Source organism: Streptomyces aurantiacus JA 4570 (assembly GCF_000414115.1).
GTDB classification, from domain to species: Bacteria; Actinomycetota; Actinomycetes; order Streptomycetales; family Streptomycetaceae; genus Streptomyces; species Streptomyces aurantiacus_A.
This window is the reverse complement of sequence record NZ_AOPZ01000017.1, coordinates 113,436-171,106: the sequence shown is the minus strand read 5'-3', so window position 1 is coordinate 171,106 and position 57,671 is coordinate 113,436. Positions and strand designations below refer to the sequence as shown.

The window sequence follows — 57,671 nt, the reverse complement described above, 5'->3', positions numbered from 1 at the left end:
ACCGCCTCCCTGCGGCCACCGAGAAGGTGAAGGCGAACTCGGCCGGTGCCGCCCGGAGTTCGTGCTGCGGCAGCACGCCGGGCCCGCACGACTGCGAGCCGATGCCGCGCTGCCCGTGGTCGAGGTGCACCCACACCGTGTCACCCGGCGTCAGGTCCGTGCGGTGGGCGGCCGCGTCCAGCTCCTCGCTGCTCCAGCGGCGGGCCGTGAACCAGAACGCGGGGTCGCCGACGATCCGCAGCCCCTCGCCGTCGAAGCCGGTGCGCAGCTCGGCCCAGCGCACGTCGGCGCGGGCGCCGTTCTCCTGCGGGCGGACGTACGGCGTCTGCATGCGGTCCACGTGCGTGTACCAACGGCTCACGGTGGACGCCGACTTGGTGTCCGGGTAGCCCTCGCCGGGCCCGCCGCCGAACCAGTGCGCGTACCCCAGCGCGGCGGGCAGCCCGAGCCGGACGCCGAGCCGGGGCAGCGGCAGCTCCCAGTCGCCCTCCGGCGTCACCGACACCGCGAGGCGCAGGTCCGTGCCGTCGGACGTCCAGCGGTAGACGGTGCGCAGCGCCAGGTCGCGGGCCGCGGGCGCCACCCGGGTGCGGACGGTGAGCGCGTCGGCGCCGGGCCCGCCCAACTCGACGTCGTCCAGGCGGTGCTGCATGCGGTCCAGGCCCAGCTCGCGCCATCGCGGGCCGTAGCGGGTGTCGGGCTGCCAGGGCGCGCCGTCGTCGTTGTCGGTGGGCGCGCGCCACACGTCCAGGCGCGGCGGCGCGGTCAGGGCGAGCGTGTCCAGGGCGCGCAACTCGCCCGTGCGGGTGTCGAAGCGGCCGGGGCCGAGGGCCACGTCGTAGCCGCGGCGGCGCGGGCGTTCGCCGGTGGCGACGGGCACCGGCGGGCGCGGCGTGACGGCGAAGTCGGCGCGCGCCACCACGTGGTCGAGCGCCGCCCAGTTGGTCTCCTCGCAGACCAGGGCGGCCAGGTGCAGCCGGGTCTCGGCGTCGCCCGCGGCCGCGGGCGGGTCGGGCAGCTTCAGCTCGACGCTCTCGCCGGGGCCGAGTTCGGGCGGTACGTCCAGTGGTCCCGAGGCGTCACGTTCCTCGCCGTCCATGAGGTACGTCCACTCGAAGGCCAGCTCCGACAGGTCCGCGAAGTCGTACAGATTGGTCACCGACACCGTGCCCGACACCGGGTCGTAGCCGAACCGGACCGGCTGGATCACCCGCTTGTAGTCGACGAGCCCGGGGGACGGGGTGCGGTCGGGGAAGCACAGGCCGTCGCAGACGAAGTTCCCGTCGTGCAGCTCCTCGCCGAAGTCACCGCCGTAGGCGAAGCCGTACGCAGGGTGCCTCAGGCCGTGGTCGATCCACTCCCAGATGAACCCGCCCTGCAGCCGCTCGTACCGCTCGAACAGCTCCTGGTACTCGCTGAGGCCGCCCGGCCCGTTGCCCATCGCGTGCCCGTACTCGCAGAGGACGAACGGCAGTTGGCGCCGCTCCTCGGGCCCGTCGTCCTCGCCCCGGCCGATGCGTTCGACCTCGGCGTGGCCGGCGTACATCCGTGAGTACATGTCGGTGTCCCGGCACGAGGGGTCGCCCTCGTAGTGCAGCAGCCGGTCCGGGTCCCGCTCCCGGATCCAGGCGGCCATCGCGCGCAGCCCCTTGCCCGTGCCCGCCTCGTTGCCGAGCGACCAGACGATCACCGACGGATGGTTCTTGTCCCGCTCCACCATGCGGGCCGCGCGGTCGAGCAGGGCCGGGGTCCAGCGGTCGTCGTCGGCGGGGTTGCCGCGCCAGCCCAGCATCGTGAAGCCGTGCGTCTCCAGGTCGCACTCGTCGATGACCCACAGGCCGAGCTCGTCGCACAGGTCCAGGAACGCCGGGTGCGGCGGATAGTGGGACGTGCGCACGGCGTTGATGTTGTGCTGCTTCATGAGAAGGACGTCCGCGCGCATGGTGGCGAGGTCGAGGGCGCGGCCCCGCTCCGGGTGGAACTCGTGCCGGTTCACGCCCCGGAACAGCAGCGGCCGCCCGTTCACGGTGATCAGGCCGTCCCTCAGGGCGACCGTGCGGAACCCCACCCGCAGCGCGATCCGCTCGCCCGGCGTGGCGAGCACCGCGTCGTACAGCCGGGGCCGCTCCGCCGACCACGGCTCGACCGGCACGGTGACGCTCTCGCCGGTCGCGATGTCGACGCCCAGCGCAGGCACCGTCACCCGCCCTGGCACGTCCGAATCCACCCGCAGCGTCCCGGTGCCGTCCTCGTGGTCGTACGAGGCGTGCGTGAAGAAGTCCCGGGCGGCGCCCTCGGGCCGGTGCAGCAGCGTCACGTCCCGGAAGATGCCGGGCAGCCACCACTGGTCCTGGTCCTCCAGATAGGACCCCGACGACCACTGGTGCACCCGCACGGCCAGGACGTTGTCCCGCGGCCGCAGCAGCTGCCCGACCGCGAACTCGTGCGGCAGCCGCGAGCCCTTGAAGTCGCCGAGCGGCGTCCCGTTCAGCCACACCCGCGCGCACGACTCGATCCCGTCGAACCGCAGCACCGCGTCACCGCCCGCCGGCCAGTGCTCCGGCAGGTCGAAGCCGCGCAGGTGGTCACCCGTCGGATTCTCCGTCGGCACCCGCGGCGGGTCGACGGGAAACGGATACATCTGATTGGTGTAGACGGGCGCGCCGTGGCCCTGCAGCACCCAGTGGCCGGGCACGACGACCTCGTCCCAGGCCGCGGCGTCGAACCCCGCCGCGGCGAACGACTCGTCGGGACCACAGGCGCCCGGCGACAGCCGGAACCGCCAGCTTCCGTTCAGCGAAAGGGAGACGGCGTCCGACCCGGCGCACCACACACGCGGCGGCAGACCGCCGGTACCGGGGGATACGTCCTCGTGGTAGGGGAGCTCCATGACTCCATCAGAACGTGCCGGGGTGGTGGGGCTCAATTCTTTGCGACGGAGGGTTGTTGGATTCTTGATGAACGGGTTGGACGAATCCGGCGACGGGCGGGCCGTTCGGGTGAGGCGGAGGCTCCGAAATTCGGCTGAGGCGGAGGTGCGAAAAAAGGAGTGGCGGCCGGTCGAGGGCGGGGGCTAATGTGCTGAGCGTTGCCCGGCGGTGCACCAACACCACCGCCGTTGCCGGCCGAGCAGGACTCAGGAGGTGTGACCGATGGCTGTCGTTGCGCAGGGCGCTGCCCGCATCCAGACATGTCTGCACATCACCTCCGTGGTCTCCGGCTGACCTTCCTTCTTCTTCTGCGTGCCTGTCCGGCGCGCGGGCCGGGGCCACCCTTGTGAAGGGTTCCCCTTGTCTTCCTCCGCTTCTCCGTCCTCCTCTGCTTTCTCTTCCGGCTCCGCCTCGCACGCCCTCGCCCCCTACGGCTGGGACGAGGAGTGGGCCGCCGCCTTCGCCCCGTACGCGGAGCGCGGGCTGCTGCCCGGGCGGGTCGTCCGGGTCGACCGCGGCAGCTGCGACCTCGTCGTCACCGAGGAAGGCGTCATCCGCGCCGACACCACGTACGTCACGCCGCACGACCCGCTCCGGGTCATCTGCACCGGCGACTGGGCGGCCGTGGACGCGCCGGGCGGCGACCCGCGCTATGTGCGGGACTACCTGCCGCGGCGCACGTCGTTCGTGCGGTCCACCTCCTCCAAGCGGTCCGAGGGGCAGATCCTCGCCGCCAACGTCGACCACGCCGTGATCGCCGTGTCCCTCGCCGGTGAGCTGGACCTCGGCCGCATCGAGCGGTTCCTCGCGCTCGGCTGGGAGTCCGGCGCGCAGCCGGTCGTCGCCCTCACCAAGGCCGACCTGGTGCCGGACGCCACGGCGATGTCGTACCTCGTCGAGGACGTGGAGACGACCGCGCCCGGCGTCCAGGTGCTGCCCGTCAGCGCCGCCCACGGGGACGGCGTCGACGTCCTCGCGGCGGTCGTGTCCGGCGGCACGTCCGTGCTGCTCGGGCAGTCCGGCGCGGGCAAGTCCACCCTCGCCAACGCGCTCGCCGGCGCCGACCTCATGGACGTACAGGCCATCCGTGACGTCGACGGCAAGGGGCGGCACACCACCACCACCCGCAACCTGCTCGTCCTGCCCGGCGGCGGGGTCCTCATCGACACGCCGGGGCTGCGGGGCGTCGGCCTGTACGACGCCGGGACCGGCGTCGGGCAGGTCTTCGCCGAGATCGAGGAACTCGCCCAGGGCTGTCGCTTCCAGGACTGCGCGCATGTCGCGGAGCCGGGCTGTGCGGTGCTCGCCGCCCTTGAGGACGGCACACTCCCTGAGCGGCGGCTCGACAGCTACCGCAAGTTGATCCGTGAGAATCAGCGCATCGTTGCCAAGACCGATGCCCGGGTTCGGGCCGATATGCGCCGCGAGTGGAAGCGGCGCGGCGCTGAAGGCAAGGCTGCGATGGAGGCGAAGCGTGGGCGACTTCGCTGAGGCACCGCCGGGCAGGCCGGTTGTGAGCCTGCGGGCTGGTGGGGGTTGATCGCGCAGTTCCCCGCGCCCCTTGCAGGGGCGCCTGCCGCACCGGAGCCGCTTGGTCCCCGGTGCGGTGGGGCGGCGAACGCGGCGTCCGATTTCCGCTAGCCCCGGTGGCCGCCCCGGCCCACACTGGATGGCGTGAGTGACCACGACACCAGGTACGAAGCCGTGCGCAGTCGTGACGCCCGTTTCGACGGGGAGTTCTTCTTCGCCGTCGAGACGACCGGCATCTACTGCCGGCCGAGCTGCCCGGCCGTCACACCCAAGCGCCAGAACGTCCGCTACTACCCGACGGCCGCCGCCGCGCAGAGCAACGGCTTCCGCGCCTGCCGCCGCTGCCGGCCCGACGCCGTGCCCGGCTCCGCCGAGTGGAACGTCCGCGCGGACGTCGTGGGCCGCGCCATGCGGATGATCGGTGACGGCGTCGTCGACCGCGAGGGCGTCGGCGGCCTCGCCGTCCGCCTCGGCTACAGCGCCCGCCAGGTCCAGCGCCAGCTCACCGCCGAGCTCGGCGCGGGCCCGGTCGCCCTCGCCCGCGCGCAGCGCGCGCACACCGCCCGCGTGCTCCTGCAGACCACCGACCTGCCGGTCACCGAGATCGCGTTCGCCGCCGGATTCGCCAGCGTCCGGCAGTTCAACGACACCATCCGCGCCGTGTACGAACTGACGCCCACCGGCCTGCGCGCCGCCGCGCCCAAACGGGGCGGCGGCCGCGGCACCCCCTCCGCCGGCATCCCGCTGCGCCTGGCGCACCGCGGCCCCTACCAGGCCGCCGCCGTCTTCGACCTGCTCGCCGACGAGGCCCTGCCCGGCGTGGAGGAGGTCGGCGGAGAGCGCGGCGCCCGTACGTACCGGCGCACGCTGCGGCTGCCGTACGCCTCCGGGATCGTGGCCGTGGAGGAGCGCGACGCGCGCAGGGGCGGCGACACGCACCGCTGCGGCTGGCTGGAGGCCCGCCTGCACCTGACCGACCTGCGGGACCTGTCGACCGCCGTCCAGCGGCTTCGCGGCCTCTTCGACCTGGACGCCGACCCGTACGCCGTCGACGAGCGCCTGGCCGCCGACCCCCGCCTCGCCCCGCTGGTCCGCGCCCGCCCCGGCCTGCGCTCGCCGGGCGCCGCCGACCCGGAGGAGTTCGCGGTGCGGGCGGTCGTGGGCAGGGAGGAGGCGCGGCGCCTCGTCGTCGAGTACGGCACGCCGCTGCCGTCGCCCTGCGGCACGCTCACGCACGTCTTCCCCGCGCCCGACGCCCTCGCCCACCGGCTGCCGCTCGGCTGCCGCTCGCGGCCGCCCTCGCCGACGGCACCGTCCGCCTGGACGCGGGCGCCGACCGCTACGACGCCGAGCGGGCCCTGCGCGCGGTGCCCGGAGTGGACGCGACGGCGGCCGCGGCCATCCGGACGCGGGCCCTCGGCGACCCGGACGTGGCCCCGCCCGGCGAGCCGGTGTCCGACGCGTGGCGGCCCTGGCGCTCGTACGCGGTGCGTCATCTGCGGACGCAGGCGGGACAGCCGGGGGCGGGGGCGGAGGAGGAACGGCTCCTCACGGCGTAGTCGCCTGTTGTGCGGCAACTTGCCCATGGGTGAGGCGAGTTCACTTCCCGGACGGGCCCAGGGGCGCTGCCCGGGCGGCGTGCGCGGCGTACCACCCGCTCAGGCCGTCGGCAGCCCCCAGCGCGGCGCGGCCGCGTTCGGCTCGACCGGGCTGATCCGCAGGTCGGGGCGGTCACCGCGCGCCGTGATCAGCGCCGACGCGCCCTTGCCGAGCGCGATGCGGATCGCGCCGTCGCCCGCGTCCTCGTACCGCAGCGGCCGGCCCCGCCCGTCCCGGACCTCGATCGGCCCGGCGATCCCGTGGCGCACGACGCACGGCGCGCCCGCCTCGCTCACGAGGCGCACCCACCGCGTCGCCCCCTTCTCGCGCACCGCGCTGAGCAGGAACGCGCCCTGTGTACGGAAGCCGTGCACGGCGAGGTCCGCCCACGCGGCGGGCAGCGCCGGGAACACGCGGACGACGTCGCCCCACGACTGGCACACCATGTCGTGCAGCGACTGCGCGGCCGACAGCGGCGTCTCGATGACCGGGCCCGACTCCTTGTACATGGTGTTGGCCTGGATGAACCGGTTCATCAGCTCACCCAGGTACTTCAGGGCGTCCTCGCCCTTGCCGAGCAGCGCCGAGATGGATGCCGCGCCGGTGAACGTGTAGCCCTGCAGGGCGCCTTCGAAGCCGACCCAGTGCGCGAGGGACTTCTCGATCAGCGCCCGCTCGGCCGGGGTGCGGCCCGTCACCTCGTACAGCGGATAGACCGCGAGCAGATGCGAGTAGTGGCGGTGCGACTTCGCGAAGGGGATGTCCGCGCCGATCATGTAGCCGTGTCCGTCGGTGGGGTACGCGACGAGCCTGGCCAGGACCTCGCGCCAGCGCGGCGCCAACGCGTCCTCGACGCCGAGGAGTTCGGCCGCTTCCAGGAGGGTGCGGCAGCCCCAGGTGAGGAGCATCAGGTCGTAGTTGCAGTCACGGCTGTTGCCGCCGTACTCGGGGGAGAACGTCGCCGGCAGGTGCAGCTTGCCGTCGGGGCCGGGGTGGAGGAAGTGCAGGTAGTAGCTGACGGCGCCGCGCAGGAGGGGGAAGAGGGTGTCGCGCAGGAGCGCGGTGTCCATGGTGTGGCGGTAGCTCAGCCAGACGTTGTGCAGGGCCCAAGTGAGGTTGCCGACCTCGGGCGTTGGGGGGTCTTGGCCGGGGATGCCCACACCGTATCCGCCGTTCGTCACCGAGGCGCCGTTGACGAGGCGGGTGTCCGTGGTGCGGGGCACGCCGAGGGAGTCCGCGCGGTACGGGGCGGCGACCTCCTTGGCCAGATTGTCCCGGAACTCGCTCAACGCCCGGGTCACGGCGTCGAGTTCGAGATGGTCGGAGCCGTGGATCAGCCAGTACTCCAGCTGCACGTTCAGGTTCCACCAGGTGTTCGGCCACGGCGTCGGCTCCAGCCAGGGGCCGCAGGTCGCCATCACCGGGGCGTCACGGCGGGCCGCGGCCGCCGCCTTGTAGAGCTGGATCCAGTAGAAGCGCTGCATGCGTGCGTCCGGCAGCGACAGGAAGCTCTTGCGGTAGTAGGCGCCCCACCACGCGCGGTGCGGCGCCGCGAAGGCATCGTACGGGAGCCGGGCGGCGGACCGCACCGCGCGCACCGCCCGGTCGCGGGCCGTGGACTTCGGGTGCGAGTGCGCGACATGGACGTACAACGTCCGCGCCCCGCCCCGGAGTTGCTCCCGCCAGGCGGTGACGTGCTGCCCGCCCGCGAGCAGCGGCTGCACGGCCGCGGACACCCCGTCGTGCCGCTCGACGGTCGCGGGCGGGTTGCCCTCGTACCCCGCCGGTGCCGGCTTGAACGCGGCCCGCGGGCTGATCGCCTCCGCCGGATGGAACACCCAGCGGAAGCCGCGCTCGCCCGCGCTCGCGGTCACCTCCACCGCGAGGACCGCGCGCGAGCTGTGCACGTGCGCGCGGACGCGGAGCGTGCCGCGGTCCGTGGTGAGCGTCCCCGTCAGCTCGGCGTCGCGCAGCCGCAGCCGCCAGTCGAGGCCGGTGATCGTACCGACCGGCTCCAGCGTGAAGTGGCCGATCGGCAGCCGGGCCAGGCCGAAGAGGGAGCCGAACTGCGGGCGGTGGTCCTGCACTTCGGAGTGCTGGACGTTGAAGCGGACCGCCTTCGTCTCGCGGCCCGGCTCCGCGTAGATCCCCGAGCCGAGGAAGCCGTTGCCCAGGAACGGGCCCTCGTACCAGGTCTTCGGCATCCGCCGCCACACCATGTCCGCGTCGTCGAGAACCGTGCACCAGGGGTCGGGAGCGGACGGTTCCGGCCGCCGTGGTGTGTCCGGGGCGGCTGTGGCCTGCGCGGGGAGGCCGCCGACGAGCATCGCGCCGCCGAGCGCGGGACCGGTGGCGAGCACGGCTCTTCTGGACGGGACGGGCATCAGGGCCTCCAGGCTGAGTCGTCGAGTCATCGGAGGTATCTGCCGCTGAAAGCTAGAGATGGCGTACGAGTACGTCAATGAGTCGGGAGAGATCGGATGTGCCGAGGGTGGCGAAGCCGATCTTCAGCGTCCCCAGAGCTCCGCCCCCACCCACGCCCCCACGATCAGCAGGCACGCGAACAGCTCCACGAACACACTCCACCCCCCGGCCCGCAGCGCCGTCCGCACCGCCGTCACCGCCTCGCCGTGCCCGCCGAGCCGCGCCCGCTCGGCCACGTACAGACCGCCGACGAACCCCGGCAGCGCGCCGAGAACCGGCAGCACGCAGAAGCCGAGCAGCGCGCCGCCGCCCGCGAACACCGCCATGTGCCGGGTCGCGCCGGACTCCCGCAGCCGCCGGGGCGGCAACTGCCAGCGCACGGCCTGGGACAGCAGGAGCAGCAGGGTCGCGCCGACCAGGACGCCCCAGGCGAGTCCCCGCGGGTCCTGCAGCGCCCACCAGGCGGTCCCGGCCCACACCAGCCAGGACCCCGGCACACCGGGCACCAGCACTCCGCACAGGCCGAGCAGCATCACCACGCCGACCAGCAGGAGTTCCCACGCTCCCATCTGCCCAGGGTGCAGGAGCGGATACGAAACCGCAGGTCGGGGTCAGTCGGAGCCTGTGCCCTCGGAGGCTCCGGGGGTCCCGGGGGTCCCGGGGTACCCGGAGAGCCTGGAGGCCCCGGAGGTCTCGGCGGCCTCGCGGGCCACCCAGCCGCGTTCGTACGCGTGCCAGCCGAGCTGCAGCCGCGTCGTCACGCCGGTCAGCTCCATCAGCCGCTTCACCCGGCGCTGTACGGTGCGCAGCCCCAGGTCGAGCTGTTTGGCGACGCTCGCGTCCGTCATCCCGGCGAGGAGCAGCGACAGGACCTCCAGGTCCGTGCCGTCGGGGCCGCCGGTGCCCGCCTCGCCCACCGCGCCGTCCTCACCCAGGCGCAGCGGCAGCGCCGTGCGCCACACCGCCTCGAAGAGGCCCGTCAGGGACTCCAGGAGGCCGCTCGCGTGCACCACGAGCGCCGCGGGTTCCGCCGTGCGCGACGTCAGCGGCACCATCGCCTGGGAGCCGTCCACGACCACCAGCTTCGTCGGTACGCGGTCGGCGACCCGCACCCGCTCCTCGCGCCGCATCGCCGCGGCCACCTCAAGGAGGCCGGTGGGGGCGGCGAGCACCTCGCGCTCGATGACCACGCGGTAGCGCACGCCCCGGCCCGCGGCCTGTTCCTCCGCGTCGTTCTCCACGCCCGTGACCGCGACCGGCCTGCCCGTGACCAGCGCGCACACCTCGTGGCTCGCGCCGAGCTGGAGCTGCAGGAAGCGCTGCGAGACGGCGGCCGCGCCGGTCACCACCTCGACCAGGTCGTGCACGGTGGGCTCGGCGGCCTGGGCGCGGTACTCCTCGGCGAGCAGGGTCGCCGCGAGCTCCGCCTTCTCCAGCTCGTGCCGGTGCTGGGTGAGCAGCGCGCCGAGCGCCACACCGGGCGGCGCCGCCACCCAGCGCCCCGCCCGGCCCGACGCCTGCGCGGCCAGGCCGTGCCGCTCCAGGCGGCGCAGCGCGCGCTCCGTCTCCGGCTCGCCCAGCGTGAGGCGGCGCGCCAGGTCGGGCACGTCGGCGGCGCCCACCGACACCAGTGCGCGGTACGCCGCCTCGTGCGTCTCGTCCAGCCCTATCGCAGCCAGCATGCGGCGACGTCCCTCCCGATGGCCTGCCCGGCAGGCCCGGCCTCCCGATCGTCCCGGCGGGTTCCACCCACCCGTGGCGGAAAGCAGCCACGGCGTAAACCCGCCGCGAACATCATCCCCGCAGTACCCGCCGGTCTGCCAAGGTGTCCCCGCGCCGGGCGGTCCTCCCGTGGGGGGTGGGGCCGCCCGGCGCTCGGCGCGCCACCACGGCCCGCCCCTCGCTGGAATTTCCGGATGCACCGTTTTCGTACGCCCTGTGCGGTGGACAATAGGGGCATGAGCCAGCAGGGGGAGAGGCACACCGGTCACGGAGCCCGTTCCGGCCAGGAGGACGACTGGTGGGGGCAGTTGTACGACGAGTCGAAGGACGACGCGGGGCCTGCGGCCGCGGCTGATTCTCTGGACGACCGGTTCGCGTCGGCGTCCGGAACGGTTTCTGGCGGGGGCGCCTCGGACGACGGGGCCCAGGCGGGCGACTCCGGCTCCGGCTCCGCCGAGGGGACTACTGCGTACGCTGCCGGGGGCCCCGGCGGGCCGGGGAGTGTTCCCGGTCAACGGGGCGCGGCTGCGGCGGATGTGACCTCGGCTCACCCGGACGCTGCCGGGGGGCTCGGAGGGGAGGATGTCGCTCCGGGGGAGCGGGGGGCCGACGCTGCGCGTGGCGGGGGCGAGGCTGCTCGCCGCGAGGCTGGCTCTGCCCGCGGTGGGGGTGACTCTGCCCGTCGTGAGGCCGACCAGGCTCGCCGCGAGGCTGACGGTGCCCGTGGTGGGGGTGACCTGGCCCGCGGTGAGGCCGACGCCGCTCACCGCGAGTCCGACTCCGTCGGCGGCGCCGACCTGGCCCGCGGGGAGGCCGACGCTGCTCACCGCGAGTCCGACTCTGCCCGCGGCGCCGACCTGGCTCGTCGTGAGGCCGACGCTGCCCGTAGCGGGGGCGACCCGGCTCGGCACGGGGGTGACTCTGCCCGTCGCGGGGCCGACCAAGCTTGTCGTGAGGCCGACGCTGCCCACAGTGAGGGCGACCTGGCTCGCAGGGAGGCCGACCAGGCCCAGGCCCAGGCCGAAGCCGGCTCAGGCCGTCGTGAGGCCGACCCGGCCCGGCGGCCCACCCGCGCACCTCAACGGGGCGTCCTCCCGGACTGGTTGACGGCCTCCGTGCCTCCGCCACCCCAGCGGCCCACCCCGGAGCCGCCGCCCCCACCTCCGCCTCCGGCGCCCGAGCCACCCCGTCGTCCGGCCCCGGTGCCGCCTGAGGCTCCCCGTCCTCCGGTGTCCGAGGCGCCTGGGCGTCCGGCCCCGGAGCCGCCTCGCACTCCCCACCCGCCGACAGCACCCACGGCACCCCAGCGACCGGCCCCGGAACCAGCTCGGCCACCGACGCTGCCGCCACCCCGCCAAGCCCCGACCGCGCCGCCGGCCCATGACCCTCCCGCCTACCGCGCCCCCGCCCCCTGGGCGGCGCCCTCCGCCGGGCCGCTGACGTTCCCCCCGGCGCGGAAGCCCGAGCCCGAGCCCGAACCGGAGGCCGCCGGTGGCCCGGCCGGGGCTTCGACGGCGGGAGGTGAGCCGTCCAGGGAGGGGAGCGCGGGTTCCCCCGTGGGGGAGGGCGGCGCTTCCTGTGGTGTGCCCGCGTACGTGGGGGACGGGCCGCCGACGTACGAGGCCGAGCCGACGGGGCTGCCCGTGGCGGACCCGGACGCGCTCGGGGAGCTCGTAGCGGACACCGTCCTGGACGGCGCCCGCTACGGCACCTCCACGCTGCGCGCCACGTCCCTGCGCGGCGACTCGGCCCGGTTCCGCGGCGAACCCCGCCGCGACGCCCTGCTCACCGCCCGCTTCGGCACCGGCGACGACACCCTCGTCCTGGTCGCCATGGCCACCGGCGCCCGTTCGACACCGGGCGCCCACCGCGCCGCCGCCGACGCCTGCGCGTGGATCGGCCGCGCCGTCGGCCGCAGCCACGCCCGCCTGGCCCAGGACATCCGCGCCGCCCGGCGCGGCGACCTGAAGTCGGGCCTGCACCGCCTCACCGACCGCAGCCTCGGCAAGCTCCGCGCCCGCGCCGCCGAACTCGGCCTGGAACCGGAGGAGTACACGGCATCGCTGCGCTGCCTGCTGCTCCCCGCCGACCCGGAATGCCGCACCCGCGTGTTCTTCGGCGTCGGCGCCGGCGGCCTGTTCCGGCTGCGCGGCGGCGAGTGGCAGGACATCGAGCCACGCGTGGCCGACCTGGCCGGCGAACCCGTCGTCGGCTTCGGCTCGCCGCCCGCCGAGAGCCCCGACGGCGACCGGCTCACCATGGACCTGGGCATCACGACGCCCCCGAGCCCGTACGAACCGGCGCCCGCCCCGGCACGCGACCCCTTCCGGTTCCGGGCCTCCGTCGCCCGCCCGGGTGACACGCTCCTGCTGTGCAGCGGCGGCCTCGCCGAGCCGCTGCGCGGCGAGCCGGAGCTGGCCCGCCACCTCACCCGCAGGTGGGCCGAGGGCGGCCCGCCCGGCCTCACCGCGTTCCTCGCCGACATCCAGGTCCGGGCCAAGGGCTACGCGGACGACCGCACGGCTGCCGCCGTTTGGGAGGCGTGAGCGCGTCCCCTGTGAATTCATGGACCCAAAGAGAGTGAAGGGGTGCATGAAGAGATGGCCAAGCAGAACGTCGCCGAGCAGTTCGTCGACATCCTCGTCCGTGCCGGAGTGAAGCGCCTTTACGGAGTCGTCGGAGACAGCCTCAACCCCGTCGTGGACGCGATCCGCCGCACCAAGGCGATCGACTGGATCCAGGTCAGGCACGAGGAGACCGCCGCCTTCGCGGCCGGCGCGGAGGCCCAGATCACCGGCTCCCTCGCCGCCTGCGCGGGCTCCTGCGGCCCCGGCAACCTGCACCTCATCAACGGCCTGTACGACGCCCACCGCTCCATGGCGCCCGTCCTCGCCCTCGCCTCCCAGATCCCCTCCAGCGAGATCGGCCTCGGCTACTTCCAGGAGACCCACCCGGACCAGCTGTTCCGCGAGTGCAGCCACTACAGCGAACTGATCGCCAGCCCGAAGCAGATGCCGCGCCTGCTTCAGACGGCCATCCAGCACGCCGTAGGCCAGTCGGGCGTCAGCGTGGTCTCACTGCCCGGCGACGTCGCCTCCGAGGCGGCCCCGGAGAAGGCGGCTGAGACCGCGCTGGTCACCTCACGCCCCTCCGTACGTCCCGGCGACGCCGAGATCGACAAGCTCGCCGCGATGATCGACGAGGCCGACAAGGTCACCCTGTTCTGCGGCAGCGGCACGGCGGGCGCCCACGCCGAGGTGATGGCGTTCGCCGAGAAGATCAAGTCCCCGGTCGGCCACGCCCTGCGCGGCAAGGAGTGGATCCAGTACGACAACCCGTACGACGTGGGCATGAGCGGACTGCTCGGCTACGGCGCCGCGTACGAGGCCACCCACGAGTGCGACCTGCTCATCCTGCTCGGCACGGACTTCCCGTACAACGCCTTCCTGCCCGACGACGTCAAGATCGCCCAGGTCGACGTGCGCCCCGAACACCTCGGCCGCCGCTCGCGGCTCGACCTCGCCGTCTGGGGCGACGTACGCGAGACGTTGCGCTGCCTGACCCCGCGCGTCTCGCCGAAGTCGAACCGCAAGTTCCTCGACAAGATGCTGAAGAAGCACGCGGACGCCCTCGAAGGCGTGGTGAAGGCGTACACGCGCAAGGTCGAGAAGCACATCCCGATCCACCCGGAGTACGTCGCCTCCGTCCTCGACGACCTCGCCGACCCTTCAGCGATCTTCACCGTCGACACCGGCATGTGCAACGTCTGGGCGGCCCGCTACATCTCGCCCAACGGCAAGCGCCGCATCATCGGCTCCTTCAGCCACGGCTCCATGGCCAACGCGCTGCCGCAGGCGATCGGCGCCCAGTTCACCGACCGCAAGCGGCAGGTCATCTCCATGTCGGGCGACGGCGGCTTCACCATGCTGATGGGGGACTTCCTGACGCTCGTGCAGTACGACCTGCCGGTGAAGGTGGTCCTGTTCAACAACTCCTCCCTGGGCATGGTGGAGCTGGAGATGCTCGTCGCCGGGCTGCCGTCCTACGGCACCACCAACCACAACCCCGACTTCGCCGCCGTCGCCCGCGCGGCCGGTGCCTACGGCGTCCGCGTGGAGAAGCCCAAACAACTCGCGTCCGCCCTCAAGGACGCCTTCTCCCACAAGGGCCCCGCCCTCGTCGACATCGTCACCGACCCCAACGCCCTGTCCATCCCACCCAAGATCAGCTCGGAAATGGTCACCGGCTTCGCCCTCTCCGCCAGCAAGATCGTCCTCGACGGCGGGGTGGGCCGCATGCTCCAGATGGCTCGCTCCAACCTGCGCAACGTGCCGCGGCCTTGACCCGCGTGGGCGCCCCCCAGGGGGCTGCCGCCCCCGGACCCCCGCTATCGCCGCTTCGCGGCTCGTCCTCAACGCCGCTTCGCGGCTCGTCCTCAAACGCCGGACGGGCCAAAACCGTGCCGCAGCGGCGAACGGGCGGGGCTGGTTTCTAGCTCATGGTGGCGCGCACGATCAGGGTGCCGATGTGGTCGGGCTCGGGAGCACTGAGGATCTTCGCTTCGGCGGTCTGGAAGCCTGCCTTCAGCAGGAGGTTCTGCCACTTGCGAGGGGTGTAGCTGTAGCGGTACGTGAACATCGCCTTCCCGGCGAATCCCCCCTTGTACATGCCCTGGGGCCCGTACGCTCCGGGGATCGCCGGAGGCTGGGAGAAGACCAGGACTCCGCCCGGGTTCAGGCGCTCGGCGATCAAGGGGAGCAGTTGCGCGGGGTTGGTGAACCAGACGGCTCCGAAGATCGAGTACACGGCGTCGTACGTCTCCGGGCTCGCCCGCAGGTGCTCCAGCACTTCGGCGCAGATGAACCGTACGCCGAGCGGCCCCCACCGTTCGGTGACGTGCTGGACCATGACCGGCGAAAGATCCACGCCCGTGGCCTGCACGCCCCGTTGGGCCAGGTGTGCCAGTGCCCGCCCGGTGCCGCACCCGAGCTCCAGCGCGGTGGCCGGGTCGCCGAGGAGTTCAGGTCCGGGTCCGTGCCCGCTGTACTGGCTCCAGCAGAACTCGGGCTCGGACTCGAACACCTTGCCTTTGGTGTGTTCGGCGAAGGCGTCCCAGAGTTCACGCTCGCTCGCGATGTCGTGGCGTGCGGGCAACGGGCTTCCTCCGTGCGGGGGTGAGAGGCATGGCACTGCCCCCGGACCTCGGATACGAGGGACAGGGGCAGGAACTCTAGCGCTGGGTCAGTGGCTGTCGGGGACCTTGTCGTCGCAGGGTGAGCAACCGGATGCGTCGACCTCCCACAGCTCGTTATGCCTCCTCTGGCAGGCGGGGTGCGTGGCCCTGCCCCGGCCTCTGGAGCAGAGCCGCTTCAACATGCTTGAGGGCGTCCCGGGACGGCGTGCAGTTGAAGGCATGCGGCCACCAGTCCGGGGCAAGCCGCCAGAAGCCCCGGGACTCGATGAATGCCGTCAAGTCGTCGTCGGGCGGGTGCTCTCCGGCACCAGCCGCGCCGCCCTCAGTTGCCCGTCCATGGGAAGCCATGCCGACAGACTGGCGTGACCCACGGTGATCCCACAGGGACGGAACGTCCCACTCCTGGAACGCTATTGAGGCACCCCGAGGAACTCCGCGAGCCTGCGCAGCCCAGGAGGCTGGGACGAAGTGGCCAGGAGATCGGTCACGATGGCGACGGCGAGCGTGTGATGGCGCATCCACGCAGGTGCGACACGCCGCAGCGCTTCAAGTGCCTTGACGACTCCGACGGCGTCTGCGACATCGGTGTGGGCCCGCGCCACGTCCAGCAGCAGCCACGTCCGCCACGACGGCGGAACGTCCTTGCTCAGACGCATCCCCCGCGCCAACGTCAGCGCCTCTTCCGGTCGTTCGTGCTGGACAGCGAGCCTGACGCGTTCGATTCGTACGGACGACTTGGAGAACACCGACACCAGTTTGCTGTCAGCGGGCGGTGGCAACTGGGCAAGCCGCCCGGCCGCCCTCTCCGCCGTCCTCATCATGGCGTTCGCGGTGTCGTAGTCGTCGTTCCTTGCGTAACTGGTGGCCGCCGACATCAGCAAGCCACCCCACACCCTTACACCCTCGGCCGTGTGCACGTGATCCCGCTCGACGCCATCGGCGGCGTACACCGCCAGATGCTGTGCATCGTCCAAGCGATTCTGCCGCTGATAGGCCCAGGCAACGGAGTTGGACACCATGGCAGGCAGCAAGGGATCGGCAGACTGCCCGGCGGCATCGATGGCCCGTTCCAGAGCCGACAGAGCAAGATCCGACTTCCCGAGCCCGATGGCCAAGTGGCCACCCAGCTGGAGGGCCTTGCCCAACGCAGCCTGGCCGGCGGCACGCTCCTCCGGGGTGCCGACAGCAGCAGCGAATCGCGCGTCCGCGATGATCCCCGGCAGTACTGCCATGAGGCGCCCGAACTCCGCACCGTGGTAGAGCGTCCACCCCTCGGCCAGTTCGGCGCGCAGCAGAGGCAGGGACAGCCGCTCGGCCCCGTTGGGCTCCGCAGGCGGGGCGAACAACGGAGGCATGATGGCGCGCCGTACGGCAACCAGTGCGGGTGGGTCCGCCTCCCCGTTGGAGGGGACACCGGGCGGATCTCCCAGAAGGCTCGTCAACTCAACGCCCAGCCCTCTGGACAGGGCGTGCAGTGTGGGCAAACGCGCGCTGTGCTTGCGCCTCTGCTCCAGCTTGCGGACGTCAACGGAGACACCGGACCGCTCGGCCAAGCCTTCCTGTGCGGGTGCGGTAGACGGGCTTGCCGTGGGACTCGCCGAGGTCGGTGACCTGGATGCCGGGAGCGCCCCCGCTCGTCAGCTCGGGGCACCCGGGGATCTGTAGAGGGTACGGGGCCCGCAAGGCATGGGACACCTCACATCGGGAGCGTCAAGGGTTCCGACCGATCCGCCACAGGCGCGCGACTATTCGCCAGGATTCGCCAGGGCTCGCCAAATGGTGTGCCACTGACGCGGGGTGGTTGGTATGGGGACACCAGCTCTCAGGAGGACCGGTGTCCAAACCCAGCGAAGATCAGCCCAGCGCGCCACCACCGCAAATCGAACTACGCCTAGGTGGTGTGCACTTGACCATCAAGCGGATACCGGCATGGTTGATCTCGCTCGGGACTAGTGCTGTTGCCGCTGGGGTCACATGGTGGACGAGTCGATGAAGAGGGGCGGGCGGACTCGAACAGCCTCTGCCGCCCGTTTCAAGCCGACGACCAACCGGGGCTACTCGGGGCAGAGTGCACACCTACATCGCACCCTTTACGCAAGAGCTGCGGCAGCATGCCTGCCCGCCTATCCTGACCCGATGGGGGTTGACTGGGGCGATGTTCCGACGTGGGTGGGTGCGATCACCACGAGTGGCACTCTCCTACTCGGAATGGTGATCCTGATACGTGATCAGGAACGACAACGCAGCGAACTGATCAGCCAAGTCTCTTACTGGGCCCGTGTCGGTTTCGACGGCAAGGTGCGCGCCTATCTCGATAATAGAGGGTCGTTACCAATAAAGGTCATCATGGAGGGCTGCGAGGATTTTTCGCCGATTTCCATTCGGTGGGGTCCCACCGCATCAGAGGAATCGCTAAGCATTCAGGCGCCGCACCTGTACTTTGTGCCACCGGGAGGTGAATTCAAGGTATCCTTCCGACGAACCTCGGAAGGAACTGACGTTCCTGTGAGGCGCCAGAACGGGGGCGCGATTCTCTATGATCCACTAGGTCTTACTGTGATTGACAATCGCTCACACGCATGGATCCCCACTCCTGGTGGCTGGAAAAAAGTAAGAAACACTGCGGCAATCAGACGAGTGCTGGCGGGGCGTTCGACCCCTCCAGGGAGCTCCAGTTACTGATGGGCGCATAGCCCAGAGATCGGGCACTCTCGATGCCGAACTCGGTACGTGTCTTGAGCTGGTGGCAGCCGTGGCACAGCACAGGCGTGCCCGCGTTCCTGTATCCGGCTGCGGAGCCGCGCGGCCGCATCGCGACGCATCGCGCAGGGCGGCGCCCTCGCCGAAGTTGATGCCGAGGGCCGCCGCCGCTATGTCATCGGCCTCGCGCTGCCGCTCCGGGCTCGTCGTCTCGTCCGTGCGGACAGACAGCCGGATGCACCAGACGCCACGCAGGGGCTACGCCGGACGCAGCCGCAGGGTCAGGATCTGGAAGGGGCGCAGGGACAGGGAGAGTCCCGCGCCGGAGGTGTCGGCGGGGTGGAGGGGGCGCTCCAGGAGGTCCGTGACGTTGGCCCGGGTGACGGGGAACGACGTCGTGAGGACGGCACGGGCCCGCCCGCCGCAGGACTCGTACAGCCGCACCACGACATCACCGCTCCGATCCTCCGCCAGCTTGACCGACTCGACGGTCACTCCGGGGTGGTCGACCCGCACCAGGGGTGCCACCGCGGGTGCCGACGCGACCCGCAGGGGGAGATTCAGCGCGAGCCCCTCCGCGACCGCGTCCCCCGTCGCAGCCCCGGGCAGCAGCGCGTACGTGAAGTGATGGGTGCCGAGGTCGGTCTCCGGGTCGGGGCTGTGGGGCGCGCGCAGCAGCGTGAGGCGGACGGTCGTGCCGAGACCCTCGGCGTGCGGGGCACGGGTCACGTCGTGCCCGTACGTGGAGTCGTTGAGCACCGCGACCCCGTACCCGTCCTCGGCGACCCGCAGCCACCGGTGCGCGCAGATCTCGTACCGCGCCGCGTCCCAGGACGTGTTGGCGTGCGTGGGGCGGTGCACATGCCCGAATTGGATCTCGGCGGCCGACCGTTCGGCCTGCACGTCCAGCGGGAACGCGGCCTTCAGCACCTTCTCCGACTCGCGCCACTCCACCTCCGTGACGACGTCGAGGCGCCGGCTGCCCGCGGCGAGCCGCAGCTCCTGCGTGATCCGCGACCCGGCTCCGAAGGACCGGACGACCCGCACGGACGCGCGCAGCGGCCCGTCCTCCACCAGCTCCACCGACTCGGCCGCGGTGAGGTCGGTGTGCCGGTGACGGTAGTGCTTGTCGAGGTCCCAGGCGTCGTAGTGGGTGGGGTGGTCGGGGTGCAGCTGGAGGAGGTTGCCGCGGCTGCCGGGGGCGAGGACCTCGCGGTCGGCGGCCCGGTCGAGGACGGAGGAGAGGAGCCCGTCGGAGTCGACGGTCACCCGCAGGTGCTCGTTGGACAGGACGATCTCCTGCCCGGTCCGGGTCGCGGACGTCACCGTGCCCGCGTCCCGCTCGTGCCCGGCGTCCCGCGCGAGCTCCTGGGCACCGAACCCGCCGACGTTCACGTGCACGAGCCGCCCCTCGTGCTCGACGACCTCACCGCGCTCGTACGGCGACGCGTTGAGCACCGACGCCTCGCCGCCGCCCAGGTGGCGTACCGCCTCCGCGGTGAGCGAGTCCAGCTCCGCGAGCACCCGCGCATAGGTGTCGCGGGCCTCCCGGTGCACCCAGGCGATGGACGAGCCCGGCAGGATGTCGTGGAACTGGTGCAGCAGGACCGTTCGCCAGAGTCGGTCCAGGTCGTGGTACGGATAGGCGTACGCGGGGTCCTTCACGGCGGCGGCCGTGCACCACAACTCGGCCTCGCGCAGGGCGTGTTCGCTGCGCCGGTTGCCGCGCTTGGTGGCGGCCTGCGACGTGTACGTCCCCCGGTGCAGCTCCAGGTACAGCTCACCGGACCACACCGGTGCCCGCTCGCCGTACTCCTCCTCGGCCGCCGAGAAGAACGCCGACGGCTTCTCGATCTCGACGCGCGGCGAGCCCTCCAGGGAGCGCAGGCGGCGCGCCCGCTCCAGCATCTCGCGGGTCGGACCGCCACCGCCGTCGCCCCAGCCGAACGGCACCAGGGAGCGCGTCGCACGGCCCTTGTCGGCGAAGTTCCGCTCCGCGTGGGCGAGTTCGGAGGCGTGGAGCTGGGAGTTGTACGTGTCCACGGGCGGGAAGTGCGTGAAGACCCGCGTGCCGTCGATGCCCTCCCACCAGAAGGTGTGGTGCGGCATCTTGTTGGACTGGTTCCAGCTCAGCTTCTGGGTGAGGAACCACCGTACGCCCGCGAGTTTCGCCAACTGCGGGAAGGCCGCGGTGTATCCGAAGGAGTCCGGGAGCCAGATCTCCTCCGTCTCGACCCCGAACTCCTCCTGGAAGAACCGCTTCCCGTGCACGATCTGCCGGGCCAGCGCCTCACCGCCCGGCATATTGGCGTCCGACTCCACCCACATGGAGCCAACCGGCGCCCAATTGCCGTCCGCCACGGCCTTCTTGATGCGCTCCCAGATGTGCGGCTGGTGTTCCTTGACCCACGCGTACTGCTGCGCCTGCGAGCACGCGAACACCAGCTCCGGATAGTCACGCGCGAGGGCCGTCACATTGGCGAACGTCCGGGACGCCTTGCGTACCGTCTCGCGCAGCGGCCACAGCCACGCCGAGTCGATATGCGCGTGCCCGGCAGCCGATACGCGGTGGGCGCTGGCGTGGGCGGGCCGCGCGAGCACCTCCGCCAGCTCGGCGCGGGCCGCGGCGGCGGTGCCGGACACGTCGTGCAGATCGAGCGCGTCCAGCATGTCCTCGATGGCCCGCAGGATCTCCTGGCGTCGCTGCCGCCCCGCGTCCAGCTCCCGCATGAGCTCCGACAGGACCTCGATGTCCAGGACGAGCTGCCAGACGTCCTCGTCCAGTACGGCGAGGTCGGCAGCCGCGAATCGGTAGATGGGCCGATCGCCCGCGGTCAGGATGTCGCCGAGCGGGGTCGGTACGAAGTCGTGCAGCACGGCCGGATTGGCGGCCGCCTCCAGGAGCAGCCGCACCGGTTCGCCGCCCCGCGCGCGGGTGGCCACCGGCACATGACGATTGCGGGGGTGAATGCCCTTGAGGGGTACGCCCGAGGCGTCGTACACCAGCCCCTCGGCCTGGAAGCCGGGCCCGTCCCCGGTGAACCCGGGGTCGATCACCGCCTCGACATGCCGGCCCTCCCACTCCTCGGGCACCACGCCTTCGAGCCGGAACCAACTCGTCGACCAGGGCTTTCCCCAGTCGCTTCCGGTCTCGAAGGGCTCGTACGCCGCCGCCAGGGCCTCGCCCACGGGCACCGGTTCGCCCGGCGCGTGCCACGCGGAGAGGGCCAGCGGCGTCCGCGCCGCGTACTGGGCGGGCCGGATGAACTGCCGCAGCGCGCGGTCCAGGCGCTCCTCCACCAGCTGTCGGTCGTCGTGCACGGCGGCTCCTTCGTGTGGTCGCTCACGGGGGGTCGATTCGGGGCCGATCGGTGAGTACTCGGCTTCACTTCCCCTCAACCCATCGGCGCATCCGCATCTTTGGTTGACGAATGGACATGCGTGCCGCCAGGCGGGGCGGGCATGCATTCCGTGAGCGTGTTCGAGTTGAGAGGCCGGGCGGGGGGCTTGGTCATCGGGTGGGCGGGGTTCATGACGAGACACCTAAGAGGAGGCGCCGCCATCGGTTCCATCGGTGTGGAGGCGTCCGTTCCGAAACGAGGGGACGAGGCGGTCGGGGGTGCGCCGGGTGACGGCAGCGTCCAGTTGCGGCGCAGGCTGGGGCGCGCCGACCTGAGGGCGGTGCCCGAGGCGCGGGGCGCGCTGCGGGAGCTGTTGCGGCACTGGGGGCGGCCCGGGCGGGCCGAGACCGCGGAGCTGCTCGCCAGCGAGCTGGTCACCAACGCGCTCGTGCATACGGACCGGGACGCGATTCTGACCGCCACGGTGGGGCCGCGGCGGTTGCGGGTCGAGGTCCGGGACTTCGTGGGGCGCCGTCCCCGGCCGCGTGCGCCCGGGGACGGCGAGGACACCCACGGGCGCGGCCTCCTCCTCGTGCAGTCCCTCGCGGACGCGTGGGGGGTGCGGGCGCAGGGGGTGGGGAAGGTGGTGTGGTTCGAGCTGGACGGGGGTGGGGGGTAGCCCTGCCGGGGGCTCCCCAGTCCCGCCCCTTCCCGCTGCGCCCCCTGGACCCCCGTATCGCCGCTTCGCGGCTCGTCCGCAAACGCCGGACGGGCTGATGTGCGAGCTGTCAGCCGAACTGCTGCTCGAGATCCTTGAGCTTCTGCTCAAGGGAGTCCAGCCGCGGCAGCGTCTGGGTATCGTCCTCGGCCGTGAGGTCGACGGTCACCGGACCGGCGGCCGGGTCATTCGGAACGGCCTGAAGGGAGGGCCGGGACCGTACGGGAAGTTCTTCCTGCGGTGGCGGAGAGGGTGGCGGCGCCACTATGGCAGGGTCCGCGCCGACCTGCGCGGACCCGCCGGAGGAGCCGACCTGCACCTCCACCTGCCGGCCACCGCCGCGTCCCTGGTACCCCCGGTGCCCGTGCCCCCGGCTGATGGCCTTGAGCCGCGCCCGCTCCAGCTTCTCCTGGTCGCGCCGCCGCACCCGCGCCTGCTCCTTCTCGCGCCGGTCCTCGCGCACCTCCTCGACGGCCTCGTCGAGGGTGCGTACGCCTTCGAGCAGCATCAGCGACCACGCGCCGAAGGTCTCCCGGGGCGCCCGCAGCCAGCGCACGATGCGGATCTGCGGCAGCGGCCGCGGCACGAGTCCCTGCTCGCGCAGGGCGGCGCGGCGGGTCTGCTTCAGCGCGCGGTCGAAGAGGACCGCCGCGGACAGCGACATCCCGGCGAAGAACTGCGGGGCCCCCGCGTGCGCGATGCCGCGTGGCGCGTGCACCCAGTTGAACCAGGCGGCGGCGCCCGCGAACGTCCACACGAGCAGGCGCGAGCCGAGCGCCGCGTCACCGTGGCTGGCCTCGCGCACCGCGAGGACGGAGCAGAACATGGCGGCGCCGTCGAGGCCGAAGGGGACCAGGTACTCCCAGCCGCCGGAGAGGTTCAGGTTCTGCCGGCCGAAGCCGACCAGGCCGTGGAAGGAGAGGGCGGCGGCGACGGCCGCGCAGCAGAAGAGCAGGACGTAGGAGGCGGTGCCGTAGACGGCTTCTTTGCGGCGGCGGCGTTCCTCGCTGCGCTCCCACGAGTCGTCACTGGAGGCCGTGGCCTTCGCCTGGGCTTTCTTGCCCCGCGCGAGCACCGCCACCGCCACTGCCATGCCCAGGAGCAGGATGCCGCCGGGCAGCAGCCAGTCCAGCGATATGTCGGTCAGTTTCATCTGGCGTCCCTTGCGTCGCGGTGGGGCGTTTTCGGGCGCCATAGTGGCCCACGCCGCACGGCGCTCAAGGCGGTTTTCCGGCAAGAGGACGCCAAGGGGGTGGTGAATGCCGCGCCGAGCGCCGAATACCTCGAACTCACGCAAGGGGAGCTGGAGTTGAGTTCGATTAACTCCGCACGAAGGAATGACTCACGCCGTCGGCGCCTCGGCCGTCAGCCGCGCGACCCGGTCCGCGTCGCACATGCGCGGGCAGGTGACGCAGGTGTCGGCGGGACGCAGCGTGTAGAACATGCAGCAGCTCGCGCGGTCCCGGGTCGGCAGCTTCTCGCCGTTCGGGCCGGTGAGCTCGCGGAAGGCGGCCGTGCCGACGTACGGCTTCGTGGCGCCCGGAAGCAGCTGCTCCAGCTCGGTCGTCGCGCGCTGCTCCTCGCCGAGCAGATGCGCGACGTACCACAGGCCCTCGACGATCTCGTCCGTGGCGACCGCCCACAGCGCGCGGCCCCGGCGCCGCATGCGCGGACCGAAGCCGTCGAGGAGCGGGCCCATGTGCTCCGCCACGGCCGCCCGCAGCTCGGCGCGCAGCGCCTCCTCGTCCGGCACGACGCGGGCGCCGGGCAGCGTGGCCGCCGGGTCGTCCGGCAGGCAGGCGAAGGCGTCGGTGCGCACGGCGATCCTGCCGAGCGCGCGGTGGAAGCCGACCTGCCCGACGGGGTAGCGCGGGACGCGGCGCTGGAGGAACCACGGCACGGTGAACAGCAGCGTGACGGGCCAGGCGTAGCGGTGCAGGGCGAAGCTGGCGACGACGTCCGGCCGGGCCTGCTGGCCGTAGTCCTTCAGGACCTGCGCGTCGTCCCAGGCGAGGAACTCCTCGAAGTCGGCGCCGCCCTCCGCGAGCCGCGCCGCGCTCACCCAGCCGCCGCCCCGGGGCGTCTGTTCGCCCTCGGCCAGCTCCTGGACGCGCAGCCCGGGGAACACCTCGGTGAGGCGGGCGTAGGCGGCGCCGACGGGGCTCTGGGCGTGCTCCGTACGTCGGGCGCCGCTTTCCAGGGTGGGAACGGACATGCGCGGGGACCACCGAATCAATCGATCGATTGCAGGTAAGCCTAACCTTACCCAACATGATCGAGGTTTCAACTGGAGTCCTGTCCGCCTATGGTGCTTCTCGTACGTTTCGGACGGGCGGGACACGGAATCGCGGGAGGCACGGGTGGAGCGGGCGAGAGCACGAGCGGCGGACGTTGCCGCGCGGTGCGCCGCTGCGCGTGTGCCGGAGCAGCAGGGGGCGCAGGCGCAGCGCCCGGAGCGGGCTGCGCGCGGTGAGCACACGCACGGTGAGCCCGGCGGCGACCGCCCCGCAGCCGACGAGCTGACGCTGGGGGAGCCCGCGCCGCTCGACGAGCGGGCCCCGCGCAGGACCGTGCGGCGCACCTCCGTACGCGGTCAGGTGCTCGACGCCCTGCGCGCCGCCCTCGTCGGCGGTGAACTCGCCCCGGGCGAGGTCTACTCGGCGCCCGCCCTCGGCGAACGCTTCGGTGTCTCCGCGACGCCGGTGCGCGAGGCCATGCAGCAACTCGCCGTCGAGGGCGCGGTGGAGGTCGTCCCGAACCGCGGCTTCCGCGTCACCCGGCGCGGCGCGCGCGAACTCGGGGAGCTGGCCGAGGTGCGGGCGCTCATCGAGGTCCCCGTGATGCTGCGGCTCGCCCGGACCGTGCCCGCCGAGCAGTGGTCCCGCCTCCGCCCGCTGGCCGAGGCGACCGTGGCCGCCGCGGCCTGCGCCGACCTGGCCCGCTACGCCGAGGCGGACCGCGCCTTCCACGGCGCCCTGCTCGGCCTCGCCGGCAACCGGCAACTCGTCCAGGTCGCCGACGACTTGCACCGCCGCTCCCAGTGGCCCCTGGTCACAGGACCCGTCACCGGCCGCCGCGCCGACCTGGTCGCCGACGCCGCCGAACACATGGCCCTCCTGGAGGCCCTGATCGCCCGCGACCTGCCGGTGGTCCAGTCCCTGGTACGTGAACACTTCGCGGGCGGGGACGCCTGAGAGCCTGTCTTCGAACGGGCCGCCGCCCCTGGGGTTCGGTTCCCTCAGGCCGCCGGTGCCGGCGGCGTCAGCTGTGTCGCCAGCCAGGACGGCACCCCGCCCAGGAGGCGGAACAGGCGGGTGGCCTCGGCGCGGAGGCGGGATGCATCCGGTTCGGGTTCGGCTTCGGCCAGGGCCGCCAGGGCCGGGGCCGTGCCGACCAGGAAGCCGAGCTCCTCGCGGATGCGGAGGGACTCGGCGAAGCCGTGCCGGGCGTCGGCCAACTCGCCCTCGCGCAGGGCGAGTCCGGCCAGATGGCGCCAGGTGAAGGAGAGCAGGAGCGGGTCGTCGTGGGCGGTCGCGCCCGCGTGCGCGCGGCGGTACGCGGCCCGGGCCGCCTGCGGCGAGTTCGCGATGTGCTCGGCGATCAGGCCCCGACGGAAGTCCAGGAGGGGCCGCCCCGCGGAACCGGGAGCGAGGAGCGCGGCGGCCCGGCCGAGGGCGGTCCGGGCTTCGTCGGCCCGGTCCCGTACGTTCAACACGGTCGCCGCGTACGCGAGTTGACCGCGCTCGCACGCCGCCGCCCCGCGCGCCTCGTCGTCGTCGGCCACCGCCTCCGCCGTGCGCAGGCTGTCCTCCGCCTCGTCCCACCCGTCCCCGGTGAACAGGCACCGCTCGACCAGGAGTGATGTTCTCTGGACGGCGACGTCCGCGCCCTCACGGGTGGCGAGCAGTGCCGCCGCGTCGGTCCAGCAGCCGCGCGAGCGCAGCCGCCATACCGCGGTCTGGAGTGGATCGTTCCCTGCGTTCGTTCCGGTACCAGACATGGCGGTATGCGCCACGTTGCCCTCCCCTAGCGCGCCATCGAGCTGTTGAGTCGTGGGCGAATCTCAGCACGGATCGGCGCGCTCGGCCAAGGGGATGGGTGAAAGAATTCACAAAGGAGGGGGAAGGGGCGCGCGGAGATCGCGGGGCAATCGGGGGCAGGGGAGACGGGCGGGGCCCGTGCGGGCCCGCCCGCGGGGCTCAACTCATGCGCAGGGCCAGGAAGAAGTCCAGCTTGTCCTCAAGTCGGGAAAGGTCACGGCCCGTCAACTGCTCGATACGCCCGACCCGGTAGCGCAGCGTGTTGACGTGCAGGTGCAGGCGCGTCGCACAGCGCGTCCAGGAGCCGTCGCAGTCGAGGAACGCCTCCAGGGTGGGGATGAGCTCGGCCCGGTGCCTGCGGTCGTACTCGCGCAGCGGGTCCAGGAGCCGCGCGGTGAAGGCGCGGCGGACGTCGTCGGGCACGAAGGGCAGCAGCAGGACGTGCGAGGCCAGCTCCTGGTGGCCCGCCGCGCACACCCGGCCGGGCCGCGCCGCGGCGACCCTGCGGGCGTGCCGCGCCTCCTCCAGGGCGCCCCGCAGCCCCTCCGCCGAATGCACGGACGCGCTGACGCCGAGCGTGAGCCGCCCGTCGTCCGCGAGGCCCGCCGACAGCGGCTCCCGCACGGCCGCGAGCAGCGAGTCCGCGAGCAGCCCCGGCTCCGCCCCCTCGGCCTCGGCCGGAAGGGCGGGCAGCGGCACCAGGGCGATGGCCTCGTCGCCGGTGTGGGCCACCGCGATGCGGTCGGACGGGTCGGGCCCCGACGTCGCCGGGTCGACCAGGATCTCCTCCAGGAGCGCCTGGGCCACCGGGCCGCCCTCGATCTCCCCGGCGCTCGTGCCGTCCCACTCGACCCGCGCCACCACCACCTGCCAGTGCGGCGCCGCCCCGAGCCCCGGAAGCAGCACCGGCGCCGCCACCCGGAGGCGGGCCGCGATCTCGGCGGGCGCGGCACCCGTCTGGACCAGCTCAAGGACCTCCTGTGCCAGGCGCCGGCGCACCGTCCGCGCCGCGTCCCTGCGGTCCCGCTCCACGGCGATCAGCTGGGTGACGCCCTGGAGCAGGTCGATCCGCTCCTCGGGCCAGTCGCCCGCGTCCGCCTCGACGGCAAGGAGCCAGTCCGACAGGACCGTCTCGCGCACGTCCCGGGAGGCGTTCACCGCGCCCCGGCCGCTGGACCGGATGGGGAACAGCGAGTACGTCACGCCGTCCACGTTCACCCGGTGCGGGCCCCGGCGGCCGGTGCGGGCGGCGGCCAGGTGCTCCCCGGCGAGCCGCGCGCAGACCGCCGCGGGCAGCGCGGGCCCGGCCGTGCCGGACCCGGCGACCGGGCGGCCGGCGGGGGAGAGCACCCAGGCCCGCAGGTCCAGGTCGGAGCCGAGCAGGTCGAGGACCACGTCGGGGCCGCCGCCGGCCGGTCCCGACGTCATCAGGCGGCGGTGCCGGTCAACCACGGCCGCCAGGTCCCCGGCCCGCTCGCCGGACACCTGCCGCACCACGTGCTCGGTGATCGTCGCGAACGCCACCGACTCGTTGACCGCGAACAGCGGCAGCCGGTGCCGGGCGCACGATTCCACCAGGTCGTCGGGGATGTCGCCGAGCTCCGCCTCGCCCGCGGCGAGGGCCGCGACCCCGGCGGCTGCGAGAATACGTACGAAAGGCTCGCTGTCCGAGGCGTCCCTGCGCCAGGCGAGACCGGTGAGCACCAGCTCCCCGCCCGCGAGATAGCGGCTGGGGTCGCGCAGATCCGTGGTCATCACGCCACGGACGGTGCGATCGAGTTCGTCCGCGCCGCCGAGCAGCCTGAGGCCCAGCGCGTCGGTGTCAAGGAGTGCGCGCAGCCGCATGGTGTCGTCGCCGCCGATCTTGTCTCGATTTCACGTGTGGCCCGGGCTCCCGGTGATCCCGGGGCCGCCGGGTCCCAAGGGCGCCACGGTTTCCCGGGGGATTCCGCGAGGTTACTGAGGCCCGTTCTTCATACGAATCTACAAGACTCACGGCTTGGCCAGCCAACTCCTTCATGGTTTCGGTGACTGACCCCATCGGACGACCGGGCGGTGTACTTGCCCCACTCCGCGTTAACAGCACATGAACGAGTAGTCGAGAGGCGAAGGGCCACCTTGGCCGGAACGTTCGCCCCGGCTCGTCAGCCTAGTAAGCCCCGGCCGGTGGTCCCACGGGTCCCCGGCCGCCAGGCACGATTACGAAGAGAGAGCCACTCATGGACTTCCTTCGCCCCGCCAGTTGGGAGGAGGCGCTCGCCGCGAAGGCCGAGCACCCCACCGCTGTGCCGATTGCGGGTGGCACCGATGTCATGGTCGAGATCAACTTCGACCACCGTCGTCCGGAGTACCTGCTGGACCTCAACCGCATCGGTGAGCTGCGGGAGTGGGAGGTCGGTGCGGACACCGTGCGCCTCGGCGCCTCGGTCTCGTACACCCAGATCATGGAGAACCTGCGCGCGGAGCTGCCCGGCCTCGCGCTCGCCTCGCACACCGTCGCCTCGCCGCAGATCCGCAACCGCGGCGGTGTCGGCGGCAACCTCGGCACCGCATCGCCCGCCGGTGACGCCCACCCGGCGCTGCTCGCCGCCGACTGCGAGGTCGAGGCGGAGTCCGTACGCGGCTCCCGGCTGATCCCGATCGACGCGTTCTACACCGGCGTGAAGCGCAACGCGCTCGCCCCGGACGAGCTGATCAGGGCCGTGCACATCAAGAAGGCCGACGGCCCGCAGCAGTACTCGAAGGTGGGCACGCGCAACGCGATGGTCATCGCCGTGTGCGCCTTCGGCATCGCGCTGCACCCGCGGACGCGGACCGTGCGCACGGGCATCGGTTCCGCCGCGCCGACGCCGATCCGGGCCAAGGCCGCCGAGGAGTTCCTGAACGCGGCCCTCGACGAGGGCGGCTTCTGGGACAGCAAGAAGATCATCACGCCCTCGATCGCCAAGCAGTTCGCGGAGCTCGCCTCCGGTGCCGCCAACCCGATCGACGACGTGCGCGGCACGGCGAGCTACCGCCGGCACGCCGTCGGGATCATGGCCCGCCGCACGCTCGGCTGGACCTGGGAGTCGTACCGCGGCACGGGCCGCACCACCGGCAGCACGGAGGGAGTCGCGTAATGCGTGTCAACTTCACGGTCAACGGCCGTCAGCAGGAAGCCGACGACGTCTGGGAGGGCGAGTCCCTTCTGTACGTGCTGCGTGAGCGCATGGGGCTTCCGGGCTCCAAGAACGCCTGCGAGCAGGGCGAGTGCGGTTCCTGCACCGTCCGGCTCGACGGGGTGCCGGTGTGTTCGTGCCTGGTCGCGGCCGGACAGGTGGAGGGCCGCGAGGTCGTCACCGTCGAGGGCCTCGCCGACTTCGCCAAGCAGCGTGAGGAAGCCCATCAAGGAGGTGCTTGCGCGTCCGGCGCCTGCGGCACCTCGCTCCAGGCCGCACAGCAGTGGAAGGCCCACGGGACGGACTCGCAGACCGGCGAGGGCACCGAACTCTCCCCCGTCCAGCAGGCGTTCATCGACGCGGGCGCCGTCCAGTGCGGCTTCTGCACCCCCGGCCTGCTCATCGCGGCCGACGAGATGCTGGAGCACAACCCGCAGCCCACCGACGCGGACATCCGCGAGGCGCTCTCCGGCAACCTGTGCCGCTGCACCGGTTACGAGAAGATCCTGGACGCGGTGCGCCTGGCCGCGGCGCGCCAGGACCGGCAGGAAGAGGCGGTCTGACCATGGGATCCACACGTACGACCGGCGTCCCCACCAAGATCACCCAGGGCTCCCGGACCAAGGGCGGCATCGGCGAGTCGACGCTGCGCCCGGACGGCACCCTGAAGGTCACCGGCGAGTTCGCGTACTCCTCGGACATGTGGCACGAGGACATGCTGTGGGGCCAGACCCTGCGCAGCACCGTGGCGCACGCCGAGATCGTGTCCATCGACACCTCCGAGGCGCTCGCCCAGGCCGGTGTCTTCGCCGTCCTGACCTACGACGACCTGCCGGCCGAGATGAAGAACTACGGCCTGGAGATCCAGGACACCCCGGTGCTCGCGCACGGCAAGGTCCGCCACCACGGTGAGCCGGTCGCCCTCGTGGCCGCCGACCACCCGGAGACCGCACGCCGCGCCGCCGCCAAGATCAAGATCGAGTACCGGGAACTGCCCCTCATCACCGACGAGGCGTCGGCGACCGCTCCCGACGCCGTGCTCGTCCACGAGGGCCGCGACGACGAGCACTCCCGGCACGTCCCGCACCCGAACATCGTGCACCGCCAGCCGATCATCCGCGGCGACGCGGCCGAGGCCGCCAAGAAGGCCGACGTCATCGTCAGGGGCGAGTACACCTTCGGCATGCAGGACCAGGCATTCCTCGGCCCGGAGTCCGGCCTCGCCGTGCCCGCCGAGGACGGCGGCGTCGACCTCTACGTCGCCACCCAGTGGCTGCACTCGGACCTCGAACAGATCGCCCCCGTCCTCGGCCTGCCCGAGGAGAAGGTGCGCATGACGCTGTCCGGCGTCGGCGGCGCCTTCGGCGGCCGCGAGGACATCTCGATGCAGATCCACGCCTGCCTCCTCGCGCTGCGCACCGGCAAGCCGGTCAAGATCGTCTACAACCGGTTCGAGTCCTTCTTCGGCCATGTGCACCGCCACCCCGCGAAGCTCCACTACGAGCACGGCGCCACCAAGGACGGCAAGCTCACGCACATGAAGTGCAGGATCGTCCTGGACGGCGGCGCCTACGCGTCCGCCTCCCCGGCGGTCGTCGGCAACGCGTCCTCGCTGAGCGTCGGCCCGTACGTGGTCGAGAACGTCGACATCGAGGCCATCGCGCTCTACACCAACAACCCGCCCTGCGGCGCGATGCGCGGCTTCGGCGCGGTCCAGGCGTGCTTCGCGTACGAGGCCCAGATGGACAAGCTGGCCGCGAAGCTGGGCATGGACCCGGTCGAGCTGCGGCAGCTCAACGCCATGGAGCAGGGCACGCTCCTGCCGACCGGGCAGGTGGTCGACTCGCCCGCCCCGGTCGCCGAGATCCTGCGCCGCGTGAAGTCCCGCCCGCTGCCGCCCGAGCGCCAGTGGGAGAGCTCCGAGGGCGCGGACGTCCGCCAGCTTCCCGGCGGCCTGTCCAACACCACGCACGGCGAAGGCGTCGTACGCGGTGTGGGCTACGCGGTCGGCATCAAGAACGTCGGCTTCTCCGAGGGCTTCGACGACTACTCCACCGCCAAGGTGCGCATGGAGGTCATCAACGGCGAACCCGTGGCGACCGTGCACACCGCGATGGCGGAGGTCGGCCAGGGCGGCGTCACCGTCCACGCGCAGATCGCCCGCACCGAGCTGGGCGTCACCCAGGTGACGATCCACCCCGCCGACACCCAGGTGGGCAGCGCCGGTTCGTCGTCCGCGTCGCGTCAGACGTACGTCACCGGCGGCGCCGTCAAGAACTCCTGCGAGCTGGTGCGCGAGAAGGTCCTGGAGATCGGCCGCCGCAAGTTCGGCACGTACCACCCCGCCTGGGCCACCGCCGAGCTGCTGCTCGAAGGCGGCAAGGTCGTCACCGACGGCGGCGAGGTCCTCGGCGACCTGGTCGACGTCCTGGAGGACGAGAGCGTCGAGGTCGAGGCGGAGTGGCGGCACCGCCCCACCGAGCCCTTCGACCTGCGCACCGGACAGGGCAACGGCCACGTCCAGTACTCCTTCGCCGCGCACCGCGCGGTCGTCGAGGTCGACACCGAGCTGGGCCTGGTCAAGGTCATCGAGCTCGCCTGCGCGCAGGACGTCGGCAAGGCGCTCAACCCGCTGTCCGTGCTCGGCCAGATCCAGGGTGGCACCACCCAGGGCCTGGGCGTCGCGGTCATGGAGGAGATCATCGTCGACCCGAAGACCGCGAAGGTGAAGAACCCCTCCTTCACGGACTACCTGATCCCCACCATCCTCGACACGCCGACCATCCCCGTCGACGTGCTCGAACTCGCCGACGAGCACGCGCCGTACGGGCTCCGTGGCATCGGCGAGGCCCCCACCCTGTCGTCCACCCCGGCCGTCCTCGCGGCGATCCGCAACGCGACGGGTCTGGAGCTCAACAAGACGCCGGTACGGCCCGAACACCTCACCGGCACGTAGCCCCTCCGGGGTGAGCAGAAAAGGGAGCCGGGGGACTGTCGTCCCCCGGACCCCCTCTCCTTAGTTCGTCTCGGGCCGTCCCCCGGGTCGTGCGCACCATCCCAAATCCCGCAGTACTGCGGGTGCCCCTGTGAACCTTGGGAGTAGGCAACCATGACCCAGCAGTCACTGGAGCCCAAGACCACCGCCGAGGACGCGGGCCACGGCTCACGCGTCCCGGCCGGGCGGTCTTGGCTGGACCGGTACTTTCACATATCCCTCAGAGGATCGACGGTCGCGCGTGAGGTGCGCGGCGGCATCACCACCTTCATGGCGATGGCATACATCGTCCTGCTCAACCCGCTGATCCTGTCCGGCAAGGACGCGGCGGGCGACACGATGGGGCAGAAGGCCCTCATCACCGCCACGGCCTTCGCCGCGGCCGTCACCACGCTCCTCATGGGCTTCGTCGGCAAGGTGCCGCTGGCCCTGGCCGCCGGGCTCTCCGTGTCCGGTGTCATCGCCTCGCAGGTCGCGCCCGAGATGACCTGGCCGCAGGCCATGGGCATGTGCGTGATGTACGGCGTGGTGATCATGCTCCTGGTCGTCACCGGCCTGCGTGAGATGATCATGAACGCGATCCCGCTGGCGCTCAAGCACGGCATCACCATGGGCATCGGCCTGTTCATCGCCATCATCGGCCTGGTCAAGGGCGGCTTCGTCCACCAGGGCAAGGCGACCCCGCTGACCCTCGGCCCGGCCGGCGAGCTCCAGGGCTGGCCCGTCCTGCTCTTCGCCGGCACCCTGCTCCTGATCTTCATGCTTCAGGCGCGCAACACGCCCGGCGCGATCCTGATCGGCATCATCACCGGCACCGTCGTCGCCGTCGCCCTGAACGCGATGGACGTCATCAACCCCAAGCAGTGGGCCAACGGCGCCCCCGAACTGCACGGCAGCGCGGTCTCCACTCCCGACTTCTCGCTCTTCGGAGACGTCGAGTTCGGCGGCTGGGGCGAGGTCGGCGCGATGACGGTCGGCATGATCGTCTTCACCCTGGTGCTCGCGGGCTTCTTCGACGCGATGGCAACGATCATCGGCGTCGGCACCGAGGCCAATCTGGCCGACGACAAGGGCCGCATGCCCGGCCTGTCCAAGGCGCTGTTCATCGACGGCGCCGGCGGCGCGATCGGCGGCGTGGCGGGCGGCTCCGGCCAGACCGTCTTCGTCGAGTCCGCGACCGGCGTCGGCGAGGGCGCCCGTACGGGCCTGTCCTCCGTCATCACCGGTCTGTTCTTCGCGGCCTGCCTGTTCTTCACGCCCGTCACCGCGATCGTCCCGCAGGAGGTCGCGTCCGCCGCGCTCGTCGTCATCGGAGCGATGATGATGATGAACGCACGGCACGTCGACTGGGCCGACCGCGCCACCGCGATCCCGGTGTTCCTCACCGTGGTCCTGATGCCCTTCACGTACACCATCACCACCGGTGTCGCGGCGGGTGTCATCGCCTGGGTCGCGATCAAGATCGCTCAGGGCAAGGCACGGGAGATCGGGGCCTTCATGTGGGGCCTGACCTTGATCTTCCTCGTGTACTTCGCCCTGAGCCCCATCGAAAGCTGGATGGGCGTCCACTGAGGCGCCGCCCCGGCCCCGTAGCCGCGGAGCCCGCAGCACAGGCTCCGCGGCAGAGCCCCTGAGGAGACCGACATGCTGGACATCGCCGAAGAGCTGAACCGGTGGGTCGAGCAGGGACGCGACTTCGCCGTCGCCACCGTGGTGGCGGTCGGCGGCAGCGCGCCCCGGCAGCCCGGCGCCGCACTCGCCGTCGACAGCGACGGCACGGCGATCGGATCGGTCTCCGGGGGCTGCGTGGAGGGCGCGGTGTACGAGCTGTGCCGGCAGGCGCTCGACGACGGCGAGACCGTCGTCGAACGCTTCGGCTACAGCGACGAAGACGCCTTCGCCGTGGGCCTGACCTGCGGCGGCGTCATCGACATCCTGGTCACACCGGTCCGCGCGGACGGTCCCGCGCGGCCGGTGTTCGCGTCCGCGCTCGCCGCCGCCGCCCGGGGCGAGGCGGCGGCGGTGGCGCGGATCGCCGAGGGCCCGGCCGAGCTGATGGGCCGGGTGCTGCTGGTCCGTGCGGACGGCGGCGCGGGCCTTGAGGGCGTCGCGCACGGGGACGGGCCCGCGTACGACGAGGAGGCTCCGTACGCGGCCACGACGGGGTACGAAGGCGGCCTCGGCGGGCACCCCGAGCTGGACCGGACCGTGGCGGGCGAGGCCCGCGCGATGCTGGACGCCGGGCGTACCGGCACCGTGGAGATCGGCGCGGACGGCTCGCGCTGCGGGCAGCCCCTGACCGTCCTCGTCGAGTCCTCCGTACCCCCGCCCCGGATGATCGTCTTCGGGGCCATCGACTTCGCCTCCGCGCTCGTCCGGGTCGGCAAGTTCCTCGGCTACCACGTGACCGTGTGCGACGCCCGGCCCGTCTTCGCCACGCCCCTGCGCTTCCCGGACGCCGACGAGATCGTCGTCGAGTGGCCGCACGAATATCTGGAGCGCACCGAGGTCGACGGCCGCACCGTGCTGTGCGTGCTGACGCACGACGCCAAGTTCGACGTGCCGCTGCTGCGGTGCGCGCTGCGGCTTCCGGTGGCCTATGTGGGCGCGATGGGGTCGCGCCGCACCCATCAGGACCGCAATCGCCGACTGCGTGAAGTCGGGGTCACCGAGCTGGAGTTGGCCCGCCTGCGGTCGCCCATCGGGCTCGACCTCGGGGCGCGTACGCCGGAGGAGACGGCGCTGTCCATCGGGGCGGAGATTGTTGCCTCCCGGCGGGGTGGGAGTGGGGTTTCGCTCACCGGAGCGCACACGCCCATCCATCATGATGGAACGCGGAGGGTTGGCGGGCGGATCGGGTCGGTTGCCTGAGGTTGGCTCCGGACTTCCCGTTGGCCGGGGGCGCCGTTTATCGCGCTTCGCGCTCGTCCTCAAGCGCCGGACGGGCTGCATCGCGCTTCGCGCTCGTCCTCAAGCGCCGGACGGGCTGGATTGTCTCCGGAACGTGAAGTGGACGTTGGTCAGTTGCTCCGAGACGTGCCACAGGTGGTGGGCCGTTTCCGGGTTCGTGGCCCGGGGGGAGAGTTGAACCTGCTTTGGGGCGCCGCGTAGTTCCGCCATGCCGTCGGGGCCGATGAAGTCGCCGCCCGCTGCCTCCGGGGCCGTCGCCGCGTAGAGCTGGGGGAGGGCGCCCTGGTCGGGGGACTGGGCCAGGGGCTTGAGGAGGCGGCCGAAGAGCAGCTTGACCAGGCCCGTCGGGGCGGCCGTCTGCAGGTTGGTGGCGGTGTAGCCGGGGTGGGCGAGGACGCTGCGCACCAGGCTGCCCGCCTCGGCCAGGCGGCGGTGGAGCTCGTGGCCGAAGACGGCGTTCGCGAGCTTCGACTGGTTGTAGTACGCCATCGGCGCGTACCCGCGCTCCCCGGAGAGGTCGTCGAAGAAGAGGCGGCCCTGCCGGTGGTTCGTCGAAGTCACCGTGACCACACGGGAGTCGGCTCCGGACGTCAGCAGGTCGAGCAGGAGGCCCGTGAGCGCGAAGTGGCCCAGGTGGTTGGCGGCGAACTGCAGCTCGTGGCCCTGGGCGCTCAGCGTCCGGGGCGGGGCCATCACGCCGGCGTTGTTGACGAGGACGTCGAGGCGCGGATGGTCGGCGCGCAGGGTGGTGGCGAAGGCGCGGACCGAGTCGAGGTCGGCCAGGTCGAGGCGGCGGACCTCCAGGCGGGCGTCCGGCCGCTCGGCGGTGATTCCGGCGGCCGCCCGGCGCCCCTTCTCCTCGTCGCGCACCGCGAGGATCACGTGCGCGCCCCGGCGGGCGAGGGCCCGGGCGGTCGCCAGGCCGAGGCCGCTGTTGGCCCCGGTCACGACGGACACGCGCCCGGTCTGGTCCGGTATCCGCTCGACGGTCCAGCTCGTCTGCTTCGGCTGCCTTTGTTGCTGCGTCATGCGGCACATGCTGCCTTTGGTGGCATCGAGTGTCAACAGGTTACCGAGTGCCATGCGGGGCATGGTGTGTAGCATGACGGGGTGAATCCTCGTCCCGGTCCCCCCGGTCCCGAAGTCAGCCTGGCCCAGCGCAAACGGCAGCTCGTCGCGGACGAGTTGACCGAGGCGGCGCTCCAACTGCTCGCGCTGAAGGGGTTCGACGGCGTCACCGTCGACGAGATCGTGACGACGGCGGGCGTGTCCAAGAGGACGTTCTTCCGGTACTTCGCGTCCAAGGAGGACGTGGTCGTCCAGTTCCTGGCCGACATGGGCACCGGCATGTGCGCGGAGCTGGCGGCCCGGCCCGCCGGGGAGAGGCCATCGGCGGCGCTGCGGCACGCCGTCTGGGTGCCGCTCGGCGAGTGCGCCGACCACTCCGAGCGGGCGTTGCGCGTCGTCCAGCTCATCCTGCGCACCCCCGCGCTGCTCGCCCGCTTCCTGGAGCGGCAGGCGCAGTGGCGCGACGACCTGGCGGCGGAACTGGCCCGCCGGCTGGAACTCGACGCCGAGGCCGAGCTGTATCCCCGCCTCGCCGCCGGAATGGCGCTGAACGCCTTCGACGCGGTGCTGCACCGGTGGAGCGGCAGCGACGGCGCCGAGGACCCGGCCACGCTGACCGACCGGGCGTTCGCCGTGATCGCTCCGGCGCTGGACGCGGTCGACGGGCGCGGCTGACTCCGGCAAGCCCCGCGGGCCCCCGCCCGCGCCCTTCCGCCCGGCCCCGCGGCTCGGGCACCATGAGGAGGGTGGACCGGCAACAGCACGCCAGGCTCGACGAGTTGCTGCGCGACCCGTACCCGCTGTACGCCCGCGCCCGGCGCGCCGAAGGGCTCACGTACGTGCCCGAGCTGCGGGCCTGGCTGGTCGCCCGGGACGCCGACGTCCGCGAGGTGCTGCGCCGCCCGGACGTGTTCTCGTCGGCCAACGCGGTGCGCGGGGACGTCGTCCCCTCGCAGGCCGCCCTCGCCGTCCTCGGCGAAGGCATCGCCGTCCGCCGGCCCGTCGTCATCACCGCGGACGGCCCGGCGCACCAGCGGCTGCGCGAGCCCATCGTGCGCGGCCTCACCCCGGCCCGCGTGGCCGCCGTGCTGCCGTACGTGGCGGAGCGGGCGGAGGCGCTGGCCGACGCCTTCGCCGCACCGGGAAGCGGCAGGACCGTGGACGTGATGGAGGCGTACGCGCTGCGCCTGCCGGGCCAGGTGATCGGGCATGTCCTCGGGTTCGACCCGGCGGACGTGCCGCTGATGGTGCGCGGGGGCCACAGCACCGAACAACTGCTGTTCCGGCCGCTCCCGGAGGAGGGCCAGCTCGCGGCGGCCCACGACGTGATCGCGCTCCAGCGGCTCCTCGACGGCTACGTACGCGACCGGCACGCCGCCCCGCGCCCCGACCTGTGCAGCGAGATCGTCACCTCGCTGGTGCCCGACGACGGCGACCCCGAGGACGGCGAGGGCGACCCCGAGGACGGCGGCGCCGAACCCGAACTCACCCTCGGCCAGCGCGGCGAACTCATCGCGCACCTGCAGAACTTCCTGCTCGCCGGCCACCTGACCACCACGGCCCTGATCGGCACGACCCTGCTGCATCTGCTGCGCCACCCCGCGCAGTGGAAGCTGCTGTGCGAGGAGCCGGAGCGGATCCCGGCCGCCATCGAGGAGGCGGCGCGCTACGACACCGCGCTCCAGGGCTTCCGCCGGGTCACCACCCGCGCCGTCACCCTCGCCGGCACCGAACTGCCCCCGGGGGCCGAGGTGCTTGTCGGATTCGGCGCCGCGGGGCGGGACGAGGGGCGGTACGAGCGGCCCGACGTCTTCGACATCATGCGCGTCCCGGTCGCCCGGCACGTCGCCTTCGGCCTCGGCGCGCACGCCTGCCCCGGCGCGCAGCTCGCCCGCGAACAGCTCCGCCTCACCCTGGAGCTGTTCACGCGCCGCTTCCCGGGGCTGCGGCTCGCGAGGGACGGGCCGCCGGTGCGGATGCGGCCGACGCTGATCCACCGGGCGCCGGAGGCGCTGTACGTGGAGTGGTGAGACCTGGCCCGCCGGCCGGGCCCCCGACCCATCGGACACGCCCTAGCGGTAGACCTTGCCCGCCTCCGCCTTGCCCGGCGCGAGCAGCTGGGGCACCGTCACGAAGACGTACCCGCGCTTCTTGAGCTCGTCGATGATGCCGGGCACCGCGGGCACCGTGCCCTTGTAGATGTCGTGCAGCAGGATGATGCCGTCCCGGCTCGACTGCTCCAGGACGCGCTTCTGGATCAGCGCCGAGTCGTTCGTCGTGTAGTCCTTGGCCGTCACCGTCCACAGGATCTCGGCGAGGCCGAGGTCGCGGGAGATCTTGTTGACGGTGTCGTTGGTGCGGCCCTGCGGCGGGCGCATCAGCGTCGGCTTCTTGCCTATGAGCTTCTCGATCGCCTTGTTGGGGCGCTCCAGCTCTGCGCGCGCCTCCTTCGGGCTGATCTTGGTGAGGATCTTGTGCGACCAGGTGTGGCTCGCGACCTCGTGCCCCTCGGCGTCCATCCGCTTGACCAGCTCGGGGTACTTCGCGATGTGGTTCTTGCCGAGCGTGAAGAAGGTCGCGGGGACCTTCTTCTCCTTGAGGATCTTCAGCAGTCGCGGGGTGTTCTCGCTCGGCCCCGCGTCGAAGGTCAGCGCGATGCACTTGGCCTTGCCGCAGTCGACGGTGCCGAAGGCGCCCTGCTGTGCGGTCTTCGCGTGCGCCGCGTCCTTGCGGACGGTGCTGGGGGAGACGGTGTCCAGCTTGGTGCAGCCGGTGAGGGCCGCGGTGGCGGCGAGCGCGGCGATCCCGAGAAGGGCCGCGCCGGGGCGCAACCTCGTCGCGGACTTCCGCATCTTGTGTGTAGCAGGCATGAGGGAACTATACACAGAGTGTATAGCTGGGGATGCCAGGGGCCGGTCGGCAGCTCGGCCCGTCCGACCGGCGTGGTCCGCGCGCCGTATCCGTAGGTTTTCTACGTCGTCGTCCCGCTTCTCACCGCCAGTTCGCGCCCGGGACAATACGGAGTATTCGGCGGGGCGGGGCAATGGGGGACACGGTGCGGATTCATGTCCAGGGGCGCGACGCCGAGCGTGCGGCGGCGGAGTTGGTGGCGCTTTCCCAAGGGGCCGCTCGCCTCACGGAGACCAGCACGCCGAAGGACCACAAGGACCCGGTGAGCGCGGCCGCGGCCGTCGTCGGCATTCTGGCGGGGTCTGCGGCGCTGGCCGACCAGATGGTGCGCTGGTGCCGGAGGTGGCGTGACGGCGGAGCGCGGGGCTCGGGCCCCTCGGTCGAGCGGATCGTCGTGGTGGTCGCCGACCGCGGGCAGCTCCTGGAGAACCTGGGCCCGGAAGACCTGGAGCGGCTCTTCCGGCAGGCGTCCGCCGATCCGGATCCCGGCCCGGAGCCGGGCCCGGGCAGTGGTTCCGGCGCCGGTCGGGACGGCGCATAGGCTCGATCGACGGGGCAGACCGCCATGGAGCGTTTCATCAGCGTCCGCATCGACCAGACGAAGGCCGACTCCATACGCCTCCATTACGACTACGGCCACGGCCCCGGCCCTGCTCCCGGCCAGGGGCCGGGACAGCAGGCGGCCCCCGTCGACGTCCCCCTGCGGGAGGTCCAGGAGCGGATCGACCGCGCGGAGACGGACTACTACGCCGAACTGCCCGCCGACCCGGAGGAACGCGCCCGCCGGCTGGCGGCCCTCGTCGCGTACGGCCGGGAGCTGTACGCCCTCATCGACACACCGCAGCGGTTGCTGTCCGCGTACACCGAGCGGACGGCGGGCGGCGAGTGGGACGTCCTCGTCCTCGGGATCGACGTCGGACACGACGCGGCCCGCTTCGCGCACCTGCCGTGGGAACTCCTCCACGACGGCCGGACGTTCCTCGTCACCGCCCCCCACCCCGTCGTTCCGGTGCGGTGCGTGCCCCGCCCGTCGGCGGCCCGCCCGCTCGCCGCGCGTTCCCTGCGCCTCGTGTTCATGGCGTGCGCGCCCGACCTGGCCCCGGACGCAGAGAGCTCGCTCGACCACGACGCCGAGCAGGGCAGCATCTGGGAGGCGACCCGGCGGCAGGGCATCGACCTCGAGGTCGAGGAGTCCGGCGACCTCGACGAGCTGGAGGAGCGGATCCACGACCACGCGGACGGCGCCGTCGACGTCGTCCACCTCACGGGGCACGCCGTGCACGCCTACGACGAGCCCAAGTTCCTGACCGAGGACCGGATGGGCAGACCCCGGCAGGCCGGACTGCAGGACCTGCACCGCTGTCTCGCGGGCCGGGCCCGCGTGCTGTTCCTGTCCGGCTGCCGCACGGGTGAGGCCGCCGACGCCGGTGCCGTGGCCTCGCTCGCGGAGCGGCTCGCGCGCGGAACCGCGCCCGTCGTGCTCGGCTGGGGACGGCCCGTGGCCGACAGCGCGGCGACCCGGGCGGCCGCGATCTTCTACCGGTGGCTGGCCCGGGGCGTCTCGCCGACCACGGCACTCGCCAAGACGTACGGCGAGATGAACACCGAGGTGCCCTACTGGCACCTGCTGCGCATGTACCTGCGGGGCGACCCGCCGGGGCCGCTCGTCGAGCCCGCCCGCGAACGCGGCGGCGCCCGCAGGCCCAGGGACGCCATGGTCGCCGTCGAGCGCACCCCGGGCAAGGCCGAGCCCACCTACCCGGATCCGCTGCGGTTCGTCGGCCGGCGGCGCCAGGTGCAGCAGGCCATCCGGATGCTGCACCCCTTCGGCGACGTCCGCGATGCCCGGCCCGGACTCGTGGTCCACGGCATGGGCGGCATCGGCAAGACGACGCTGGTGGGCCGGGTCTGCCAGCGCCTGGCCGACCAGTTCCACCTCGTCGTCCTGCGGCTGGGCGACGACTACCTCACCGAGGACTACCTCCGGCGTGTCCTCATGGCCGACCCGCGCCTCGCGGACGTACTGGAGGGCGCGGGCAGTGCCCCGTCCTTCCTGGCGCGGCTTCCCGCGGCCTTCGAGCGCTACCCGGGCAATCTGCTGTTCTGGCTGGACGAGTTCGAGTCCAGCTTCCGGCCGGACGAGCGGACGGTCACCGACATCGCCATGGAGGGCGAGCGGCCGATCCCCCGGCCGGAGGCCGTCGAGGTGCTGACGCGGCTCGTCACCGCCCTCGCGCCGACGCGTAGCGGCCATCGCGTCGTCGTCACCAGCAGGTACCCGCTGCGCCTGCCGTGCACCGAGGACTTCGGCACCATCACGCTCGCCCCGCCGCGCGCCGAGGAGATCGGCCGGCTCATCGACCGCCTGACCGACCGGCTCAGCGAGGACCATCCCGCGGGCGGCCTCACGCCGGAGCGGATCGACACCATCCGCGAGGCCGCCGGCGACAACCCGCGCCTGCTCGAGAACCTGTTCCGGGCGGCGAGCCAGGGCATCGACGTCGGCGACGACCTGCTGCGCGTACGCATGCGCGAGACCCGCGACCGCATGCTGGACGCCGACATCGCGCTGCCCCTCCTGCTGTCGAAGGTCTCCCCGGCGAGCACTCGGCTGCTCCAGGCCGCGGCGCCGTATCACACCCCGGTCCCCTGCGGAACGCTCGCCCGGCTCACCCAGGAGCCGGCGGACCAGGCGCTCGAACACGCCGACCGGCTCGCCGGGCTGAACCTCCTGGAGCGCACCTGGCGGGACGGGGCACCGCGGTTCGTCGTGCCGCTGCTGCTGCGCGGGCGGCTCTCCGCGCAGGACGCCGTGGCGCACCGGGCGGCGGCCGGGTGCGCGACCGCTCTCGCGGCCGAACTGGGCGACTTCCTCGACGAGCCGGACGTACGACGTCTCGACGAGCCGCTGCTCCAGGAGGTGCGGCGGCTCGCGCTCGAGGGCGGCGACAGCGGACTCGCCGTCGACGCCACCGTGGCCCTCGCCGAGATCCACGACACGTACGGCCGCTACGGCGAAGTCGCCGCGCTCTGCCACCAGATCCTCCCGCGCGCCCCCGAGCACCGGCTCTACCGCGTTCTCGCCGCCGCCGAGAGCGAACTCGGCCATGTGAGCGAGGCCATCCGCTACTTCGACGAGGCACTGACGACATACCCGCCCGAGACGGACCGCGAGCGGGCCGAGACGCTGGCGACCGTCGTCTGCGAGTTCACCTTCCACCTGCCGAACACGCCGGACACCTCGCGCCGGGACATGCTGACGGAGGCCATCGAACTGGCCCGCGGGCACGGCGGGATCCAGCCCGTCCTCGTCTTCGCGCTGCGCACCCTCGCCCGCGTCCTCGCCATGACCGGCGACAGAACCCAACACCCCACGATCAAGGCCCTGTTGGACGAGGCCGAGGGCATCGCCCGGACCATCCGGGACGGCGGCGGCCACGCCAACGCCGTCAGATTCGACCGGGTGTGCGCGGTGCTCCTCGACCGCGGCGACTACCGCGCGGCGGAGGGCGAACTGGCCGTCATCCTCAAGGTGTACGAGCAGCTCGGGCAGCCCCGCAACGCCTCCGTGGTCCTGCTGGACGCGGCGCACAACTGGCTGGACCTCGGCGAAGTGGAACAGGCGGAGAAGCTCGCCGACAAGATCAGCGCGCTCAACCGGACCCTGAACTACGCACGTCTCGACGTGGGCCACGACCTGCTGCGCGGCAGCATCGCCCTCCACCGCGGCGCGTACGAGGACGCCGAACAGCACTACGCGATCACCTCCCACAAGGCGTCCGCGCTGCACGACGAGGCGAGCGAACTCTCCGCGCTCAGCGGACGCGTGCAGTGCCGCAGGCGTCTCGGCGACAAGAAGGGCGCCGACCGGCTGCTCCAGGAACGGCTGCTGCGCCAGGAGGAGTTCCGCTCACCGACGTACCGCGTCGACCTGCTCCTCGCGGCCGTCGAGCAGTACGACGTGACGTCCGAGAGCGCCATGGACGAGGCGGACAAGGTGGGCGAGGTCCTCGAGATGTCCCGCGAGGCGGCTTCGCTGGCCCGCATCCAGGGCCTTGCCGCCCGGGAACGCCGTGCCTGGGAGTCGTTCTGCGCCGCGGCCGAGGGGAGCGGCGGCCTGGTCGACGAGCGCGAGTCGGCGCTGCGCCGCGTCCTCGAACTGGAGCCGGACCCGGAGGCCCGGGTGCCGCGGCTCATCCAGCTCGGCAGGCTGCTGCTGGGCGCGGAGCGGTTCGCCGCGGCCGGGCAGCCCCTCGCCGAGGCGCTGGCCGCGGTGGCCGGGGGCTGGCAGGAGGCCGAGGTCCGCGGGCTGCTCGCCGAGGCCGCGCGCGGCAACCAGGACCATCGCGCCGCCGCCGAGCAGCTCACCGCCCTGGTCCGGCTCCGGCTCCAGCCGGCCGAGGCGAGTCACCAAGGGCACACCCTGGCCGTGGGCACGCTCCGCGAGCTCGCCGCCGCCCACCGCGCCGACCACGCCCAACACCGCGCCCGCACGTGTCTCCTCGGTGCCCGCTCGCTCGCCCGGCAGATTCCCCACGCGGAGCTGGAGCACGAGATCCTGGAGGAACTCGCCGACCTCGCCAGGGAGTCCGGGAACGGCTACGAGGAACACCTCTGGCAGCGGGCCGCCGAGTCGGCGCACTACCGCAAGCTGCCGCTCCGGGTCCTGGTGACCCGGGACGTGGGCCGCTTCTTCGACTCCGCGCTCGGCGGCACCGCCATCGAGGAGACGGATCGGCTCCGCACCCGTTTCCACGAGGAGGAGGGCTGGACCTTCCCCGGCGTGCGCTACAGCTACGGCGACGAGCTGCCCGACCGGTCCTACGCCGTCCTCGTGTGGGGCGACACCGTCCACCAGGCCCCGCTCCCCACCGACCACGTCCTGCTGCCGGCGCGGCCGCCGGACGGGCGGACCGGCCGCGTCACCAGTGAACTCGGCGTTCCGGCCGTGGAATGGCTCACCGACGAACAGTCCGCCGGCCTGCCGACCGAGGACCCTTCCCGCGTGACCCTGGCCGCCCTCCGCGTGCTCGCCGCCCGGTACCGGGAGCGCATCGAACCCATGGAGGAACCACCACCGCCACCCGACCCCGGCATCGAGGAGCTCACCGTCCAGCAGATCCTGGACCGGCTCTGAGAGCCTGTCCTCGAGAGCTACTTCTTCGGTTCCCGGAAGCGCCCGAACGCCTTCGTGAGGGCGCCCAGCGGTGAGCCGCCCGCCTTGGCCGAGCCCGGCGCGGCCGGCTGGGCCGCCGCGTCGCCGCCGGTCACCTCGGCCAGCGCGGCGTTCGCCGCCTCGGCCGCCTCGCGGTACAGATCACGGGACTTCGTCATGGCGTCGAGCGCCTCGGCGTACTTGGTCACCATGTTCTGGGCGTGGGCCAGCTCCTCGTCCGGGGTGAGCAGGTGCCAGCCCTGGCGCAGCCGCGTCAGGGCGCGCTCGGCGTCGGCGGGCAGCGGACGCGGCAGCGCAGCGAACTCCTTGATCCTGTCGAGGAGTTCGGCCGGTTCCGAGCCGTCGAGGAACACACTGCGTACGGTGAAGCGCTCGGCGTCGTACTCCGGGCCCTGCGCCGTGGGCAGGACGACGGCGCCGCCGCGCGGCATCCGCACGCCCAGCTCCCGCTTCATCGCGAAGTCGGCGATCTGTGCCTGTTCCGGCGTGCCGCGGTGCTCGACGACCCGGTGCCGCAGGCCCGGGGGCAGGAACGTCGAGATCGGCTGCTGCCCCTTCGCGTCCGGCGTCATCGCCTCGTGCACCACGACGTGGAGGAACCAGCTCTCGCGGGTGCAGTCCCGCAGCCGGCGGCGCAGCTCGTCGTCGTCCTTCGGCAGCTGGTTCGTCGTGCGCAGGCGTACGTCCGGCACCGTGTCGTGGTCCCAGGGGACCTGGTCGCTGTCCGGCCAGAACATGGTGGCGGGCGAGGGCCAGCGCGCGTCCCACGGCTGCTCCGCCTCGGCGGCGAGGACCCAGGTGACGCCCTCGCCCTCCTTGCGGCGGCCCTCGGGGTCGTACGTCGTCAGCTGGGCGCGCACCGTGACGTCGTCGGCCACGCGCCAGCGGGCCTCGAAGAGGCGGCGGGCCGACGGGCCGGGGTCGGCGGCCTCGTCCCGCGGGTGCAGGACGGTGGCGCGGGCCGCCTCGACGGGGTCGAGGTCCAGGAAGTCGTCGAGCACCCCGGCCGCCTTGAGGGCGATCAGGTTGCGCCGGACGTCCTGCTCGGGCTCGGGCCCGGGGTGGCGCCCGCGCCCCAGCCACGCGGTGTCGGGGGCGGTGGTCGAGGAAGCGGTGTTCTTGGCCATGGAATCGTTCTGTCAGTGGTCGGGGCCCGACCAGTATGGTCCGTGAACCCGCCGAAGGGGGGTGCCCCCTCGCCCACTCACCCGAAGTCGGACAGTTTCTCATGCTGCCCGAGCCCGTCCCCGGCCGCCCGTGCCCTGGCCTCGCGGGCCCCGGCCGCCTACGCCCAGGGCGCGGCGACATCGACGTTCTTCGCCCGCATGTCCTTGCTGTCGAGCAGTTTCCTGCAGATGGCCTTGCCGAGGCCGGGCGCGCGCATCAGGCGGCTCATCCCCGCGCGCACGATCAGCTCTTTGCGGTCCTGCGGGGTGAACATCCGCCGCCCGCTGACCAGCGCGCTGTCCTGCTGCGTACGGATGAACGGCCTCATCCGCGCCTCCCAGGCCCGCAACGCGCCGTGCACGTCGCCGTGGTGGCGCCGGAGCATGGTGCCCAGCAGCTCCCCGCCGGCGATCCCGCTGGAGACCCCCATGCCCGAGTACAGGGTCATGCACCAGGCGGCGTCGCCGATCAGCACGACTCGGCCGCGGTGCCAGCTGTCCATTCTCACCTGCTGCACCGAGTCGAACAGGGCGTCGGGGGCCTGCTCGTAGCGGGTCAGCAGTCCTTCCAGCAGCGGGCCGGTCGGCTCGGGACCGAACGCGGCGCGGAGGGACTCGATCGGGGGACGGCTGAACTCGGCGTCGACGTTTTGGGTGCGGTACGAGAACAGCAGGCTCGGCGCGCGGTCGGCGAAGGGGAAGGCCCACGCCGAACGTCCCGGCTCGGCCAGGATCAGCCCGTCGGACAGGCCGAATCCGTCGACCGGCCCGTCCAGGAGGGTGACGCCGATCATGTAGTTCATCGGGTACAGGTGGCGTCGGGGGCCGAAGGCCAGCCCCCGCACCGTGGAGCGCATGCCGTCGGCGCCCACGACGAGGTCGAAGCGCTCGTCGGCGGTGGTGTCGGACGCGGTGTCGCGCAGTGTGACCCGCGCGCCGGAATCGTCCTGGACGATGCGGGTGGGCACGGTCGAGTAGCGGATCTCCACATCGTCCGGCAGCGCCGCGAAAAGCCCTTGTTCCACATCGCCGCGCAACAGCGGGCGGGGGCCTCCGTCCAGGGCTCCCAGGTGCACTCTGGGGCGACGGTTGCCGTTGCGGTCGACGTCGTACAGGGCGACCCCCGGCCCGCTGCGGTCGCCGATCCGCTCCAGCACGCCGAGCCGCCGCGCGGAGGCGACGCCCGAGCCGAACAGCGCGATGTAGTACCCGCCCGAGCGACGGGTCGGCGCCCGCTCGACCACGACCGGATCCCAGCCGATCTGCCGCAGCCGCACCGCGGTGGCGATGCCCGCGATGCCGAGCCCGACCACCAGCGCCCGGCCTCCCTTGCGTGCGTCGGACATGGCAGTCCCCTTCCCTGGGCGTGTCTGGAGCTGTGTGCCGCGCGGGCAGCGCGTCAAGTCGAGGAGCGGGCCGGTCACTTCGGTCCGGACAGCCAGGTGATGGTGGCGGTGCGAGAGCCGTACTTGGCTCCCCGGGTCGCGCCTTCCTTGAGTACGACCGCGGGACGGCCGGCGAGGTAGTGCCGCCGCGCGCTGTCGTCGCGCCGGGACAGCTGGATCACGCCGTCCCGCCGGCCGAGGGTGAGCCCCGTGCCGAAGTACCCCATGGAGTACGGCTCGGGCTCGCGGCCCCGGATCAGCCGGGCCAACGTGTCGGCCGCGTGGGCTCCTTGGGGGCCCGCCGTCTGGCAGGCCGCGCGGGAGCCGGGGACGGCGGCGCAATCGCCGACGACGAAGATCCGCGGGTCGCTCACACTGCGCAGATACCGGTCGACGACGGCGCGGCCCCGGTCGTCGACCTCCAGGCCGCTTCGCTCCGCCAGGTCGGGAATGCTGCCGAGGACGGCCCACAGGGTCAGGTCGGAACGCAATTCCCCGTTCGCGTCCGACCGCAGGCGCACGCTGTCGGCGCCCTTCTCCCCGCGCAGTACTTCGGTCACGGAGTCCTCGAGGACCGACACCTTCAATCGCTCCAGGCCGGCGCGCACTCGACGCCGGGCGCCGTCGGAGAAGGTGGCCGCGAGCCGGTTCCCCACCAGCCGTACGCGCAGGTCGGGACGCCCGTCGGCGACCTCGGCGGCGGTCTCGATGCCGGTCGCTCCGGTACCGATGACCGTGACCGTGGCGCCCGGGGGAAGGTCCGCCAGTGCCGTGCGGGCGTACTCCGCGCCCTCCCACGTTCCCACCGGGACCGTGCCCGGCAGTGCTGTGACCGTGCTCCCCACGGCCAGCACCAGGTGGTCGAAGTCCGCGGACTCCCCGGTGTCCAGGGTCACGCTGCCGTCACCGATCTTCTCCACGGCCGCCAGCCGCACCGCGACGCCCGCGCGCAGCATCTCCGCGAGAGGCGTCGCGACCTTTCCGGTGCCGGCGACGTGCTGGTGCAGCCGTACCCGTTCGACGAAGTCCGGGCGCGGATTGACGACGGTGATCTCCGCCTCCGGCACCTTCTTCGCCAGCCGGTTCGCCGCCAGGGTCCCGGCGTACCCGGCACCTGCCACGACGATCTTCATGGTTGCCTCCTGTATCGGTTCCATGAAGTACGACGAGACGGCCCCTCAAAACGTGAGGTGCTCGGCGTTCGGCGCCGAAGAGGAACGGCGTCGGCGCACGGCGAAGCCTCCAACGGCGCCCGGCCGTTGGAGGTCGCCCATGGGTGGTTCCTCTTGTGTGAGGAAGTGGTGGGAAGCCTTTCGGGTCAGCGCGCGGCCGGCGGGGCGAGGCGGGAGAGGTAGTTGGTCGACCAGGCGTCCGTGGAGTAGGCGTACATCGAGCCGTCCGGGCTCGTGGTCAGCTGCAAGACATGGGTGCCGTTGGTGAGCGAGGTGTCGGCCACCCACGAAGTGCCGTTCCAGCGCAGCAGCTTCGGGTCACCGGACTTGTTGACCTGTACGCCGACGTAGGTCTGACCGCCGTGGACGGCGATCGACTTGACGTAGCCGGCGGGGATGTCCCTCCTCGTCCAGGTCGTACCGTCCCAGTGCCACACGTGCTCGAGGGAGTGGACCCACACGTCCTTCGGGCCGTTGCTGACCACGTTGTCCAGAATGTTCCGGTCGCCCGGCGTGTCGGGAAGCCGCACCTCGCTCCACTTGGTGCCGTCGTAGTGCATGGCCAGCGGCTGGTAGTTGGCCACCTCGTCACTCACGGAGCGATAGCCGACGGCCCAGATGTCGTTCTCGGACCGCACGTCGACGGACTCGAAGTTTCCGTCTATGTCGGTGAACGTCTTGGTGTTCCACTTCTGGCCGTCCCAGTGGGTGACGGTCGGGTTCCATAGGGTGTTGGTGGTACGGGTGTTGCCGACGCCCCATAGGCTGGTTCTGTTGACCGCCTCGGCGTCGAGAATCTCCAGGCGCTTGGTGTCGGGGGCCATGTCGGACGACCACTTGGTGCCGTCGTAGCGGTGAACGTGCCAGATCCCGTCGCCCACGTGCTTCCGGCCGATCGCCCACAGGTCGTTGGGGCCGGTGCCGGCCAGCGTGTCGAACGCGACGTCGGTGGGCGGCTTCAGCTGCTTCCAGGTGCTGCCGGACCGCTGCCACAGCTTCGGCGCGACGGGGCCGCACAGCTCGATGCACGTGCTCATCGTCCTGGCGTAGGCGTTCTGGCTGTCGAAGGGCAGCAGCGACACGGTTGCGTAATCCTCGGGGGCCGGTATCGATTCCCAGCTCGCCGCGGCGTTCGCGGGTGACGCGACCAGGCCGACGGCCAGGGAAGCGCCCGCGAGGAGGAGCGTGGCGGTGCGCCGGCTCCGGGAAGTGCTCTGGTTCATGTGGTGCTCCTTGAGTCAATTGAGGAGTCGTGTGACAGGGCCCGTAGATCCTCCCCAGGGGCGGTCGGTTGACTCAGCTGTTTATGGCCATCGTCCGCACCGCGGATGGCCAGATTTCCCCAGGGGCCCGGGGGTGAGGGGCCCCGAGTCCGTTCCCGCCCGGAGTTGGAACACCGCCTCGCCTGCCCGATATCGGGCAGAAAAGTAGACGTTCCGCGCCCCTCGCCTCTAAGTTGATCGCTCATGATCACTTTGGACGCGATAGGGACTTTCGCCCTGATAGTGGGACTCCTCACGATTACGCCCGGGCTGGATACGGCCCTCGTGCTGCGCACCGCAGCGCTCGGCTACCGCCGGCGTGCCTGGGGCGTGGTGCTCGGCATCCAGAGCGGCACGCTGGCCTGGGGCGTGCTCACCTCGCTCGGTGTGACCGCGCTGCTGACGGCGTCCCACGTCGCGTACGTGACGCTCCGTTGGGTCGGAGCCGCGTACCTGGTGTGGATGGGCGGCAGGCTGCTGTGGGCCACCTGGCGCGACTCGCCCGGCGAGAGCCCGCGGGCGGCGGGCGCCGGGACCGAAACCGTCGGCGCCAAGGCGGGATCGGGCGCCGACGACAGCCTGCTCGGCGGCTGGCGGCAAGGGCTCGTGACCAATCTCCTCAACCCGAAGATGGGCGCCTTCTACGTCGCGGTGCTCCCGCAGCTCATCCCCGCGGGCGCCGGGCGCATCGCCCCGGGAGTGCTCCTGGCCGGCGTGCACATCCTCCTGGCCGTCGTCTGGGCCTGCGTGCTGATCGCCCTGGCGCGTGTGCTGCGGGACCGCCTGGAACGGCCCTCGGCCCGTCGCTGCCTCGACCGCGTCACCGGCACGGTCGTCGCGGCCTTCGGCGTCCGGCTCGCGCTCGGGCAGTGAGGCGCCGGGCGACGCGACCGCAAAGGGGAAACGAGCCGACGTCCGCCGTCGAGCGCCACCCGCTGCCGGAGCCTTGCCGCCGTCGTGGTTCCGTTGGTTCTTTACGTGGGCTTCGGGTTGCCGTCCGGCGTGCTCCGGCCCCGGCCGGCGGCACGCTGGGTACCGTCCGCCGGCATGGACACCCTCATCTTCGGCGGCCTGCTCGCCACCTGGCTGGTGCTCTATCGCCGGCGTGGCCGGACCGTTCTGCTCGTCGGCTGGTGGGTCGTGTTCGCCGCCGTGGCCCTGCTGCTCTCGCACCACATCACCAGCAGCCTGGGGCTGGGGCTGAGTTACTGACATGGCCTCCACGACCGCACCGCTCAGGGACACCGAGGGATCCGGGCTCCTCGGCAAGGTCCAGTACTGGTTCGCCTGCCTCTTCGCCGCGGGCTGGACGGGGATCGTCTGCGCCGGACTCGGGGTGCAGTTCATCAGCTGGGACTACCCCTGCCCGCTGTGCGTGGTCCAGCGGATGTTCATGCTGCTGGCCGCGCTCGGCGCCGGGGTCATCGTGCGCGAGGGCATGACGGGCACCATCTCGGGCCGTGACTACATGAGGGGCTGGGGCCTGTCCCTGGTCGCCTGCATGGGCGGCGGCTTCACGGCCTGGCGGCAGACCATGCTGCACATCCTGCCGGGCGACGAGGGCTACGGCAGCCCGGTGCTCGGCCTGCACATGTACGTGTGGGCGTGGGTCCTGTTCATGGCCTCGGTGGTGGCGATCGGCATCGTCATGGCGCTCGCCCATCTCACGGCCGGCGGCGGGATCCCGACGTCGGGGGCGTACTCGACGGTCGGTCGGGCCGTCCTCTGGTTCGTCGGCCTGATCATCGCCGTGAACCTGGTGGCGGTCTTCTTCGAGGAGGGCTTCCACTGGTTCCTGCCGGACGACCCCACGCGTTATGAATTCTTCTACCAGGTGGGAATCCTGGACCGATGACGGTCCGTCGGCGGACCCGGCCGACGTCCAGGCGGCGCGGGCGACAGCCGGCCGCCCGCCCCAAAGCGGGGCATAGTACTCCGTCGGTCGATGGCCGAAGCTGCCCCCTGTGAGACCGCGGCTCCCGAGTGGCATGTTTGCATGTGTCCATGATCATTCAGGCACAGCAAACATCCGAGCCGCGGACGTACGTGGACCGCATCCTGGAGCACTGGCACACGGACGAGGACGCCGAGGCGCTCGTCCAGGGCACGCAGCGGCTGACCCGGGGAGAGGCGCGGCGGCGGCTGTTCGGTCTGGGGCACGCGCTGCGTCGGCAGGGGCTCGAGCCCGGCGACGGAGTGGGGCTGTTCCTGGCCAATCGCGTGGACTCCGTCCTGGTGCAGCTCGCGGTCCATCTCATCGGCTGCCGCGTCGTGTTCCTGCCGCCCGAGCCGGGACCCGGCGAACTCGCCGCGCTGGTCGAGCAGTCCCGGGCCCGCGCCGTCGTCACCGACCCGCTCTTCGCGCGGCGGGCCGCCGACGCCGCCGGCCGCAGCGTCCACGCACCGGTGCTGCTCAGCCTCGGGCCCTGCGAACAGCCGTGCACGGACCTGCTGGCCGTGGCGGCCGAGTGCCCCGCGGTGCGCCCCGAGGGCGTGCCCGCCCCGGGAGCGGACGAGGCCGTCACCGTCCTCTACACCGGCGGCACCCTGGGCCGCCCCAAGCTCGCCGCGCACAGCCACCGGCTCTACAACGTGCTGGTGGACCTGATCGATGACGCCCCGCAGGACCCCGACTTCACGGGCTTCTTCCCGACCATGGACCCGGGCACGGACCGTGTGCTCGTCTCCACGCTGCTCACCCACGGCAGCGGCCACCTCACCTCGCTCCAGGCGCTCGTGACGGGCTCCGCCCTCGTCGTGCTGCCCGAGTTCGAGGCGGGCGCGGCGCTTTCGGTGCTGCGCGAGGAGCGGATCACGGCCACCATGTTCGTACCGCCGATGCTGTACGCGCTTCTCGACCACCCGGAGTGCGTGCCGGGAGCCCTTCCCGCGCTGCGGCGGATCGTCGTCGGCGGCGCCGCCTCGTCCCCGAGCCGGCTGCAGCAGACGGTCGAGGTCTTCGGGCCCGTGCTCAGCCAGGGCTACGGGCAGTCGGAGGCGCTCGGCATCGCCGCGTTCGGCGCGGAGGACCTCGCCTCGGAGGGCCCCCGGCGACCCGAGCTCTGGCGCAGCTGCGGTCGCGCGATATCCGGCACCGAGATCGAGATCCGTGCCGAGGGCAGCACGGCGGCGCTGCCCGTCCGCCAGGTCGGCGAGGTCTGTGTCCGGGGCGAGGCGGTGATGCTCGGCTACTACGAGGATCCGGAGCGCACCGCGGAGGCGCTGCACGACGGCTGGCTGCGCACCGGGGACATGGGCTATCTCGACGCCGAGGGGTACCTCTATCTCGTCGACCGGGCCAAGGACATCATCGTCACCGGCAGCACCAGCGACAACGTCTACTCCAGGGTCCTGGAGGACTTCCTGCTCACCCTGCCCGGTGTGCGCAACGCGGCGGCGCTGGGCATACCCGACGACGAGTTCGGGGAGGCCGTACAGATCTTCCTGGCCACGGCCGAGGACGCCGACGTCGACCCGAACGCGGTCGGCGCCGCGGTGACCGCGGAGTTGGGCGACCTGTACACGCCCCGAAAGACGGTCCTCCTCGACCGGCTGCCGACGACCAAGGTCGGCAAGGTGGACAAGAAGGCGCTGCGCGCCGCGTGGACGAGCACGGCCCCGGGCACGCCGTAGGCGCCGCCGCCCCTGGCTGCGGCGGTGGCCCGGGGGTGCCCGGCACCGCCTGCCCGAGTAGGGTCGGGGGCTGCGTGACGGCTGATGGCTGCACTCCGGCCCCCCGGCCCTTGTCAGGGCACATGCGTACGTGGCCTTTCCGGCCCCACCCGGGAAGAGCGCGAGGCATGCGCGTGCGGAACCCTCCGTACGCGGCGGGAACCGGGTCGCGGCTCCGACGTCTCACCGGCAGTACAGCGGACCCACGGGCCCGTACCCCCCACACAAAGAGCCGCGCGTGCGCGGCCGCAGATCAGGAGCACCAGTGCAGGGCATCCCCCACATAGCCAGCACACCGCACGACGGGCGATCGCCGTCCGGACACCCCTGCCCGCCGGGCGCCGTCGGGCGCCGGTGCGGCGAGGCGCTGTCGTGACGAGGCAGCCGACCGAGTACCGGGCGCCGCACGCGGGACGGGACATGACTCGGCGCATGCCGCACCGGGCGGCGGCGCCTCGCGCCACGCCGGTGGCGCGGCGTCCCCGGTCCGCGGCGCCCCAACTCCCCGTATTCATCGACGAGTCGGGCTGGCGCAGATGGACGCTGCAAGGCTTGGCGCTGATCGTGGGCTGCGGCTGCCTCGGCTATCTGCTGTTCGTGGGCACGCTGATCAACGGCCTTTGGCAGCCCGTCGGTTCGCGCCCGCCGAGCACGAACGGACCGGCGCCGTCCGCCCCGGACTCCGGCAACGCGCCGGGCGGCTCCGGCGCATCGGTCCGGGACGAGGCCCACCGGCCGCAGGACAGGGCCCACGCGGACCGACACGACCACCGCCGCCCGTCGGGCCGCGACGATCGCCGCCGCCCGTCAGGCCGTGACGACCACCGCCTCCCGTCAGGCCGTGACGCCCACCGCCTCCCGTCGGCCGACAGATCCGCCCCACCGTCCGGAGGCCCGAAGCAGTGAGCCGGCGCACCGCTGTCCGCCGCCCGCCGCGCGGACACTGGCTCGTCCTCCTGCTGGTCCTCCTCGTGGTCGCCGTCGCCCTCCTCTTCGAGGGCTGGACGACCCACCAGGTCGATGCCGCCCGCACCAAGCCGCCGTGCACCCGGCCCATCCCGCGCGAGGCGGACGACGGGAAGCCGCTGCTGCGGTTCGGCCCGAGCGGCGTCACCACCGCGGCCATGCCGCCGGGGACCGTCGCGCTCACCTTCGACGGCGGACCCGACCCGGTGTGGACGCCGCGCCTGCTCGACCTGCTGCGCAGGCACCAGGCGCGGGCGACCTTCTTCGTGTACGGGAAGGACGCGGCCCGGCACCCCGAGCTGACGCGGCGGATCCTGCGCGAGGGCCACGAGATCGGCTCGTACACGTACAGCGGCGGCGACCTCGGTGTCGCCTCGCCGCTGCGCGCGCGGCTCGAACTGTCGCTCACCCAGACCGCTCTCGCGGGCGCGGCCGGCGTCAACACCACCCTGCTGCGGCTGCCGCACACCACGGCCGCGGACACGCTCTGCGGCCCGCAGTGGCCGGCCGCGAAGCGCGCGGCGGAGCACGGGTACCTGGTGGTCGCGTCGGACCACAAGGACCGCAAGCCGTGGCGCGGGGTGGTGACGCAGCACAGCCAGACCGACCTCGGCTACCACGAGGCCAGGGATCTGCTGCGGGACCGCAGGGTGAAACGGTTCACCACCGTCAGCGGCGGCCTCGGCCGTCCCTCCTTCGTCGCCGCGGTCCCGGTCGCCCAGGAGATCAAGGGCGAGGGCCTGATCTGGTCGCAGAAGCTCGGGCACGCCTTCCTCACCGTCATGGTGTGGACGCTGACCCTCACCGGCGTGCTCGGCGTCCTGCGGATGCTGCTGTTCGCGGTGTTCGCGCGGCTCCACGTGCGCAGGCTGCACCGGTACCGGCCCGGCGCGCCACGGCTGCGGGAGGTGCGGGACCCGGTGACCGTCCTGGTGCCCGCGTACAACGAGGAGGCCGGCATCGCCTCCACCGTGTACTCGCTGCTCGCCTCCACCTACCCGCACTTCCAGATCATCGTGATCGACGACGGCTCGACCGACGCCACCGCCGACATCGCAGAGGACATCGCCGACGCCGACCCGCGCGTCACGGTGATCCGGCAGCGCAACGGCGGCAAGCCGAGCGCCCTCAACACCGGCCTGGCGCACGCCCGGTACGACATCGTCGTGATGGTCGACGCGGACACCGTCTTCGAACCCGAGGCGCTGGCCCGCCTCGTCCAGCCGCTCGCCCACCCGGCGGTCGGGGCGGTCAGCGGCAACACCAAGGTCGGCAACCGGCGCAGCCTGATGGGCAAATGGCAGCACCTGGAGTACGTACTCGGATTCAACCTCGACCGGCGGATGTTCGAGGTCCTGGAGTGCATGCCGACGGTGCCGGGGGCGATCGGCGCCTTCCGCAGGGACGCGCTGATGGGCGTCGGCGGCGTCAGCGACGAGACCCTGGCCGAGGACACCGACCTCACGATGGCGCTCTGGCGGGCAGGATGGCGCGTCGTCTACGAGGAGTCGGCGGTCGCCTGGACCGAAGTACCCTGCAACGTCAGGCAGTTGTGGCGCCAGCGCTATCGCTGGTGCTACGGCACCCTCCAGTCGATGTGGAAGCACCGGCACGCGGCGGTGGAGGTCGGCCCCGCCGGGCGCTTCGGCCGGCGCGTGCTGCTCTACGTCACGCTGTTCCAGATCGTGCTCCCGCTGTGCGCACCGGTCGTGGACATGTTCGCCCTGTTCGGGGCGTTGTTCCGCGACCCGGTGGAGGCCGCCCTGGTCTGGTTCGGTTTCCTCTCCATCCAACTGGTCACCGCCGCGTACGCGCTGCGGCTCGACCGCGAACGGCTGCGCGTGCTGTGGGTGCTTCCGCTCCAGCAGTTCGTCTACCGGCAGTTGATGTACCTGGTGGTCATCCACTCCGTGACCACCGCACTGCTGGGCACCCGCCTGAAGTGGCACAGCATGAAGCGCGCCGGAACCGCCGACCCGTATCTGCTCGAAACGCCGCCCGAAGAGGCGCGGCGGAGCCTGCAAGGGAGTTGACCATGGCAGACCCGCTCGACCAGCGGGCCGGACGCGCCACACCCGCGGGGGAGCACGGCTGGGACGGCGAGGCCGGGAGCAGTCCCGTGGGCGTGCGCCAGGAGCCGGACGCGTACGCGGCTCCGGAAGAAGGCTCCGCCGCGCGTGAGCGGTTCGCCGAACGCCCCAGCTCCCGCTACGGGCCCCGGCGCGCCCACGCGCGACGGCCGAAGAAGCGCAGGAGACTGCGGCGGGCGGTACTCGTCCTGCTGGCCGTCGTGGCCGTCGCGGTGGGCGGCACGTACGGCTGGGCCGAGACCCGGCTCCGACGTGACGTCGACCTCGGCGCGTACGGCGACCGTCCGCCGCCCGGCGAGGGCACCAACTACCTCGTCGTGGGCTCGGACAGCCGTGACGGGCTCTCCGAGGACGACGTGAAGGACCTGCGCGCCGGCGGGGGCGGCGGGCGGCGCACCGACTCGATGATGCTGCTGCACACCGGGGCCCACGGCACCACCATGGTCAGCCTGCCGCGCGACTCCTGGGTCACCGTGCCCGGCCGCCTCGACACCTCGACGGGCAAGACGAAGCGCCCCGAGGGGGACAAGCTCAACGCCGCGTTCTCCTACGGCGGCCCCGAACTCCTCGTCCACACCGTCGAGCAGAACACGGGGCTGCGCGTCGACCACTACGCGGAGATCGGCTTCGCCGGTTTCGTGAACATCGTCGACGCCATCGGCGGCGTACGGATGTGCCTGGACCGGGACATCAAGGACAAGAAGTCGGGCGCCGACCTGCGCAAGGGCTGCCAGAGCCTGAACGGCAAGCAGGCGCTCGCTTTCGTCCGTCAGCGGCACCAGGAGAGGGAAGGCGATCTGGGCCGCTCCAGGAACCAGCAGAAGTTCCTGTCGACCCTCGCCCGCCAGGCCGCCCGGCCCGACACCCTCTTCGACCCGCTGGAGATCGCTCCGGCCGTACAGGCCGGGCTCGACACCCTCATCGTCGACAAGGACATGAGCCTGCGGGACCTCGCCGGTATGTTCCGCGCCGTACAGAGCGTCGCGGGCGGCCGCGGCAAGCAGATCAGCGTGCCCGTCTCCGGCTTCGGCGTCCCCACGCCCAAGGGCAACGTACTGAAGTGGGACGCCGAGAGGTCGGCCCGGCTCTTCGCCGACCTGCGGCACGACCGGCCGGTGACGGAGACGGGGAAGAGAACCCGGTAGCGGCGTCCCGGGCGCGCACTTACGCCCACGACGACATCCGCTCACAGTCAGTGACCACCGCACCGAACTGGCCGAATGATTTTGCGTCTGGAAGGCCGCCGCCGGGACCTTATGCGCGCCTGAACGCGGTGCCCCTCACGGCACCCGCGTGCCATCGGCATACCTCAACATGCCTGTCACGCAGGCAACTAGCCTCTTGAGTGCTGCGGCCGACGGGCCCGGTCACGGATGGCGACGCTCTCCTGACGCATGGCTGAAACCCGCGTCTGAGCAACCGAACAATCTTGTGATTCTCTGGTCATGCGCCCCTCCAGGCACTTAAGTACCTGTCAGGCACTCGCCACCGGCCAAGAGAGCGAAAACTACCGGCCGGGTCACGCGTCAACGGCCGTCTCCGC

At 72.3% G+C, this 57,671-nt stretch carries 38 protein-coding genes and 1 pseudogene (1 of these 39 only partly in view); 22 read left to right on the top strand and 17 right to left on the bottom strand.

Features of this window, described 5'->3' with window-relative positions; genetic code table 11:
* Positions 1-2,890, bottom strand: the 5' portion of a protein-coding gene (locus STRAU_RS02545) for a glycoside hydrolase family 2 TIM barrel-domain containing protein (RefSeq protein ID WP_016638661.1). It extends 2 nt beyond the left edge of the window; 2,890 of the gene's 2,892 nt are visible here — the first part of the coding sequence; the start codon lies at positions 2,888-2,890; only part of the stop codon is in view: it crosses the left edge, with 1 base visible at position 1.
* A 400-nt stretch (positions 2,891-3,290) separates the two neighbouring features.
* Here STRAU_RS02545 and rsgA point away from each other — a divergent pair, with 400 nt between their 5' ends.
* Positions 3,291-4,421, top strand: a complete 1,131-nt coding sequence (gene rsgA, locus STRAU_RS02540; RefSeq protein WP_016638659.1) for a ribosome small subunit-dependent GTPase A — start codon at positions 3,291-3,293, stop codon at positions 4,419-4,421.
* Between the two features lie 183 nt (positions 4,422-4,604).
* A pseudogene (locus STRAU_RS02535) lies at positions 4,605-6,019 on the top strand (DNA-3-methyladenine glycosylase 2 family protein).
* 99 nt (positions 6,020-6,118) lie between these two features.
* Here STRAU_RS02535 and STRAU_RS02530 read toward each other — a convergent pair.
* From STRAU_RS02530 to STRAU_RS02520, 3 genes are all read right to left on the bottom strand, one after another.
* Positions 6,119-8,473: a glycosyl hydrolase family 95 catalytic domain-containing protein gene (locus STRAU_RS02530; protein ID WP_259299808.1), complete on the bottom strand. Its 2,355-nt coding sequence runs from the start codon at positions 8,471-8,473 to the stop codon at positions 6,119-6,121.
* Positions 8,474-8,566: 93 nt separating this feature from the next.
* The gene (locus tag STRAU_RS02525) at positions 8,567-9,052 is read right to left on the bottom strand and encodes a DUF456 domain-containing protein (protein ID WP_016638654.1); all 486 of its coding nucleotides are present in this window, start codon (positions 9,050-9,052) and stop codon (positions 8,567-8,569) included.
* 42 nt (positions 9,053-9,094) lie between these two features.
* The gene (locus tag STRAU_RS02520) at positions 9,095-10,165 is read right to left on the bottom strand and encodes a helix-turn-helix transcriptional regulator (RefSeq protein ID WP_016638653.1); all 1,071 of its coding nucleotides are present in this window, start codon (positions 10,163-10,165) and stop codon (positions 9,095-9,097) included.
* A 1,023-nt stretch (positions 10,166-11,188) separates the two neighbouring features.
* On the opposite strand from STRAU_RS02520, the gene STRAU_RS43405 reads away from it, so the two are divergent.
* On the top strand, positions 11,189-12,751 hold the full coding sequence (locus STRAU_RS43405) for a protein phosphatase 2C domain-containing protein (protein WP_472980048.1): 1,563 nt from the start codon (positions 11,189-11,191) through the stop codon (positions 12,749-12,751).
* Between the two features lie 54 nt (positions 12,752-12,805).
* Positions 12,806-14,548: a pyruvate dehydrogenase gene (locus STRAU_RS02505; protein WP_016638651.1), complete on the top strand. Its 1,743-nt coding sequence runs from the start codon at positions 12,806-12,808 to the stop codon at positions 14,546-14,548.
* 148 nt (positions 14,549-14,696) lie between these two features.
* Here the strand turns inward: STRAU_RS02505 and STRAU_RS02500 are convergent, their stop codons facing one another.
* The 3 genes from STRAU_RS02500 to STRAU_RS02490 form a co-directional block, all read right to left on the bottom strand.
* Positions 14,697-15,359, bottom strand: coding sequence for a class I SAM-dependent methyltransferase (locus STRAU_RS02500; protein ID WP_016638650.1), 663 nt, complete (start codon positions 15,357-15,359; stop codon positions 14,697-14,699).
* A 450-nt stretch (positions 15,360-15,809) separates the two neighbouring features.
* Positions 15,810-16,952, bottom strand: coding sequence for a hypothetical protein (locus STRAU_RS02495; RefSeq protein WP_037657125.1), 1,143 nt, complete (start codon positions 16,950-16,952; stop codon positions 15,810-15,812).
* Between the two features lie 1,405 nt (positions 16,953-18,357).
* Entirely contained in the window at positions 18,358-21,420 is a 3,063-nt protein-coding gene (locus tag STRAU_RS02490) for an alpha-mannosidase (RefSeq protein ID WP_016638648.1), read from the bottom strand.
* 210 nt (positions 21,421-21,630) lie between these two features.
* On the opposite strand from STRAU_RS02490, the gene STRAU_RS02485 reads away from it, so the two are divergent.
* Positions 21,631-22,119, top strand: a complete 489-nt coding sequence (locus tag STRAU_RS02485; RefSeq protein WP_078620927.1) for an ATP-binding protein — start codon at positions 21,631-21,633, stop codon at positions 22,117-22,119.
* 109 nt (positions 22,120-22,228) lie between these two features.
* Here the strand turns inward: STRAU_RS02485 and STRAU_RS02480 are convergent, their stop codons facing one another.
* A complete protein-coding gene (locus tag STRAU_RS02480; protein WP_016638646.1) occupies positions 22,229-23,311 on the bottom strand; it encodes a DUF2637 domain-containing protein in 1,083 nt (360 codons plus the stop codon).
* Positions 23,312-23,500: 189 nt separating this feature from the next.
* Positions 23,501-24,373: a (2Fe-2S)-binding protein gene (locus STRAU_RS02475; RefSeq protein WP_016638645.1), complete on the bottom strand. Its 873-nt coding sequence runs from the start codon at positions 24,371-24,373 to the stop codon at positions 23,501-23,503.
* Positions 24,374-24,518: 145 nt separating this feature from the next.
* On the opposite strand from STRAU_RS02475, the gene STRAU_RS02470 reads away from it, so the two are divergent.
* Entirely contained in the window at positions 24,519-25,352 is an 834-nt protein-coding gene (locus tag STRAU_RS02470) for a GntR family transcriptional regulator (protein ID WP_037657123.1), read from the top strand.
* 44 nt (positions 25,353-25,396) lie between these two features.
* Here STRAU_RS02470 and STRAU_RS02465 read toward each other — a convergent pair whose 3' ends face one another.
* The gene (locus tag STRAU_RS02465) at positions 25,397-26,173 is read right to left on the bottom strand and encodes a hypothetical protein (RefSeq protein WP_016638643.1); all 777 of its coding nucleotides are present in this window, start codon (positions 26,171-26,173) and stop codon (positions 25,397-25,399) included.
* A gap of 184 nt (positions 26,174-26,357) precedes the next feature.
* Entirely contained in the window at positions 26,358-28,043 is a 1,686-nt protein-coding gene (locus STRAU_RS02460; RefSeq protein ID WP_016638641.1) for a PucR family transcriptional regulator, read from the bottom strand.
* A gap of 374 nt (positions 28,044-28,417) precedes the next feature.
* Between STRAU_RS02460 and STRAU_RS02455 the strand changes: the two genes are divergently transcribed.
* From STRAU_RS02455 to STRAU_RS02435, 5 genes are all read left to right on the top strand, one after another.
* Positions 28,418-29,317 carry an FAD binding domain-containing protein gene (locus STRAU_RS02455; RefSeq protein WP_016638640.1) on the top strand — a complete coding sequence of 300 codons (900 nt, stop codon included), beginning with the start codon at positions 28,418-28,420 and terminating at the stop codon, positions 29,315-29,317.
* Positions 29,317-29,919, top strand: a complete 603-nt coding sequence (locus STRAU_RS02450; RefSeq protein ID WP_016638639.1) for a (2Fe-2S)-binding protein — start codon at positions 29,317-29,319, stop codon at positions 29,917-29,919. Before STRAU_RS02455 ends, STRAU_RS02450 begins: the two co-directional genes overlap by 1 nt.
* A gap of 2 nt (positions 29,920-29,921) precedes the next feature.
* Positions 29,922-32,312: a xanthine dehydrogenase subunit D gene (pucD, locus tag STRAU_RS02445; protein WP_016638638.1), complete on the top strand. Its 2,391-nt coding sequence runs from the start codon at positions 29,922-29,924 to the stop codon at positions 32,310-32,312.
* A 153-nt stretch (positions 32,313-32,465) separates the two neighbouring features.
* Positions 32,466-33,923, top strand: a complete 1,458-nt coding sequence (locus STRAU_RS02440) for an NCS2 family permease (RefSeq protein ID WP_016638637.1) — start codon at positions 32,466-32,468, stop codon at positions 33,921-33,923.
* A 72-nt stretch (positions 33,924-33,995) separates the two neighbouring features.
* Positions 33,996-35,222 carry an XdhC family protein gene (locus STRAU_RS02435; RefSeq protein ID WP_016638636.1) on the top strand — a complete coding sequence of 409 codons (1,227 nt, stop codon included), beginning with the start codon at positions 33,996-33,998 and terminating at the stop codon, positions 35,220-35,222.
* Positions 35,223-35,321: 99 nt separating this feature from the next.
* Here the strand turns inward: STRAU_RS02435 and STRAU_RS02430 are convergent, their stop codons facing one another.
* Positions 35,322-36,290, bottom strand: a complete 969-nt coding sequence (locus STRAU_RS02430) for an oxidoreductase (protein ID WP_037657121.1) — start codon at positions 36,288-36,290, stop codon at positions 35,322-35,324.
* Between the two features lie 81 nt (positions 36,291-36,371).
* Here STRAU_RS02430 and STRAU_RS02425 point away from each other — a divergent pair, with 81 nt between their 5' ends.
* Positions 36,372-37,004, top strand: coding sequence for a TetR family transcriptional regulator (locus tag STRAU_RS02425; RefSeq protein ID WP_016638634.1), 633 nt, complete (start codon positions 36,372-36,374; stop codon positions 37,002-37,004).
* A gap of 71 nt (positions 37,005-37,075) precedes the next feature.
* The gene (locus tag STRAU_RS02420) at positions 37,076-38,359 is read left to right on the top strand and encodes a cytochrome P450 (RefSeq protein WP_016638633.1); all 1,284 of its coding nucleotides are present in this window, start codon (positions 37,076-37,078) and stop codon (positions 38,357-38,359) included.
* A gap of 42 nt (positions 38,360-38,401) precedes the next feature.
* On the opposite strand, the gene STRAU_RS02415 is transcribed toward STRAU_RS02420, so the two are convergent.
* A complete protein-coding gene (locus STRAU_RS02415) occupies positions 38,402-39,181 on the bottom strand; it encodes a polysaccharide deacetylase family protein (RefSeq protein ID WP_037657120.1) in 780 nt (259 codons plus the stop codon).
* Positions 39,182-39,384: 203 nt separating this feature from the next.
* Here STRAU_RS02415 and STRAU_RS02410 point away from each other — a divergent pair, with 203 nt between their 5' ends.
* Both STRAU_RS02410 and STRAU_RS02405 read left to right on the top strand, forming a co-directional pair.
* Positions 39,385-39,780 (top strand): hypothetical protein, encoded by a 396-nt coding sequence (locus tag STRAU_RS02410; protein ID WP_158691997.1) that lies wholly within the window; start codon positions 39,385-39,387, stop codon positions 39,778-39,780.
* Positions 39,781-39,804: 24 nt separating this feature from the next.
* Positions 39,805-44,376 carry a CHAT domain-containing protein gene (locus tag STRAU_RS02405; protein ID WP_016638629.1) on the top strand — a complete coding sequence of 1,524 codons (4,572 nt, stop codon included), beginning with the start codon at positions 39,805-39,807 and terminating at the stop codon, positions 44,374-44,376.
* A 17-nt stretch (positions 44,377-44,393) separates the two neighbouring features.
* Here the strand turns inward: STRAU_RS02405 and STRAU_RS02400 are convergent, their stop codons facing one another.
* The 4 genes from STRAU_RS02400 to STRAU_RS02385 all read right to left on the bottom strand — a co-directional run bounded on the left by STRAU_RS02400 (position 44,394) and on the right by STRAU_RS02385 (position 49,361).
* A complete protein-coding gene (locus tag STRAU_RS02400) occupies positions 44,394-45,542 on the bottom strand; it encodes a hypothetical protein (RefSeq protein WP_016638628.1) in 1,149 nt (382 codons plus the stop codon).
* A 158-nt stretch (positions 45,543-45,700) separates the two neighbouring features.
* Positions 45,701-46,927 carry an FAD-dependent monooxygenase gene (locus tag STRAU_RS02395; protein ID WP_016638627.1) on the bottom strand — a complete coding sequence of 409 codons (1,227 nt, stop codon included), beginning with the start codon at positions 46,925-46,927 and terminating at the stop codon, positions 45,701-45,703.
* A gap of 74 nt (positions 46,928-47,001) precedes the next feature.
* Positions 47,002-48,099, bottom strand: a complete 1,098-nt coding sequence (locus STRAU_RS02390; RefSeq protein ID WP_016638625.1) for an NAD(P)/FAD-dependent oxidoreductase — start codon at positions 48,097-48,099, stop codon at positions 47,002-47,004.
* Between the two features lie 185 nt (positions 48,100-48,284).
* Complete coding sequence (locus STRAU_RS02385) at positions 48,285-49,361, bottom strand: hypothetical protein (protein WP_016638624.1); 1,077 nt, start codon at positions 49,359-49,361, stop codon at positions 48,285-48,287.
* A gap of 243 nt (positions 49,362-49,604) precedes the next feature.
* Here STRAU_RS02385 and STRAU_RS02380 point away from each other — a divergent pair, with 243 nt between their 5' ends.
* The 7 genes from STRAU_RS02380 to STRAU_RS02350 all read left to right on the top strand — a co-directional run bounded on the left by STRAU_RS02380 (position 49,605) and on the right by STRAU_RS02350 (position 57,273).
* Positions 49,605-50,273 carry a LysE family translocator gene (locus tag STRAU_RS02380; RefSeq protein ID WP_037657118.1) on the top strand — a complete coding sequence of 223 codons (669 nt, stop codon included), beginning with the start codon at positions 49,605-49,607 and terminating at the stop codon, positions 50,271-50,273.
* A 174-nt stretch (positions 50,274-50,447) separates the two neighbouring features.
* Positions 50,448-50,612: a DUF5993 family protein gene (locus tag STRAU_RS42830; protein ID WP_016638622.1), complete on the top strand. Its 165-nt coding sequence runs from the start codon at positions 50,448-50,450 to the stop codon at positions 50,610-50,612.
* A gap of 1 nt (position 50,613) precedes the next feature.
* Positions 50,614-51,255: a disulfide bond formation protein B gene (locus tag STRAU_RS02370; RefSeq protein ID WP_016638621.1), complete on the top strand. Its 642-nt coding sequence runs from the start codon at positions 50,614-50,616 to the stop codon at positions 51,253-51,255.
* Positions 51,256-51,404: 149 nt separating this feature from the next.
* Positions 51,405-53,033 (top strand): class I adenylate-forming enzyme family protein, encoded by a 1,629-nt coding sequence (locus STRAU_RS02365; protein ID WP_259299807.1) that lies wholly within the window; start codon positions 51,405-51,407, stop codon positions 53,031-53,033.
* A gap of 411 nt (positions 53,034-53,444) precedes the next feature.
* Positions 53,445-53,978, top strand: a complete 534-nt coding sequence (locus STRAU_RS42175; RefSeq protein WP_158691996.1) for a hypothetical protein — start codon at positions 53,445-53,447, stop codon at positions 53,976-53,978.
* Complete coding sequence (locus tag STRAU_RS02355) at positions 53,975-56,071, top strand: bifunctional polysaccharide deacetylase/glycosyltransferase family 2 protein (protein ID WP_016638616.1); 2,097 nt, start codon at positions 53,975-53,977, stop codon at positions 56,069-56,071. Before STRAU_RS42175 ends, STRAU_RS02355 begins: the two co-directional genes overlap by 4 nt.
* Positions 56,072-56,073: 2 nt before the next feature.
* Complete coding sequence (locus STRAU_RS02350) at positions 56,074-57,273, top strand: LCP family protein (RefSeq protein WP_259299806.1); 1,200 nt, start codon at positions 56,074-56,076, stop codon at positions 57,271-57,273.
* Positions 57,274-57,671 lie beyond the last annotated feature (398 nt).

What these genes read in the sequence shown, in the direction of transcription:
- STRAU_RS02530 (WP_259299808.1), bottom strand. Translation starts at nt 8,473, where the DNA reads ATGACTCGACGACTCAGCCTGGAGGCCCTGATGCCCGTCCCGTCCAGA.
- STRAU_RS02525 (WP_016638654.1), bottom strand. Translation starts at nt 9,052, where the DNA reads ATGGGAGCGTGGGAACTCCTGCTGGTCGGCGTGGTGATGCTGCTCGGC.
- STRAU_RS02520 (WP_016638653.1), bottom strand. Translation starts at nt 10,165, where the DNA reads ATGCTGGCTGCGATAGGGCTGGACGAGACGCACGAGGCGGCGTACCGC.
- STRAU_RS02505 (WP_016638651.1), top strand. Translation starts at nt 12,806, where the DNA reads ATGGCCAAGCAGAACGTCGCCGAGCAGTTCGTCGACATCCTCGTCCGT.
- STRAU_RS02485 (WP_078620927.1), top strand. Translation starts at nt 21,631, where the DNA reads ATGACGAGACACCTAAGAGGAGGCGCCGCCATCGGTTCCATCGGTGTG.
- STRAU_RS02480 (WP_016638646.1), bottom strand. Translation starts at nt 23,311, where the DNA reads ATGAAACTGACCGACATATCGCTGGACTGGCTGCTGCCCGGCGGCATC.
- STRAU_RS02475 (WP_016638645.1), bottom strand. Translation starts at nt 24,373, where the DNA reads ATGTCCGTTCCCACCCTGGAAAGCGGCGCCCGACGTACGGAGCACGCC.
- STRAU_RS02460 (WP_016638641.1), bottom strand. Translation starts at nt 28,043, where the DNA reads ATGCGGCTGCGCGCACTCCTTGACACCGACGCGCTGGGCCTCAGGCTG.
- STRAU_RS02455 (WP_016638640.1), top strand. Translation starts at nt 28,418, where the DNA reads ATGGACTTCCTTCGCCCCGCCAGTTGGGAGGAGGCGCTCGCCGCGAAG.
- STRAU_RS02450 (WP_016638639.1), top strand. Translation starts at nt 29,317, where the DNA reads ATGCGTGTCAACTTCACGGTCAACGGCCGTCAGCAGGAAGCCGACGAC.
- pucD (WP_016638638.1), top strand. Translation starts at nt 29,922, where the DNA reads ATGGGATCCACACGTACGACCGGCGTCCCCACCAAGATCACCCAGGGC.
- STRAU_RS02440 (WP_016638637.1), top strand. Translation starts at nt 32,466, where the DNA reads ATGACCCAGCAGTCACTGGAGCCCAAGACCACCGCCGAGGACGCGGGC.
- STRAU_RS02435 (WP_016638636.1), top strand. Translation starts at nt 33,996, where the DNA reads ATGCTGGACATCGCCGAAGAGCTGAACCGGTGGGTCGAGCAGGGACGC.
- STRAU_RS02430 (WP_037657121.1), bottom strand. Translation starts at nt 36,290, where the DNA reads ATGACGCAGCAACAAAGGCAGCCGAAGCAGACGAGCTGGACCGTCGAG.
- STRAU_RS02415 (WP_037657120.1), bottom strand. Translation starts at nt 39,181, where the DNA reads ATGCGGAAGTCCGCGACGAGGTTGCGCCCCGGCGCGGCCCTTCTCGGG.
- STRAU_RS02405 (WP_016638629.1), top strand. Translation starts at nt 39,805, where the DNA reads ATGGAGCGTTTCATCAGCGTCCGCATCGACCAGACGAAGGCCGACTCC.
- STRAU_RS02400 (WP_016638628.1), bottom strand. Translation starts at nt 45,542, where the DNA reads ATGGCCAAGAACACCGCTTCCTCGACCACCGCCCCCGACACCGCGTGG.
- STRAU_RS02395 (WP_016638627.1), bottom strand. Translation starts at nt 46,927, where the DNA reads ATGTCCGACGCACGCAAGGGAGGCCGGGCGCTGGTGGTCGGGCTCGGC.
- STRAU_RS02390 (WP_016638625.1), bottom strand. Translation starts at nt 48,099, where the DNA reads ATGAAGATCGTCGTGGCAGGTGCCGGGTACGCCGGGACCCTGGCGGCG.
- STRAU_RS02385 (WP_016638624.1), bottom strand. Translation starts at nt 49,361, where the DNA reads ATGAACCAGAGCACTTCCCGGAGCCGGCGCACCGCCACGCTCCTCCTC.
- STRAU_RS02380 (WP_037657118.1), top strand. Translation starts at nt 49,605, where the DNA reads ATGATCACTTTGGACGCGATAGGGACTTTCGCCCTGATAGTGGGACTC.
- STRAU_RS42830 (WP_016638622.1), top strand. Translation starts at nt 50,448, where the DNA reads ATGGACACCCTCATCTTCGGCGGCCTGCTCGCCACCTGGCTGGTGCTC.
- STRAU_RS02370 (WP_016638621.1), top strand. Translation starts at nt 50,614, where the DNA reads ATGGCCTCCACGACCGCACCGCTCAGGGACACCGAGGGATCCGGGCTC.
- STRAU_RS02365 (WP_259299807.1), top strand. Translation starts at nt 51,405, where the DNA reads ATGATCATTCAGGCACAGCAAACATCCGAGCCGCGGACGTACGTGGAC.
- STRAU_RS02350 (WP_259299806.1), top strand. Translation starts at nt 56,074, where the DNA reads ATGGCAGACCCGCTCGACCAGCGGGCCGGACGCGCCACACCCGCGGGG.